Source organism: Streptomyces sp. NPDC014656 (genome assembly GCF_043084305.1).
Lineage (GTDB): Bacteria > Actinomycetota > Actinomycetes > Streptomycetales > Streptomycetaceae > Streptomyces.
Genome location: NZ_JBIBZN010000008.1, coordinates 1 through 57671, shown reverse-complemented (window position 1 = coordinate 57671; position 57671 = coordinate 1). Strand labels below are relative to the sequence as shown.

General features: G+C 73.0%; 47 protein-coding genes, 1 tRNA gene and 1 pseudogene (1 of these 49 running past the window's edge). 32 read left to right on the top strand and 17 right to left on the bottom strand.

Annotated elements, in window-relative coordinates; all coding sequences use genetic code 11:
- Positions 1-168, bottom strand: the start of a protein-coding gene (locus tag ACF1ED_RS19425) for an HNH endonuclease (RefSeq protein WP_043230089.1). The gene continues 396 nt to the left of window position 1, outside the view; the window shows 168 of its 564 coding nt (coding positions 1-168); its start codon is at positions 166-168; its stop codon lies off the left edge, out of view.
- A gap of 240 nt (positions 169-408) precedes the next feature.
- Between ACF1ED_RS19425 and ACF1ED_RS19420 the strand changes: the two genes are divergently transcribed.
- From ACF1ED_RS19420 to ACF1ED_RS19330, 19 genes and pseudogenes are all read left to right on the top strand, one after another.
- The gene (locus ACF1ED_RS19420) at positions 409-1491 is read left to right on the top strand and encodes a mechanosensitive ion channel family protein (protein WP_391761988.1); all 1083 of its coding nucleotides are present in this window, start codon (positions 409-411) and stop codon (positions 1489-1491) included.
- Positions 1492-1704: 213 nt separating this feature from the next.
- Complete coding sequence (locus tag ACF1ED_RS19415; RefSeq protein ID WP_391761986.1) at positions 1705-2913, top strand: ROK family protein; 1209 nt, start codon at positions 1705-1707, stop codon at positions 2911-2913.
- Positions 2914-2971: 58 nt separating this feature from the next.
- The gene (locus tag ACF1ED_RS19410; protein WP_391761984.1) at positions 2972-4318 is read left to right on the top strand and encodes an ABC transporter substrate-binding protein; all 1347 of its coding nucleotides are present in this window, start codon (positions 2972-2974) and stop codon (positions 4316-4318) included.
- A 145-nt stretch (positions 4319-4463) separates the two neighbouring features.
- Entirely contained in the window at positions 4464-5345 is an 882-nt protein-coding gene (locus ACF1ED_RS19405) for a carbohydrate ABC transporter permease (RefSeq protein ID WP_391762396.1), read from the top strand.
- A 3-nt stretch (positions 5346-5348) separates the two neighbouring features.
- Positions 5349-6221, top strand: coding sequence for a carbohydrate ABC transporter permease (locus tag ACF1ED_RS19400; RefSeq protein WP_391761982.1), 873 nt, complete (start codon positions 5349-5351; stop codon positions 6219-6221).
- Between the two features lie 7 nt (positions 6222-6228).
- Entirely contained in the window at positions 6229-7494 is a 1266-nt protein-coding gene (locus ACF1ED_RS19395) for a 6-phospho-beta-glucosidase (RefSeq protein ID WP_391761980.1), read from the top strand.
- Positions 7485-8468, top strand: a complete 984-nt coding sequence (locus ACF1ED_RS19390; protein WP_391761978.1) for an N-acetylglucosamine kinase — start codon at positions 7485-7487, stop codon at positions 8466-8468. Before ACF1ED_RS19395 ends, ACF1ED_RS19390 begins: the two co-directional genes overlap by 10 nt.
- 316 nt (positions 8469-8784) lie before the next feature.
- The gene (locus ACF1ED_RS19385; RefSeq protein ID WP_391761976.1) at positions 8785-10227 is read left to right on the top strand and encodes a hypothetical protein; all 1443 of its coding nucleotides are present in this window, start codon (positions 8785-8787) and stop codon (positions 10225-10227) included.
- Positions 10228-10238: 11 nt separating this feature from the next.
- The gene (locus tag ACF1ED_RS19380; protein ID WP_391761974.1) at positions 10239-11270 is read left to right on the top strand and encodes a glutamate ABC transporter substrate-binding protein; all 1032 of its coding nucleotides are present in this window, start codon (positions 10239-10241) and stop codon (positions 11268-11270) included.
- Between the two features lie 33 nt (positions 11271-11303).
- Positions 11304-12581: a hypothetical protein gene (locus ACF1ED_RS19375; RefSeq protein WP_391761972.1), complete on the top strand. Its 1278-nt coding sequence runs from the start codon at positions 11304-11306 to the stop codon at positions 12579-12581.
- Positions 12578-15136 carry a tetratricopeptide repeat protein gene (locus ACF1ED_RS19370; RefSeq protein ID WP_391761970.1) on the top strand — a complete coding sequence of 853 codons (2559 nt, stop codon included), beginning with the start codon at positions 12578-12580 and terminating at the stop codon, positions 15134-15136. The genes ACF1ED_RS19375 and ACF1ED_RS19370 overlap by 4 nt, the downstream gene beginning before the upstream one ends.
- Positions 15133-16539 carry a PP2C family protein-serine/threonine phosphatase gene (locus ACF1ED_RS19365; protein ID WP_391761968.1) on the top strand — a complete coding sequence of 469 codons (1407 nt, stop codon included), beginning with the start codon at positions 15133-15135 and terminating at the stop codon, positions 16537-16539. The genes ACF1ED_RS19370 and ACF1ED_RS19365 overlap by 4 nt, the downstream gene beginning before the upstream one ends.
- A 114-nt stretch (positions 16540-16653) precedes the next feature.
- Positions 16654-17979: a VWA domain-containing protein gene (locus tag ACF1ED_RS19360; protein WP_391761966.1), complete on the top strand. Its 1326-nt coding sequence runs from the start codon at positions 16654-16656 to the stop codon at positions 17977-17979.
- Positions 17980-19487: 1508 nt separating this feature from the next.
- A pseudogene (locus tag ACF1ED_RS19355) lies at positions 19488-20402 on the top strand (FHA domain-containing protein); the annotation flags it as partial.
- A gap of 73 nt (positions 20403-20475) precedes the next feature.
- Positions 20476-20883 (top strand): globin, encoded by a 408-nt coding sequence (locus ACF1ED_RS19350; RefSeq protein WP_391761964.1) that lies wholly within the window; start codon positions 20476-20478, stop codon positions 20881-20883.
- A 208-nt stretch (positions 20884-21091) separates the two neighbouring features.
- Positions 21092-24418, top strand: coding sequence for an FtsX-like permease family protein (locus ACF1ED_RS19345; RefSeq protein ID WP_391761962.1), 3327 nt, complete (start codon positions 21092-21094; stop codon positions 24416-24418).
- Positions 24418-27270, top strand: coding sequence for an FtsX-like permease family protein (locus tag ACF1ED_RS19340; RefSeq protein WP_391761960.1), 2853 nt, complete (start codon positions 24418-24420; stop codon positions 27268-27270). The genes ACF1ED_RS19345 and ACF1ED_RS19340 overlap by 1 nt, the downstream gene beginning before the upstream one ends.
- Positions 27267-28214, top strand: coding sequence for an ABC transporter ATP-binding protein (locus ACF1ED_RS19335; protein WP_391761958.1), 948 nt, complete (start codon positions 27267-27269; stop codon positions 28212-28214). The genes ACF1ED_RS19340 and ACF1ED_RS19335 overlap by 4 nt, the downstream gene beginning before the upstream one ends.
- A 46-nt stretch (positions 28215-28260) precedes the next feature.
- A complete protein-coding gene (locus ACF1ED_RS19330; RefSeq protein WP_391761956.1) occupies positions 28261-28872 on the top strand; it encodes a hypothetical protein in 612 nt (203 codons plus the stop codon).
- A 3-nt stretch (positions 28873-28875) separates the two neighbouring features.
- Here the strand turns inward: ACF1ED_RS19330 and ACF1ED_RS19325 are convergent, their stop codons facing one another.
- The 7 genes from ACF1ED_RS19325 to ACF1ED_RS19295 all read right to left on the bottom strand — a co-directional run bounded on the left by ACF1ED_RS19325 (position 28876) and on the right by ACF1ED_RS19295 (position 37772).
- Positions 28876-29538, bottom strand: a complete 663-nt coding sequence (locus ACF1ED_RS19325; RefSeq protein WP_391761954.1) for a hypothetical protein — start codon at positions 29536-29538, stop codon at positions 28876-28878.
- Complete coding sequence (locus ACF1ED_RS19320; RefSeq protein WP_200423969.1) at positions 29535-29960, bottom strand: thioesterase family protein; 426 nt, start codon at positions 29958-29960, stop codon at positions 29535-29537. Before ACF1ED_RS19320 ends, ACF1ED_RS19325 begins: the two co-directional genes overlap by 4 nt.
- Positions 29961-29967: 7 nt before the next feature.
- Positions 29968-31632: an energy-dependent translational throttle protein EttA gene (gene ettA / locus ACF1ED_RS19315; protein ID WP_079022001.1), complete on the bottom strand. Its 1665-nt coding sequence runs from the start codon at positions 31630-31632 to the stop codon at positions 29968-29970.
- A 275-nt stretch (positions 31633-31907) separates the two neighbouring features.
- On the bottom strand, positions 31908-33365 hold the full coding sequence (locus tag ACF1ED_RS19310) for an LAETG motif-containing sortase-dependent surface protein (RefSeq protein ID WP_391761951.1): 1458 nt from the start codon (positions 33363-33365) through the stop codon (positions 31908-31910).
- Positions 33366-33589: 224 nt separating this feature from the next.
- On the bottom strand, positions 33590-34069 hold the full coding sequence (locus tag ACF1ED_RS19305) for a single-stranded DNA-binding protein (protein WP_391761949.1): 480 nt from the start codon (positions 34067-34069) through the stop codon (positions 33590-33592).
- 282 nt (positions 34070-34351) lie between these two features.
- Positions 34352-36148 (bottom strand): GTP-binding protein, encoded by a 1797-nt coding sequence (locus tag ACF1ED_RS19300; RefSeq protein ID WP_391761947.1) that lies wholly within the window; start codon positions 36146-36148, stop codon positions 34352-34354.
- Position 36149: 1 nt separating this feature from the next.
- Positions 36150-37772, bottom strand: a complete 1623-nt coding sequence (locus ACF1ED_RS19295; protein ID WP_391761945.1) for a dynamin family protein — start codon at positions 37770-37772, stop codon at positions 36150-36152.
- Positions 37773-38071: 299 nt separating this feature from the next.
- On the opposite strand from ACF1ED_RS19295, the gene ACF1ED_RS19290 reads away from it, so the two are divergent.
- Positions 38072-38144, top strand: a tRNA-Arg gene (locus tag ACF1ED_RS19290).
- A gap of 187 nt (positions 38145-38331) precedes the next feature.
- On the opposite strand, the gene ACF1ED_RS19285 is transcribed toward ACF1ED_RS19290, so the two are convergent.
- The gene (locus ACF1ED_RS19285; protein WP_391762395.1) at positions 38332-39051 is read right to left on the bottom strand and encodes a DUF317 domain-containing protein; all 720 of its coding nucleotides are present in this window, start codon (positions 39049-39051) and stop codon (positions 38332-38334) included.
- 241 nt (positions 39052-39292) lie between these two features.
- On the opposite strand from ACF1ED_RS19285, the gene ACF1ED_RS19280 reads away from it, so the two are divergent.
- Entirely contained in the window at positions 39293-39499 is a 207-nt protein-coding gene (locus tag ACF1ED_RS19280) for a hypothetical protein (RefSeq protein WP_391761943.1), read from the top strand.
- Here ACF1ED_RS19280 and ACF1ED_RS19275 read toward each other — a convergent pair.
- The 4 genes from ACF1ED_RS19275 to ACF1ED_RS19260 form a co-directional block, all read right to left on the bottom strand.
- A complete protein-coding gene (locus ACF1ED_RS19275; protein ID WP_391761941.1) occupies positions 39474-41402 on the bottom strand; it encodes an ATP-dependent endonuclease in 1929 nt (642 codons plus the stop codon). The two genes, ACF1ED_RS19280 and ACF1ED_RS19275, sit on opposite strands and share 26 nt — an antisense overlap.
- 419 nt (positions 41403-41821) lie before the next feature.
- Positions 41822-43243, bottom strand: coding sequence for a tyrosine-type recombinase/integrase (locus ACF1ED_RS19270; protein ID WP_391761939.1), 1422 nt, complete (start codon positions 43241-43243; stop codon positions 41822-41824).
- Positions 43240-43452 (bottom strand): helix-turn-helix transcriptional regulator, encoded by a 213-nt coding sequence (locus ACF1ED_RS19265; RefSeq protein ID WP_391761937.1) that lies wholly within the window; start codon positions 43450-43452, stop codon positions 43240-43242. Before ACF1ED_RS19265 ends, ACF1ED_RS19270 begins: the two co-directional genes overlap by 4 nt.
- 111 nt (positions 43453-43563) lie before the next feature.
- A complete protein-coding gene (locus ACF1ED_RS19260) occupies positions 43564-43848 on the bottom strand; it encodes a helix-turn-helix domain-containing protein (RefSeq protein ID WP_391761935.1) in 285 nt (94 codons plus the stop codon).
- A gap of 269 nt (positions 43849-44117) precedes the next feature.
- Here ACF1ED_RS19260 and ACF1ED_RS19255 point away from each other — a divergent pair, with 269 nt between their 5' ends.
- From ACF1ED_RS19255 to ACF1ED_RS19240, 4 genes are all read left to right on the top strand, one after another.
- Positions 44118-45008: a hypothetical protein gene (locus ACF1ED_RS19255; RefSeq protein WP_391762393.1), complete on the top strand. Its 891-nt coding sequence runs from the start codon at positions 44118-44120 to the stop codon at positions 45006-45008.
- Complete coding sequence (locus ACF1ED_RS19250) at positions 45005-45703, top strand: ATP-binding protein (RefSeq protein ID WP_391762391.1); 699 nt, start codon at positions 45005-45007, stop codon at positions 45701-45703. Before ACF1ED_RS19255 ends, ACF1ED_RS19250 begins: the two co-directional genes overlap by 4 nt.
- 103 nt (positions 45704-45806) lie before the next feature.
- Positions 45807-46619 carry a DUF2637 domain-containing protein gene (locus ACF1ED_RS19245; RefSeq protein WP_391761933.1) on the top strand — a complete coding sequence of 271 codons (813 nt, stop codon included), beginning with the start codon at positions 45807-45809 and terminating at the stop codon, positions 46617-46619.
- Positions 46620-46781: 162 nt separating this feature from the next.
- A complete protein-coding gene (locus tag ACF1ED_RS19240) occupies positions 46782-47435 on the top strand; it encodes a hypothetical protein (protein ID WP_391761931.1) in 654 nt (217 codons plus the stop codon).
- A 164-nt stretch (positions 47436-47599) separates the two neighbouring features.
- Here ACF1ED_RS19240 and ACF1ED_RS19235 read toward each other — a convergent pair whose 3' ends face one another.
- Together ACF1ED_RS19235 and ACF1ED_RS19230 are read right to left on the bottom strand one after the other, a co-directional pair.
- A complete protein-coding gene (locus ACF1ED_RS19235) occupies positions 47600-48142 on the bottom strand; it encodes a flavoprotein (RefSeq protein WP_391761929.1) in 543 nt (180 codons plus the stop codon).
- Positions 48139-49425, bottom strand: coding sequence for a helix-turn-helix domain-containing protein (locus ACF1ED_RS19230; protein WP_391761927.1), 1287 nt, complete (start codon positions 49423-49425; stop codon positions 48139-48141). The genes ACF1ED_RS19235 and ACF1ED_RS19230 overlap by 4 nt, the downstream gene beginning before the upstream one ends.
- Before the next feature lie 170 nt (positions 49426-49595).
- Between ACF1ED_RS19230 and ACF1ED_RS19225 the strand changes: the two genes are divergently transcribed.
- The 7 genes from ACF1ED_RS19225 to ACF1ED_RS19195 are packed head-to-tail and all read left to right on the top strand — an operon-like array spanning position 49596 to position 55830.
- Positions 49596-50048: an ATP-binding protein gene (locus ACF1ED_RS19225; protein WP_391761925.1), complete on the top strand. Its 453-nt coding sequence runs from the start codon at positions 49596-49598 to the stop codon at positions 50046-50048.
- Positions 50045-51364 carry a UDP-N-acetylglucosamine 1-carboxyvinyltransferase gene (locus ACF1ED_RS19220; RefSeq protein ID WP_391761923.1) on the top strand — a complete coding sequence of 440 codons (1320 nt, stop codon included), beginning with the start codon at positions 50045-50047 and terminating at the stop codon, positions 51362-51364. The genes ACF1ED_RS19225 and ACF1ED_RS19220 overlap by 4 nt, the downstream gene beginning before the upstream one ends.
- On the top strand, positions 51361-52575 hold the full coding sequence (locus ACF1ED_RS19215; protein ID WP_391761921.1) for a metallophosphoesterase: 1215 nt from the start codon (positions 51361-51363) through the stop codon (positions 52573-52575). Before ACF1ED_RS19220 ends, ACF1ED_RS19215 begins: the two co-directional genes overlap by 4 nt.
- Complete coding sequence (dcd, locus tag ACF1ED_RS19210; protein WP_391761919.1) at positions 52572-53111, top strand: dCTP deaminase; 540 nt, start codon at positions 52572-52574, stop codon at positions 53109-53111. Before ACF1ED_RS19215 ends, dcd begins: the two co-directional genes overlap by 4 nt.
- Positions 53108-53644 (top strand): deoxycytidine triphosphate deaminase, encoded by a 537-nt coding sequence (locus ACF1ED_RS19205; protein WP_391761917.1) that lies wholly within the window; start codon positions 53108-53110, stop codon positions 53642-53644. Before dcd ends, ACF1ED_RS19205 begins: the two co-directional genes overlap by 4 nt.
- Positions 53641-54744 (top strand): glycosyltransferase family 4 protein, encoded by a 1104-nt coding sequence (locus ACF1ED_RS19200; protein ID WP_391761915.1) that lies wholly within the window; start codon positions 53641-53643, stop codon positions 54742-54744. The genes ACF1ED_RS19205 and ACF1ED_RS19200 overlap by 4 nt, the downstream gene beginning before the upstream one ends.
- 54 nt (positions 54745-54798) lie before the next feature.
- On the top strand, positions 54799-55830 hold the full coding sequence (locus ACF1ED_RS19195; protein WP_391761913.1) for a serine hydrolase domain-containing protein: 1032 nt from the start codon (positions 54799-54801) through the stop codon (positions 55828-55830).
- Positions 55831-56023: 193 nt separating this feature from the next.
- Here the strand turns inward: ACF1ED_RS19195 and ACF1ED_RS19190 are convergent, their stop codons facing one another.
- Together ACF1ED_RS19190 and ACF1ED_RS19185 are read right to left on the bottom strand one after the other, a co-directional pair.
- The gene (locus ACF1ED_RS19190; protein WP_391761911.1) at positions 56024-56491 is read right to left on the bottom strand and encodes an SLATT domain-containing protein; all 468 of its coding nucleotides are present in this window, start codon (positions 56489-56491) and stop codon (positions 56024-56026) included.
- 10 nt (positions 56492-56501) lie between these two features.
- On the bottom strand, positions 56502-57671 hold a 1170-nt coding region (locus ACF1ED_RS19185), incomplete at its 5' end, for an RNA-directed DNA polymerase (RefSeq protein ID WP_391761909.1).

Sequence of the window (57671 nt, the reverse complement as noted above, 5' to 3'; positions counted from 1 at the left end):
CAGCCGTACCACGCTGGGCGCGGGGACGATCTGATGCTCGCTGTGCAGGAAGGCGCCGGACTCCTCGATGCAGAGGGCCTTGTTCTCCAGAACGAGGACGAGTGCGCGGCGGAGCGGTACGACGCCCAGGGGCTCGTACGACGCGTTGAGGACCAGGACATGCGGCACGGATGCCTCCTATGGCGCCGGCGGCGCGTGGCTCGCGCCGGGACGAACTGCTCTCAGTCTCTCCTCATGCCTGGTCGGAGCGCCACCACGTTCCCACGATCGCGGGGGGCGCGGCGGACGTGTTCTCGACCACACCGGCATGTCTTCCGGGTATGTGCCCGGGTGAGGTCGGTCTCTCCCTCGAACAGGGCAACGGGTGCACGCCCGGTGCCCCGTTAGGGTGGATGGCCTGCGTACGCGATGCCTGGAGGTTGTCCCGTGTCCTGGTCCGTCCTGGCGGCCGCCACCGAACCCGAGCCCATCCCGGTGTCTCTGGACGAGGCGGCGGAGAAGGCCACCAACGCGGCGAGCTGGGTGGAGGAGAACTGGTCCACCTGGCTCAACACCGGTCTGCGCATCCTGCTGATCGTGGTCGTCGCCCTGATGCTGCGGTGGGCCGTCCGGCGCGCCCTGACGAAGCTGATCGAGCGGATGAACCGCTCCGCCCAGGCGGTGGAGGGGACGGCGCTCGGCGGACTGCTCGTCAACGCGGAGCGCCGGAGGCAGCGCTCCGAGGCGATCGGTTCGGTGCTGCGGTCGGTGGCGTCGTTCCTGATCCTGGGCACCGCCGGGCTGATGGTGCTGGGCGCCTTCGACATCGATCTGGCGCCGCTGCTCGCCTCGGCCGGTGTGGCCGGCGTGGCGATCGGCTTCGGCGCGCGGAACCTGGTGACGGACTTCCTCTCCGGCGTCTTCATGATCCTGGAGGACCAGTACGGCGTCGGTGACTCGGTCGACGCGGGCGTGGCCTCCGGCGAGGTCGTCGAGGTGGGGCTGCGCGTGACGAAGCTGCGCGGGATCGACGGCGAGATCTGGTACGTGCGCAACGGCGAGATCAAGCGGATAGGGAACCTCAGCCAGGGCTGGGCGACGGCGGCGGTGGACGTGACGGTCCGGCCGACGGAGGACCTGGACAAGGTGCGGGCCGTGATCGCGGCGGCGGGCGAGTCGATGGCCGAGGCCGAGCCGTGGAACGAGCGGCTGTGGGGCCCGGTGGAGGTGCTCGGTCTGACCGAGGTGCTCCTCGACTCGATGACGGTCCGGGTCTCGGCGAAGACGATGCCGGGCAAGAAGCTGGGCGTGGAGCGCGAGCTGCGCTGGCGGATCAAGCGGGGCCTGGACGAGGCCGGCATCCGGATCGTCGGCGGGCTGCCCGCGCAGGCGGAGGAGGCGGCGGCCGATCCGACGGCGGGCATGGCCGCCCCCTCGGTCTTCTCGAACGCGGCCTCGCCCCAGTCGGCGGCGGCCACCCCGCTGCCGAGGACGGACCTCTCCAAGCCCTGACCCCCGTCCCCCTCGGGCCTCGACGCCCCCGCCGGTAACGCTTCGGTTGCCGCCGGGGGCGTCTCGCGTTCACGGGTATTGACGGCCCGGTGGCGGTCGTCCTACCGTCCTCCCACCGGATAGGAAACTTTCCTAACAGTGTGGTGGGAGGAACGGTCGCCGCCAGGCGCCAGAATGAACCTCCCAGCGTCGAAGAGGGCAGGTGCGAAGGTCATGGCAGGCATCCAGGGAACCCCTGGCACCCCGCGCGTCCTGCGGGCCATGAACGACCGCGCCGCGCTCGACCTCCTCCTGGAGCACGGCACCCTCTCGCGGACCCGGATCGGGAAGCTCACCGGCCTGTCCAAGCCGACCGCCTCCCAGCTCCTCGCCCGCCTCGAAGCCGCCGGCCTGGTCCGCGCCACCGGCACCACCGAGGGCCGGCCCGGTCCCAGCGCCCAGCTGTACGCGCTGAACCCGGACGCCGGCCACGCCGCCGGACTCGACGTCAACCAGCACCGCATCCGCGCCGCCGTCGCCGACATCACCGGCACCGTCACCGGCGAGTACGAGCTCCGCACCGGAGGACGTACCGGCGAAGGCGTGGTCCGGCAGGTCACCGACGCCCTCGACGGGGCCGTCAAGGCCGCCGGGCTCACCCGGGCCGGCGTCCGGCGCCTGGTCATCGGCACCCCCGGCGCCTTCGACCCGGCCACCGGACGGCTCCGCTACGCCTCCCACCTGCCCGGCTGGCACTCCCCCACCCTCCTGGAGGAGCTGGCCGCGGTCCTGCCCATGCCCTTCGAGTACGAGAACGACGTCAACCTGGTGGCCGTCGCCGAGCGGGCCGTCGGCGCCGCCCGCGGCCACGAGGACTTCGTCCTGCTGTGGAACGAGGAGGGCCTCGGCGCCGCCCTCGTCCTCGGCGGCCGGCTGCACCGGGGCTTCACCGGCGGCGCCGGCGAGGTCGGCTTCCTGCCGGTCCCCGGCACCCCGCTGGTCCGCCAGGTCGCGAAGGCCAACTCCGGCGGATTCCAGGAGCTCGCCGGCGTCCAGTCGGTGCCCCGGCTCGCCCGCGAAGCCGGCATCGACACCCCCGACCACCCCTATGTGCCGGTGGCGTCCGGGCTGCTCGCCCGGGCCGCCGAGACCCCCGACGAGGGGCCGTACGCGGGGCTGCTCGACCGGTACGCCGAACGGCTCGCCACCGGTCTCGCCTCCCTCACCGCCGTCCTCGACCCCGAACTGATCGTGCTGTCCGGAGACGTCCTCGTCGCCGGCGGCGAACCGCTGCGGGCCCGCGTCCAGGCCGAGCTCGCCGACCTCGCGGCCTCCCGGCCGCGACTCGTCCTGACCGCCGTCCCCCGTGAACCCGTGCTGCGCGGGGCGCTGGAGAGCGCCCTCGCCACCACCCGCGACGAGGTCTTCGACACCTCGCGCTGACCCCCGCCCCACGCCTCTTCCCCCCTTTCACCCTCCGCCCGCCCAGGGAGACATCGCCATGCCCGTACGCCCGCGCAGAGCCGTCGCCGCGCTCGCCGCCACCGCCTCCGTCGCCCTCCTCGCCGGCGCCTGTACCGGCTCCGCCGGCAACAAGGCGGGCGACGACCCCAAGGCCGAGACCACGATCACCTTCTGGCACGGCTGGTCGGCCCCGGCCGAGGTCAAGGCGATCGAGGAGAACGTCGCCCGGTTCACCAAGGCCCACCCGAACATCAAGGTGAAGGTCGTCGGCAACATCAACGACGACAAGCTCGGCCAGGCGCTGCGCGCGGGCGGCTCCAACGGTCCGGACGTGGTCGCGTCCTTCACGACGGCCAACGTCGGCAAGTTCTGCCACACCGGCGCGCTCGCCGACCTCAAGCCCTTCGTCGAGAAGGACAAGCTGGACCTCGACAAGATCTTCCCGAAGGTCCTCCAGGACTACACCCAGTTCGAGGGCAAGCGCTGCACGCTGCCGCTGCTCTCCGACGCGTACGGCCTCTACTACAACAAGGACGCCTTCCGCGAGGCCGGCCTCGACCCCGAGGCCCCGCCGAAGACCTGGTCCGAGTTCACCGAGGCCGCCAAGAAGCTGACGAAGCCCAAGGGCGACTCCTTCGAGCGGCTCGGCTTCATGCCGAACTACCTGGGCTACGAGACGGTCGTCTCGCACTACATGTCGCAGTGGAGCCACGGCGGCTACTTCGACGAGGACGGCAAGTCGACGGCGGCCTCCGACCCGGCGTTCGGCGAGATGATGACCTACCAGAAGTCGCTGGTGGACGCGCTCGGCGGCTTCCAGAAGCTGGACAAGTACCGCACCACCTTCGGCGACGAGTGGGGCGCCAAGCACCCCTTCCAGACCGGCCAGGTCGCCATGCAGCTGGACGGCGAGTGGCGGCTGAACTTCATCAAGGACGCCAAGGTGCCCTTCGAGGTCGGCGTCGCGCCGCTGCCCGTCGCCGACGACGAGGCCGCCGAGTACGGCAAGGGCTACCTCTCCGGCACGATCATGGGCATCTCGCCGCGCAGCGAGAAGCAGAACGCCGCCTGGGAGCTGGTCAAGTACATGACCACGGACACCGAGGCCGTCGTGGGATTCGCCAACGCCATCGGCAACGTCCCCTCCACCCTGGACGCCCTGAAGTCCCCGGACCTGAAGTTCGACGCCCGCTTCAAGACCTTCCTCGACATCGCCCGGCACCCGAAGTCCACCACCTCGGACGGCGCTGTGAACGGCTCCGCCTACCAGGACACCCTCCAGAAGTTCGCCCAGCAGTACGAGAAGGGCCAGGTCACCGACCTGAAGAAGGGTCTCGCCGACACCGCCGCCCAGATCGACCGCGACATCGCCGCGGCGAAGTGACGGCCGGACCCCGCCCATGAGCACGGACACCCTGCCCGCGACGGAGGCGGCCTCCCCGGCCGCCTCCGGCCCCGGCTCCTCCGCCGCCCGCCGCAACACCCTGCGGTCGAGGCGCCGGAGCAACGCCCTGCGGACCCTGGCCTTCATGTCGCCCTGGCTGATCGGCTTCGGCCTCTTCTTCGCCTACCCGCTCGTCTCGACCGTCTACTTCTCGCTGATGAAGTACGACGGGCTCAACGCGCCGGAGTGGCGCGGCCTGGACAACTGGGAGTACGTCCTCACGTCCTTCCCGCAGTTCTGGCCGGCCCTCCGGAACACCCTCTGGCTCTGCGTCGTCATGGTGAGCTGCCGGGTCGTCTTCGGACTCGGCATCGGCATGCTCATCACGAAGATCAAGACCGGTGCCGGGATCTTCCGGACCCTCTTCTACCTGCCCTTCCTGGCTCCGCCGGTGGCGGCGACGCTCGCCTTCGTCTTCCTGCTCAACCCCGGCACCGGGCCGGTCAACACGCTCCTGGAGGGCATCGGCCTGCCCGCCCCCGCCTGGTTCACCGACCCGGCCTGGGCCAAGCCGGCCCTGACCCTGCTCGCCGTGTGGGGCATCGGCGACCTCATGGTCATCTTCATGGCAGCCCTGCTCGACGTGCCCAAGGAGCAGTACGAGGCCGCCGAGCTGGACGGGGCCAACTCCCGGCAGCGGTTCCGGCACATCACGCTGCCGAACATCTCGCCGATCATCCTCTTCGCGGTGGTCACCGGGATCATCGGCGCGATGCAGTACTACACCCAGCCGATCGTGGCCTCGAAGGTCGCCTCCGGCGTGATGGGCGGCTCCGGCGTCACCTTCGTCCCCGGCTATCCGGACGACTCCACGCTGACCCTGCCGCAGCTCGTCTACAGCCTCGGCTTCAGCCAGTTCAACTACGGCGCGGCCTGTGTGGTGGCGCTCGTGCTCTTCGCCTTCTCCATGGCCTTCACCGCGCTGCTCATGCGCCGGCGCGGCGGCCTGATCGGCTCGGGTGACTGAACCATGACCCTCACCGCCCCCGTGACCGGCGCCGCCGCGAGGCGGGCCCGCCGCACGGCCCTGCTGCACTGGATCGCCGTCCACTCGCTCGGGATCGCCGCGGCCCTCTTCTTCGTGCTGCCGTTCGTCTTCGTGGTCCTCACCTCGCTGATGAGCGACCAGCAGGCGCTGACCCGCGACCTCACCCCGGACTCCTGGCACTTCGGGAACTACCTCAAGGTCTTCGAGACCGAGGGCTTCCTCACCTGGTGGAAGAACTCGCTGCTGTACGCCGGGCTCGGCACCGTCCTCGTCGTGGTGTCGTCGCTGCCCGTGGCGTACGCGCTCGCCAAGTTCCGCTTCCGCGGCCGGCACCTGTCGCTGCTGCTGGTGATCTCGATGATGATGCTGCCGCCGCAGGTCGTGATCATCCCCATGTACCTGTTCTGGGCCCAGCAGATGGACCTGTCCGGATCGCTGTGGCCGCTGATCATCCCGATGGCCTTCGGCGACGCCTTCGCGATCTTCCTGCTGCGCCAGTTCCTCCTCACCATCCCCGACGAGTACGTCGAGGCGGCCCGGATCGACGGCTGCGGCGAACTGCGCATCCTGCTGCGGGTCGTGCTGCCGATGGCGAAGCCCGCCGTCGCCGCAGTCGCCCTCTTCCAGTTCTTCTACTGCTGGAACGACTACTTCGGGCCGCAGATCTACGCCTCGGAGAACCCGGCCGCCTGGACGCTCAGTTACGGCCTGGAGTCCTTCAAGGGCGCGCACCACACCGACTGGAACCTGACCATGGCCGCGACCGTACTGGTCATGGCCCCCGTGATCCTCGTGTTCTTCTTCGCCCAGAAGGCGTTCGTCGAGGGAGTCACACTGACCGGAGTGAAGGGCTGATACGAGAATGAAGCTCGCTGTCGTGGGGGGCGGATCGACCTACACCCCCGAACTGATCGACGGATTCGCGCGGCTGCGCGACACCCTGCCCCTCACCGAACTCGTCCTCGTCGACCCGGCCGCCGACCGCCTCGACCTGGTCGGCGGGCTCGCCCGCCGGATCTTCGCCAAGCAGGCGCACGAGGGGCGGATCACCACCACGAGCGACCTCGACGCCGCCGTCGAGGGCGCCGACGCCGTCCTCCTCCAGCTCCGCGTCGGCGGCCAGGCCGCCCGGAACCAGGACGAGACCTGGCCGCTGGAGTGCGGCTGCGTCGGCCAGGAGACCACCGGCGCCGGCGGCCTCGCCAAGGCGCTGCGCACGGTCCCCGTCGTCCTCGACATCGCCGAGCGGGTCCGGCGCGCCAACCCGGACGCCTGGATCATCGACTTCACCAACCCGGTCGGCATCGTCACCCGCGCCCTGCTGCGGGCCGGGCACAAGGCCGTCGGCCTGTGCAACGTGGCCATCGGCTTCCAGCGGAAGTTCGCGAAGCTCCTCGACGTGGCCCCGTCCGAGGTCCACCTCGACCACCTCGGCCTCAACCACCTCACCTGGGAGACCGGGGTGCGGCTCGGCGGCCCGGACGGCGAGGACGTGCTGCCGCGCCTGCTCGCCGAGCACGGCGACGCCATCGCCGGCGACCTGCGCCTGCCGCGCCCGGTGGTGGACCGGCTCGGCGTCGTCCCCTCGTACTACCTGCGCTACTTCTACGCGCACGACGAGGTGGTGGAGGAGCTGCGCACCAAGCCCTCGCGGGCGGCCGAGGTCGCCGCGATGGAGAAGGAGCTCCTGGAGATGTACGGGGACCCGGCGCTCGACGAGAAGCCGGCGCTGCTCGGCAAGCGCGGCGGCGCCTTCTACTCGGAGGCGGCCGTGGACCTGGCGGCCTCGCTGCTGGGCGGAGGCGGTTCGCCGTACCAGGTGGTGAACACGCTCAACAACGGCACGCTGCCGTTCCTGCCGGACGACGCCGTCATCGAGACGCAGGCGGCGGTGGGCGCGGACGGGGCGGTGCCGCTGCCCGTGGCGCCGGTCGACCCGCTGTACGCCGGGCTGATCGCGAACGTCACGGCCTACGAGGACCTGGCGCTCGACGCGGCCCTGCGGGGCGGCCGGGAGCGGGTCTTCAAGGCCCTCCTCGCGCACCCGCTGGTCGGGCAGTACGCCTACGCCGAGCAGCTCACCGACCGGCTGATCGCGCACAACCGGGAGCACCTCGCGTGGGCGTGAACGGGGCGCTGCTCGCGGTCGACGCGGGCAACAGCAAGACCGACGCGGCGGTCCTCGCGCCGGACGGCACGGTGCTGGGGACGGCGCGCGGCGGGGGGTTCCAGCCGCCGCTGGTGGGGGTGGCCGCGGCCGTCGACGGGCTGGCGGAGATCGTGGGGCGGGCCTGGGAGGCGGCCGGCGGCGCCGGGCTGCCCCCGGCCTTCGCCCATGTCACCGCCTGCCTGGCCAACGCCGACCTGCCGGTCGAGGAGCTGGAGCTGGAGCGGGAGCTGCTGGGGCGGGGGTGGAGCCGTTCGGTGCGGGTCCACAACGACACCTTCGCCATACTGCGGGCCGGGCTCGACGAGCCGCGCGGGGTGGCCGTGGTCTGCGGCGCGGGCGTCAACTGCGTGGGCATGACCCCGGACGGGCGGACCGCCCGCTTCCCCGCGATCGGGAAGATCTCCGGGGACTGGGGCGGGGGCGGCGGCCTCTCGGACGAGGCCATGTGGTTCGCGGCCCGCGCGGAGGACGGCCGGGGCGAGCCGACGGAGCTGGCCCGCGCGCTGCCCGCGCACTTCGGCCTGGACACGATGTACGCGCTGATCGAGGCCGTGCACCTGGGCCGGATCCCGCACGCCAGGCGGCACGAGCTGGCGCCGGTGCTGTTCCGGGTGGCGGCGGAGGGCGACCCGGTGGCGCTGGCCCTGGTGCACCGGATGGCCGAGGAGGTGGTGGCGCTGTCGGCGGTGGCGCTGGGGCGGCTCGAACTCCTCGACGAGGAGGCGCCGGTGGTACTCGGCGGCAGCGTCCTGGCCGCCCGGCACCCGCAGTTGGAGGCGCGGATCCGCGAACTGCTCGCCGAGCGGGCGCCGAAGGCGGTCGTCCGGTTCGTGACGGCGCCGCCGGTGCTGGGCGCGGGGCTGCTCGCCCTGGACGAGCGGGGGGCGGGCGCGGAGGCGGCGGAGCGGCTGCGGGAGCAGTACGCGGCCTGACGTGCCGCCGGTGGGGCGCCTCCCGTCCGGAGGCGCCCCACCGGCGTGTTCACCTGTTCGAGCGATCCCCCGGGCGGAACCGATCCGGGGGATCCGACGTATTCAGAGTGAAGGGTGTTCGAAGAGGGTTCGAGGAGATTGCGGAGAGAGTCCGGGAGGAGTCCGGGGAGACGGCGAGGGGGGCTCGCCTGCGGAAGTCCCGCGGGAGTGGGGCACGATAGGCACAAGATCGTGTCATTCCCGGTGTGCGGGCGGGCCGCCTGCGGCCATACTGCTCGCCGGGGTCGATCGACGTCGAGACCGAGGGGGAGGTCACGTGACACAGCCACCGAGCGCGCCCGCCGCCGCGCGGGGCCCGGCAACCGCGCCCGCCCGGCCGACGGTGCCGGGGCAGGTCTCGCGCGCCGCCGCCGTCGGGGCCGCTCCGCCGCCCGCCCGGGGGGCCTGGGCCGTCGGGCGCGAGGTCCTGCGGGAGGCCGCGACCACCGAGCCGGGCCGGCTGCGGATCCTGGGCGCCGTCCTGGCGCTGCTCGTCCTGGCGCTCGGCACGATCGCCGGACTCGAAGCCGCCGACCGGGCCACGTCCGCCGAGGACGTCGTCGGACGCAGCCAGCCGCTGAGCGCCGACGCCGCCGCGATCTACCGCTCCCTGGCCGACGCCGACTCCACCGCCGCGGCCGGCTTCCTCGCCGGCACGCTCGAACCCGCCGAGTCCCGCGCCCGCTACGACCGGGACCTCGCCACCGCCTCCCGGCTGCTGGTCAAGGCCGCGGCGAACACGGACGGCTCCGCCGAGTCCGCCCGCGAGATCACCGCGCTCAACGAACTGCTGCCCCGGTACGCGGGCCTGATGGAGCGGGCCCGGGCCGCCAACCGGCAGGGCCTGCCGCTGGGCGGCGCCTATCTGCGGTACGCCAACCAGGAGATGACCACCCGCCTGCTGCCCGCCGCCGAGCGGCTGTACGCGGCGGAGACCGCCCGGCTGCACCGGGACGACGAGGACGCCCGCACCTGGCCGTACCTGGCGCTGGGCGCCGGCGCGCTCGCCCTCGGCGCCCTGGTGTGGGCGCAGCGGCGGGAGTACCGGCGGACCAACCGGGTGTTCAGCCGGGGGCTGCTCGCCACCACCGCCGCCTCCGTGCTGGTGCTGCTCTGGCTGGGCGGGTCGCACACCGTGGCCCGGGCGGGCCTGAGCTCCGCGCGGACCGAGGGACAGCAGTCCCTCCAGCTCCTCAACGAGGCGCGGATCAGCTCCCTCAAGGCCCGTGCCAACGAGAACCTGACGCAGGTCGCCCGGGGCGCGGTGCTCACCGAGGACGGCAAGAACGACAAGTACGAGGCGGAGTACGCCACCGGCATGGCGGCGCTCACCGACGCGCTCGCCCGGGCCACCCGGCTCGCCGACGACGAGGCCGGGCGGGCACCGCTGACCGAGGCGACCGCCCGGGCCGCCGAGTGGCAGGAGCGGCACGCCGCCGCGCGGGAGCTCGGCGAGGCGGGCGACTACCAGGGCGCCCTGGACCGGATCATCGGCCCGAAGGGGACCCAGGAGCCGAAGGACTCGGCCGGCTGGTCCTTCGACCAGGTCGACGCGGCCCTGGAGCGGGCGCTCGCGCACGAGCAGGAGCAGTTCACCGGCTCCGCGCGCGGGGCGGTGGACGCGCTGACCGGGCTGCCGCTGGGCGCGGCGGCGCTGGGCGCCCTCGGCGCCCTCGGCGCGGTGCTCGGCATCAACCGAAGACTGTCGGAGTACCGGTGAGAGGGGGCGGAATGGCACACGACGGCGAGCCGGTGGCGCGACGACCGGCACGGCGGCTGCGGGGCTGGGGCGGCGTGGCCGCGATGGGCGCGGCCTGCGCGCTGACCGCCTCCCTCACCCTGCTGCCGCTGGCCCGGGACGCGGCCGACGCGGGCGCGCCCGCCGGCCCCTTCGGGCCGGGACCGGGCGTGGCCACGGGCGTCCAGGTCAAGGCCGACACCTGCGAGCACCCGGAGGCCTCGCTGCGGCCCTCCACCGCCGACGGGCCCTCGGTCGCCGCGATCAAGGCGCGGGGCAGGCTGGTCGTCGGCGTCGACCAGTCCAGCTACCGCTGGGGCTTCCGGAACCCGGAGACCGGAGCCCTGGAGGGCTTCGACATCACCCTGGCCCGGGCGATAGCCGAGGACCTCCTGGGCAGCGAGGACGCGGTGGTCTTCCGCGCCGTGCCCACCAACCAGCGGATCGCGGCGCTGGACAGCGGCAAGGTGGACCTGGTGGTCCGCACGATGACGATCAACTGCAAGCGGATCCAGCAGGTGGCCTTCTCCACCGCCTACTTCCGGGCCGGGCAGCAGGTCCTGGCGCCCAAGTCCTCCCCGATCACCGGCTACGACGACTCGCTGAAGGGCCGCAGGGTCTGCACCGCCGAGGGCTCCACGGCCCACGACGCCCTGGAGGAGAAGTCCTTCGGCGCGGTCATCAGGGACGAGGGCGACGGCACCCCCGCCGACCGGAACCTGCTCACCGTGCCCAACCAGCTGGACTGCCTGGCCCGGCTCCAGATGGGCGAGGTCGACGCCGTCGTCACCGACAACGCGCTGGGGGCCGGCCAGGCCGCGCAGGACCCGGCGGTGGAGCTGAAGGGGAAGCCGTTCACCGAGGAGTACTACGGGGTGGCGGCCAAGCTCGGCAACGACGACCTGGTGCGCCGGGTCAACAAGGTCCTGGAGGACTACCGCAAGGGCCGCTGGCAGGAGGCGTACGGACGCTGGCTGGAGGCCGGGCTCGGGAAGGCCGGACCGCCCGAGCCGCTGTACAAGTAGGCCCCGCACGAACCGAACGAGATGAGGAGACCGATGGGCGTCACGGGACCCCCTGGGCCGGTGATGGACCGGGACGAGGTGGACCGTGCGCTGGCGCGCCTCGGCGCGGAGCACAAGGCGGTCGAGGACTCGCTCCTCGCGCTCCAGGACCACGCCGGGCGGCGGCTCCTCGAAGGCGCCGGGCTGACCGGCACCACCCGGGAGCGCTGGGCGGAGACCGAGCGGGCCGTCACCGTCCTCTGGAACTGCTTCGACGCGTACACGGCGGCGCTGCGGGAGGCCCGGGAGATCCGGTCGCGGCACAAGTGGCCGACCCGGGAGGAGCTGGCGGAGCTGACCGAGCGGCTGCGCGGCGAGACGGTGCACGTGCCCGGCGGCGCCGGCGAACGGGCGCTGCTGGCCGAGCGGTTCACCCTCGACGGGCTGGTGCGGCGGATGAACGAGCTGTACGCGGCCTCGCTCGACGTGGTCGTCACCGCGGACGCCGTGTGGTCGGCGCTGCCCGCGCGGATAGACCTGCTCGCGGCCGAGCTGGGGCGGACCCGCTCGCTGGCGCACTCGGTCGGGGTGCGCCCCGGCGAGCACCCGGCCGGCGACGAGCTGGAGTCGATCACGGCCGAGCTCACCGAGCTGCGGTCCCTCGTGGTGACCGATCCGCTGGCGTTCTGGCGGCCCGCGGCGGGCAGTTCGGCGCCCGGCGGCGGCCGGCCCGACACCGTGCGGTACGACCGGGCGGCGCTCGCGCTGGAGGACGTGCGGCGGGAGATCGAGGCGGTCCTCGCGGTGCGGCAGGACTCCGAGGAGCGGCTGCTGCGGCTGCGGGACGTGCTGTCCCGGGCGGACCGGACCCTCGCCGAGGCCCGGGTGGCGCGCGGCGAGGTGCTCGCGAAGATCGCCGCCTCCGAGGTGCCGGCCGTGAGCGGGCCGCCGACGGCGCTCCAGGAGCGGCTCCAGGCCGCCGCCGAGTACCGCCGGCACGCCCTGTGGCACCGGCTGTCGCCGCTGCTCGACGCGCTGGAGCGGGAGGCGGAGGAGGAGCTGCTGCGGGCCCGGGACTCGCTGACGGCGGTGACGGCGCCGCTCGCGGTGCGGGCCGAGCTGCGCGGCCGGCTCGACGCGTACCGGGCGAAGGCGACCCGGCTCGGCGGGGCGGAGGACCCGGTCCTCACCGAGCGGTACGACACGGCGCGCCGGATGCTGTGGAGCGCGCCCTGCGACCTGCGGGCGGCGGAGCAGGCCGTGCTGCGCTACCAGGGGGCGGTGGCGGAGCTGCTGTCCGGGCCGTCGGACACGGGAGGACGACAGTGGTGAGCGGTCAGGCGGCGGGCGGGGCGGGCGGCTGCCAGCGGCCCACGTGCGAGGGCGCGTACGAGGACGTGGGCGGCGGCGAGCTGTACTGCGACACCTGCGGGCTGGCGCCGGTGGTGGCGCCGAACGGACGGCTCCAGGCCAATCCGACCGGGGTCGCGGTGCCCGGGAAGCACGGCACCGGGACGGGCGCGGGCTTCGGGACGCCGTCCGAGGCGGCGGCCTGGGGGCCCGACTCGTCGTCCGCGCGCAGCGGTTCGCGGGCGTCCTCACGGGCCTCGTCCCGCTCCTCGTCCTCGCGCCGCTCGGTCTCCGGGCGGCTGTCGCGGGCGCTGTCCGGGCAGGCCACGGGCCGCTCGGTGTCGGTGCGCAGCTCCGGTTCGTCGACCGCGCAGTCGGCGCGGAACCGGCTGGGCGCGGGGCTGGTCTCGATCCCGGAGGTGCCGCGCCCCGACCCGCGCGCGGCGGTGATGGCGAACCCCGAGGTGCCCGAGCGGAAGCGATTCTGCTCCCGTTCCGACTGCGGTGCCCCGGTGGGCCGTTCGCGCGGTGACCGGCCGGGCCGCACCGAGGGCTTCTGCACCTCGTGCGGGCACCCGTACTCCTTCGTGCCGAAGCTGCGCGCGGGCGACGTGGTGCACGGGCAGTACGAGGTGGCGGGCTGCCTCGCGCACGGCGGCCTCGGCTGGATCTACCTCGCCGTCGACCGGGCCGTCTCGGACCGGTGGGTGGTCCTCAAGGGCCTGCTCGACACCGGCGACCAGGACGCCATGGCGGCGGCGATCTCGGAGCGCCGCTTCCTCGCCGAGATCGAGCACTCCAACATCGTCCGCATCTACAACTTCGTCGAGCACCTCGACCCGCGCACCGGCTCCCTGGACGGCTACATCGTCATGGAGTACGTCGGCGGCAAGTCGCTCAAGGAGATCGCCAACGACCGGCGGACCCCCGAGGGCCGGCGCGACCCGCTCCCCGTCGAGCAGGCCTGCGCGTACGGCATCGAGGCCCTGGAGGCGCTCGGCCACCTGCACAGCCGCAACCTGCTGTACTGCGACTTCAAGGTGGACAACGCGATCCAGTCCGAGGACCAGCTCAAGCTCATCGACATGGGCGCGGTCCGGCGGATGGACGACGACGAGTCGGCGATCTACGGCACGGTCGGCTACCAGGCCCCCGAGGTGGCGGAGGTCGGCCCCTCGGTCGCCAGCGACCTGTACACGGTCGCCCGCACGCTCGCCGTGCTCACCTTCGACTTCCAGGGCTACACCAACGTCTTCGCGGACTCGCTGCCCGAGCCGCAGCACATCGACGTCTTCCAGCGGTACGAGTCGTTCTACCGCTTCCTGGTCCGCGCCACCGACCCGGACCCGGCACGCCGCTTCGCCTCCGCCGAGGAGATGGCGGAGCAGCTGACCGGAGTGCTGCGGGAGGTCGTGGCGCTCCAGTCGGGGCGGCCCCGGCCCGCGCTGTCCACGCTCTTCGGCGCGGAGACCAGGGTCACCGACACCGTGCTCTTCGCCGAGCCGACCGAGGACGTGTCGGTGCTCGGCGCCCGCCGCACCGGCCGGGCCCGGCGCTCCGCTCCCCCGGCCGCGGCGGGCATCCCGGCCGGGCAGCAGCTCGGCTCGCTGCTCGCCCCGCTCGACGTGGCGGCCACCGCGCTCGCGCTGCCGGCGCCGCGGGTCGACCCCTCGGACGCCAACGCCGGTTTCCTCGCCGGTCTGCTGGCCGCCGCGCCCGCCGAGCTGCTCGGCGCGCTGCGGGCCGCGCCCGCGGACACCCCCGAGCTGCGGCTGCGCGCCCTGCGGGCCCAGCTCGACCTGCGGGACCTGGTCTCCGCCGGGCAGACGCTGGGCGCCCTGGAGCAGTGGGACGCCGACGACTGGCGGGTGGTGTGGCACCGGGGCGTGGCCTCGCTGGTGGGCGGCGACCTGACACACGCGGCGCTCGCCTTCGACGCCGTCTACGACGCCTTCCCCGGCGAGCCCGCGCCCAAGCTGGCGCTCGGCGTCTGCGCCGAGGTGCTGGGGCAGCTCGACAACGCGGCCGAGTACTACCACCTGGTGTGGGCGACCGACCCCGGTTTCGTCAGCGCCGCCTTCGGGCTCGCCCGGGTGCGGCTCGCCGCCGGGGACCGCGCGGGGGCGGTCGCCGCGCTCGAATCCGTACCGGAGTCCTCCATCCACTACACGGCGGCCCGGGTCGCGGCCGTCCGGGCGCGGCTGCGGCGGCGCCCGCCGCACGAACCGCTCGGCGCCGACCTGACGGCCGCCGCCGCGCAGGTCTCGGCGCTGGGCGGCTTCGGCCTGGACCCGGTGCGCCGGGAGCGGTTGTCGGCGGAGGTGCTCGGTACGGCCCTCGACTGGGTACTCTCCGGGAGTCCCGGTGCCGCGCCGGGCGGCGGGGAGCCGCTGCTCGGGAGCGCACTGGACGAGAGCGGGCTCCGCTTCGGCCTGGAGCGCGCCTACCGGGTGCTGGCCCGGCTCGCCCAGCGGGGCGAGGAGAGGATCGAACTGGTGGAGCGGGCCAACCGCTACCGCCCCAGGACGTGGGTGTGAGGATGGACCAGAAGCCCCAGCCGCCGTCGCACGGCCTCGCCGCCTGCCCGAACCCGGAGTGCGCGGAGCCCGTGGACCCGAGGGACCGCTACTGCGGGGCCTGCGGCTACGACCTGTCGGCCACCGTGGAGCTGCCGGCCGGACAGGACCGGCCGACCATGCCGATCGCCGCGCCCGTCTGGCCCGAGGCGCCGCCCCGGGACCCCGGCTCGCTGTCGACGCTGACCCAGCACCCCGGCGAGCTGCCGGGCACGGACTCGGGCGGCCGGGACCTGCCGGCGGTGCCGGTGCGGACGGACGAGCCGGTGGCGGCGCCCGAGGCCGGGCCCGCGCCGGAGCCGCCGAAGGGGGAGACGGTGCGGGGCGGGGGCGACTTCGAGCTGGCCGCGCCCGACCCGCGGGCCGCCGTGCGCGCCGAGCCCGCCGCCGCCGAGCCCGAGCCCGCGCCCGCGGCGCCCGGGACCGCGGAGGAGCCGGCCGAGGGGATCTGCGTGGCCTGCCGGGCCGGGCGGGTCGACGGGGACGGGTACTGCGAGAACTGCGGGCACGCCCAGCCCCGCGAGCGCGACCACATGGAGCGGGAGCTCGGCACGGTCGCCGCCGTCAGCGACCGGGGCCTGCGCCACCACCGCAACGAGGACTCCTTCGCGCTCACCGAGACCAGCCTGCCCGACGGCCGGCCGGCCACCGTCGCGATCGTCTGCGACGGCGTCTCCTCCGCCCACCGCCCCGACGAGGCGTCCGCCGCCGCGGCCCGCGCCGCCGGCGCCGTGCTCGGCGAGGCCCTGCCGCGCGGCACCCACCCGCAGCAGGCGATGCACGAGGCGATCGTCGCCGCCGCCGAGGCCGTCACCGCGCTGGCCCGCACCGCCGGCGGGGACGGCGCGGGCGCCGACTCCCTCCACGGCGGCAACTCCCCCGCCTGCACCATCGTCGGCTCCGTCGTCACCGACGGGCTGCTCGTCGTCGGCTGGGTCGGCGACAGCCGCGCCTACTGGGTGCCCGACGACCGCGCCGCGCCCGCCGCCCGGCTCACCGAGGACGACTCGTGGGCCGCGCAGATGGTCAAGGCGGGCCTGATGAACGAGGCGCAGGCGTACGCCGACGAGCGCGCCCACGCCATCACCGGCTGGCTCGGCGCCGACGCGTACGAACTGGAGCCGCACACCGCCGCGTTCAAGCCCGACCGGCCCGGGGTCGTCGTGGTCTGCACGGACGGACTGTGGAACTACGCCGAGGCCGCCGAGGCCATGGCCGGGGCGCTCCCCGCCGACGCGGCGCTCCGGCCGCTGCACGCGGCGCGGGTCCTCGTCGGCCACGCCCTCGACGGCGGCGGACACGACAACATCACGGTCGCGCTGACGCCGTTCACCCCGCCGCCCGCGGGGGCAGGCTCTCCCTGACCCCTCGTCACCACCCGCGCCCGTAACGCCGCCACCACCGCACCGTCGCACCGTCGCACCGTCGCACCGTCGCACCGTCGCACCGTCGCACCGTCGCCGAGGAGCCGAAACCAGATGGCGAACTTCGCCAAGCCGTCCGTGCCGCAGTTCTCGGTGGACGTCTACCAGAACGAGTACCTGCCGGCCGGCGGGCGGGACGTCGACGCCGTCGTCACCGTGACCGCGACCGGCGGCGGCACCAGCGGGGCGACGGGCGTCACCGGGGGCGGCCCCGCCGGCGTGGTGATCATGGTCGACTGCTCGGGCTCGATGGACTACCCCCCGACCAAGATGGAGGGCGCCCGGGCCGCCACCGCCGCCGCGATCGACACCCTGCGCGACGGCACCTCCTTCGCCGTCGTCGCCGGCAACCACGTCGCCACCCCGCTCTACCCCGGCGACGGGCGGCTCGCCGTCGCAGGCGCCCGGACCCGCGCCGAGGCCAAGGAGGCGCTGGGCCGGCTCCGCGCCGACGGCGGCACCGCGATCGGCACCTGGCTGCGGCTCGCCGACGCGCTCCTCGGCGGCGAGGACCTGGTCATCCGGCACGCCGTGCTGCTGACCGACGGGCGCAACGAGCACGAGTCGCCCGAGTCGCTGCGGGCCGCGCTCGACGCCTGCGCGGGCCGCTTCACCTGCGACGCGCGGGGCGTCGGCACCGACTGGGAGGTCAAGGAGGTCACCGGGATCGCCGCGGCGCTGCTCGGCTCCGCCGACATCGTCGCCGACCCGGCCGGTCTCACCGCCGACTTCACGGCCATGATGGAGAACGTCATGGGCAAGGGCGTCTCCGACGTGGCCCTGCGGCTGTGGACGCCGCTCGGCGCGGAGGTCGTCTTCGTCAAGCAGGTGGCCCCGGCCGTCGCGGACCTCACCGGCCGGCGCACCGACAGCGGGCCGCGCGCCGGGGACTACCCCACCGGCTCCTGGGGCGACGAGTCCCGCGACTACCACGTGCGCGTGCGGGTGCCGGCGAACGCGGTGGGGCAGGAGATGCTCGCCGCCCGGGTCTCCCTGATCGTCCCCGACCCGGCCGGCGGTGACGCCCGGCCGGTGTCCCAAGGACTGGTACGGGCCGTGTGGACGCACGACGTGGCGATGACCACGGCCATCAATCCGCAGGTCGCCCACTACACGGGCCAGGCGGAACTCGCGGATGCCATCCAGGCCGGTCTGGACGCCCGCAAATCGGGCGATCAGGACGGAGCGACCGCGAAACTGGGCCGCGCGGTGCAGCTGGCGGCCGCCTCCGGGAACGCGGATACCGCGAAACTCCTTTCGAAGGTGGTGGACGTGGTCGACGCGGCGGCGGGTACTGTGCGGTTGAAGGCGAAGGTCGCGGAGGCGGACGAGATGACACTCGAGACCCGTTCCACCAAGACCGTTCGCGTCAAGAGGTAGCCCGGCCACCGGGCCGGACGACGAGAGGGGGAAGCACCGACATGCCGACCTGCCCGAACGGACACCAGTCGGTCTCCGACGACTGGTGCGAGGTCTGCGGCCATCGCATGGCCGGGGCGGGTGCGCCGGCGGGTGCCGTACCGCCGCCTCCCCCTCCGCCCCCGGGCCCTCCCGGTCCCCCCGGCCCGCCCGGTCCCCCCGGCCCGCCGCCCCCGGCGTACGGCTACCCCCACCCGACCCCCTCGCCCGGCGGCCCCGACCGCCCCGGCTTCCCGGGCGGTCCTGGTACGCCCGGCGGCCCTGACGGCTCCGGCTTCCCCGGCACCTCGGGCGGCCCCGACCGCCCCGGCTTCCCGGGCGGTCCCGGTGCGCCCGGCGGTCCTGGTGCGCCCGGCGGTCCCGGTGCGCCCGGCGGTCCCGACCGCCCCGGCTTCCCCGGCGGACCCGCTGGCCCCGGCGGTCCCGGTGCTCCCGGCTTTCCCGGCGGCCCGGCGGGCGCCGGCAGGCCCGGCTTCCCTGACGGCCCCGGTGCGCCCGGCGGCTCCGACCGCTCCGGCTTCCCCGGCGGCCCGGGCCCCTCGGGCGGTCCCGGCTTCCCCGGCGCTCCCGGGGGCCCCGGCGCGTCCGGCTCTTCGAACTTCCCCGGCGGGCCTGGCCCCTCGGACGGCTCCGGCTTCCCCGGCCCCGGCGGACCCGGTGCCCCGGGCGCCGGCGGACCCGGCTTCCCCGACCGTCCGGGCACACCCGGCGGACCGGGCGGCCCCGGTGGTCCTGGCAACCCCGGCGGACCCGGCTTCTCCGGCGGACCCGGTGCGCCCGGTGGCCCCGGTAATCCTGGCGGACCCGGTGCGCCCGGCTTCCCCGGCGGACCCGGTACGGCCGGCGGCCCTGGTGGCCCTGGCTTCTCCGGTGGCCCCGGTGCGCCCGGCGGCTCCGACCGCCCCGGCTTCCCCGGCGGACCCGGTGCGCCCGGCGGAGCCGGTGGCCCCGGCTTCCCGGGCGGACCCGACTCTTCCGGTGCCCCGGGCGCCGGCCGGCCCGGTTTCCCTGACGGCCCGGGTGCGCCCGGCGGCCCGGCGGGCCCCGGCTTCCCCGGTGGTCCGGGCACGTCCGGCGGCCCCGGCGCTCCGGCAGGTGCCGGAGATCCCCGCTTCTCCGGCGGTCCTGAGGGCCCTGGCTTCTCCGGCGGGCCCGGTGGCCCCGGTGCGCCTGGCGGCTCCGACCGCCCCGGCTTCCCCGGCGGACCCGGCGCTCCCAGCGGCTCCGACCGCTCCGGCTTCCCTGGCAGCCCCGGTGCGCCCGGCGCACCCGGCGGCTCCGACCGCCCCAGCTTCCCCGGCGCGCCCGGCGGCTCCGACCGCCCCGGCGCCCCGGGTGGCCCAGGATTCCCCGGCGCTCCCGCCGGTGCGGGCGGACCGGGCTTCCCGCCCGGCGGCCCTGGTGGCCCCGGCGGCCCCGGCTTCCCCGACGGCCCTCGTACGCCGGGCGGACCCGGTGGCGCGCCCGGTGGCCCCGGGTTTTCCGGGGGGCCCGGTACGCCTCCGCCTCCGTCGGCCGCCTCGTACCAGGGTGGCGGCGGGGGGTTCTCCGCGGGTGGGGATCCGAACGCCACCGCGCAGGCGGAGCTGTGCCCGCAGTGCCGTACGCCGCGCGAGCACATGGCGCCGTACTGCGAGGAGTGCCGGTGGAACTTCCTGACCGGTACCGCGACCTCGTACACGCCGATCGCGCCCGCCCCGCAGCCGAACCGTCCCGCCGGGCCGCCGCCGGGGCTGAACCTGCCGCCGGGCTTCCAGTCGCCGCCGGCGCCCGCACCCGCGCCCGCACCGTCGCAGGACCCGTTCGGGTACCACGACTCGCGGCCCTCGCAGGTGAACCGGCCGGCCGAGCCGCTCGGCGCGGAGCCGACCCATCATCAGGCCCCGCCGCGGCCGCGCGCCGACGACGACTGGGTGCTCTCCCCGCCGTCCCAGGCGCAGCCGCCGCAGGCCCCGCAGCCGCCCCAGCCGCAGGCACCGCAGCGGTGGACCGCGCACATCGGTCCGGACCGTGACTACTTCATGGCGATGATGCGCCGCAGCGGTCCGGAGGCCTCGGGCCTCAACCTGCCCGCGTACGCGCCGCCGAAGCAGCTGCCGCTCCAGGGCAACCAGGTCTCCATCGGGCGCCGCCGGCACTCCACCGGCGAGGCCCCGGACGTCGACCTGGCCGTGCCGCCGGAGGATCCGGGCGTCTCGCACCAGCACGCGGTGCTGGTGCAGCAGCCGGACGGCTCGTGGGCGGTGGTGGACCAGAACTCCACCAACGGCACCACGGTCAACGGCGGCGAGGAGCCGATCCAGCCGTACGTCCCGGTGCAGCTCCAGGACGGCGACCGGGTGCACGTCGGCGCCTGGACGACGATCACCGTCCGGCGCGGCTGACGTCCGTGCCGCCCGGGGGGCCGGGGGTCCTAGACCTCCGGTCCTCCGCCGCCCCGTCTGAGACGATGGAACGGTGAACGAGATTCCCGGGGACGGCGCGGTGCAGGAGCAGACCTTCTACGAGCAGGTCGGCGGCGAGGAGACCTTCCGCCGCCTCGTCCGGCGCTTCTACGAGGGCGTCGCCGAGGACCCGCTGCTCCGCCCGATGTACCCCGAGGAGGACCTCGGCCCCGCCGAGGAGCGGTTCGCGCTCTTCCTGATGCAGTACTGGGGCGGCCCCGGCACCTACAGCGAGCGCCGCGGCCACCCCCGGCTGCGGATGCGCCACGCCCCCTTCGCCGTCGACCGGGCCGCGCACGACGCCTGGCTCCGGCACATGCGGGCCGCGATCGACAGCCTGGAGCTCGCGCCGGAGCACGACGCCCAGTTGTGGCGGTACATGATGTACGCGGCGGCCTCGATGGTGAACACCGCAGGCTGATCCCGATTCAGCAGGTTCAGACCACTCCTCGCCACCGGATGAACACATTCCGGGGATCGTTGACCGATTAACGGTCACGATCGCATCAAGGTCCATGCGCAAGCGGTTTCCAGCAGCCCGTGGCCGATGAAAGCATTCCCAGGAGATTTCGACAGTTCGACAAGCGTTCGCCGCGATGCGGACGCGCGTGGAGCGGCCAGGGGGATGGGTGACGGGGTTCGTACTTCTGCGCGTCAGGGCTCACCGGCTGCTGCTCGGCGCGGCCTTGCTCGCCGTCGTCCTGACCACGACCGTGCTCGCGGCCCTCGCCGGCTTCTCCGGCTCCATGGGGAACGCGGCGCTCCAGGCCGTCCTGCGTGACCGCTCGGCCGCCGCGGCGACCCTGCTCGTCTCCGGGCAGATCCCGGCCGAGCGGCGGGCCGCCGCCGACGAGGCCGTGGCGGAGAGCGCCCGCCGCACCTTCGACGGGCTGCCCGTCACCGTGCGGCGCCTGGAGAAGTCGGGGCCGTACGCGCTGCCGCGCTCGCTCCAGCCGCCCGCCGCCCGCAAGGGCGACCCCGACCTGACCTACTTCGCGGCGCTCGACCGCTCCCGGCTCGCGCTCGTCCGCGGCGCCTGGCCGTCGGCCGCCCGCCCCGGCGGCGTGCTGGAGGCGGCGCTGCCCCAGGAGGCGGCCGAGCGGCTCAAAACCGGTCCCGGCGTCGTCCTCGAACTCACCGACCGGCTCACCGACCAGCGCGTGAAGGTCCGGATCACCGGCGTCTACGCGCCGGCCGACACCGCCGACCCGTACTGGCTGCTCGACGACGCCGGCGGCCAGGGCGTGCGGACCGTCTCCTTCACCACCTACGGCCCGCTGCTCGCCGACCCGGCCGTACTCGCCTCCGGCGGCCTCGCCCCCGGCGGGACCTCCTGGCTCGGCACCGCCGACTTCTCCCGCCTCGACACCGGCGGGATCGAGTCCCTGCGCACGGCCGCCACCCGCGAGCCGGAGCGGCTCCTCGCCGACGGCACGACCTTCGGCACCACCCTCAACGTGGTCACGGGCCTGCCGACCGTCCTGGCGCAGACCGAACGCGCCCTCGCCGTCTCCCGCTCCACCCTCCTCATCGTCGCCGTCCAGCTGGTGATGCTCGCCGCCTACACGCTGCTGCTCGTCGCCCGGCTGCTGAGCACCGAACGCTCCGGCGAGACCGCGCTGCTGCGCGCCCGCGGCGGCTCCCGGCGCCGGATCGCCGGGCTCGCCGGCGTCGAGGCACTGCTCCTCGCGGTGCCCGCCGCCGTCGTCGCCCCGCTGCTCGCCGGCCCGCTGACCCGGCTCTTCGCCGAGCGCTCGGCGCTCTCCTCGCTCGGGGTGCGGCTCGACACCTCGGCCGGCCCGACGGTCTGGCTGGTCTCCGCGGGAGTGGCGCTGGCCTGCGCGGCGGCGGTCGTCGCCCCCGCGCTCGCCGCCCGGGACGGCGACGCCGTCTCGCTGCGCAAGGCGCGGGCCGGCACCCTGCCGTGGCCGGTGCGGGCGGGCGCGGACCTCGCCCTGCTGCTCGTCGCGGGCATCGCGCTCTGGCAGCTCCAGCGGCAGCCGGAGGCGGCCGCCGACGGCTCCTCCGTCGACCCGGTACTCGTCGCCGCGCCCGCGCTGGCGCTGCTCGCCGGCACCGTCCTGACGCTGCGTCTGCTGCCGCCCGCCGCCAAGCTGGCCGAGCGGCGCGCCGCGGGCGGCCGGGGCCTGTCGGCCGCGCTGGCCGGCTGGCAGTTCAGCCGCCGCCCGCTGCGCGGGGCCGGTCCGGTGCTGCTGCTGGTCCTCGCGGTGGCGATGGGCATGCTGGCGATCGGCCAGAGCCGCTCCTGGGAGCGGTCGCAGCACGACCAGGCCGACTTCCGGGCCGGGGCCGAGCTCCGCGTGATCGGCGTCGGCCCCGGCGACCCGGCCAGGACCTCGCAGCTCGCCGCGGTCCCCGGCGTCCGCGAGGTCGCGCCGGTCCACCGGGCCTCCATGGACCTGGCCGGCCACAACGCGACGGTCCTCGCCGTCGCCACCGAACGCCTCGCCGGCGGCATGCTCCTCCGCGAGGACCTGGCCGGCGGCAGCGCCGCCGAGCTCCTCGGCCCGCTCTCCCCCGAGGACGGCGCCCGGCCCGGCCTCGCCGTGCCGCAGGGCAGCCGCTCGGTCGTCGTCGGCCTGCGGAGCCAGGCCCCGCCCGGCACCTCCGAGGCGCGGGTCACGCTGGTCCTGGAGGACGTGTACGGCGTGCCGTACCGCCAGTACGCGGGACAGCTGCCCGCCGACGGCCGCACCCACCGGCTGGCCCTCGACCTCGCGAAGCTCACCGCGAACGGCGCCCGCGCCGACGGCGGTTTCGTCCTCACCGGCATCGAGCTCGCCGCCGACTTCACCGAGGGCGACGAGCGCGCGCAGACCCTCCACGTCGACCTGCTCGGCACCACCGGGAAGGACGGCGCCCTGCGCACCGCCGACCCGGCGCGCACGCTGACCGGCTGGACCGCCGCCCGCGAACAGACCGAGCGGGGCGACGTCCAGGACCCCGAATCGGTGAAGGGCCGGGCCGGCGCCCCCGCGGCGGGCGGCCGGGGGACCCCGTACTCCGTCGCGTACGGGCTGAAGGGCTTCTTCTCCGAGCCCTTCCCGCCGCTGTCCGAGGACTACACGGTGCGGCTGACCTCCCCGGTGGGGCGGCAGGACCACCTGCTGCCGGCGATCGCCTCCGAGGCGTTCATGAGCGCGGCCAAGGCGAAGCCGGGCGACCACCTGGAGCTCTCGCTCGGCGGCAGGCGGCTCTACGCCGTCGTGAACCGGGTCGTCGAGGACCTGCCGACGACCGGCACCGGCGGCCGGACCACCGACGCGGAGGCCGCCGGGAACGTGCCGCAGGACGGCGGCGGCGTGCTCGTCGACCTGACGGCCGTCAACCGCTACCTGGCCACGACCGACCCGCTGGCCCCGGTGGCGCCCACCGAGTGGTGGCTGACCCCCGAACCGGGCGGCGCGGACCGCGTCGCGAAGGCGCTGCGCGCGGCCACCGACGGCGCCTCCGGCAGCCTCGTGGTCCGCGACGAGATCGCCGCCGACCTGCTCGGCGACCCGCTCGGCGCGGGCCCCAACACCGCCCTGATGGCGGTGGCCGCCGCCGCGGCGGCCCTCGCCGCGGTCGGCTTCGCGGTCGGTTCGGCCGGATCGGTACGGGAACGGGCCGCCGAGTTCGCGGTCCTGCGGGCCCTCGGCGCGCCGCGCCGCCGGCTCGCCCGGCTCCTCGCCGCCGAACAGGGCGTCCTGATCGGGGTGGGCCTGCTCGTCGGCCTCGCCCTCGGCAGCCTGCTCGCCCGGGTGGTCGTCCCGCTGGTCGTGCTCACCGGACGGGCCACCCGCCCGGTCCCGCCGGTCCTGGTCGAGCTGCCCCTCGGGGAGGTGGCCCTGCTCCTGGCGGGCGTCGCCGCCCTGCCGCTCGCGGTCGTCGCGGCCATCGCCCTGCGCCGCAACGACCCGGCGGTGACCCTGCGCCACCAGGGAGACAACTGATGTCCGACGCCCCGCGCGAGGAGTCCCGCCCGATGCAGCCCGCAGGCGAGTCCCCCGGCCACCGGCCGACCGCCCCCGCGAAGGGCGCGGCCCGGCCCGTCGCCCCCTGGGTGCGGACCCGGCTGCGGGCCTCGCCCGGCGCCGCCGCCGGCCTCGCCCTGCTGGTCTTCGTCACCGCGCTGCTCGCCGCCGCGCTGCCGCGGGTCATGGACGCGTACGAGACCGAGGGGCTGCGGCACGGCATCCGTACCGCCGCCGCCGGCCAGTCCCAGCTGGAGATCACCTACCCGCTGGAGCAGGCCGCCGAGGTGCTGCCCGCCACCCTGCGCGAGGAGCAGGAGGAGCTGCGGGGCCTGCTGCCCGCGCCGCTGCTCACCGACCCGGAGCAGACCGTCCACGGCGTCCGGACGATGGAGCCCGTCCAGGGCCTCGACCCGTGGCTGCCCAAGCCGGACCACGAGCCGGCGAAGTTCACGCTCTCCTCGCCCTCGGACCTCGCCGCGCACGCGGTCCTGCGACAGGGACGGATGGCCCAGGGCGACCCGAAGCGCCCCGAGGCCGTGGTGACGACGGCGACGGCCGAGGCCCTCGGGATCAGGCCGGGGTCCGTGGTGCACGTGCCCGGCATCTCCGCCGAGCCGGTCGCCTTCACCGTCACCGGCCTCGTGGAGCCCCGAGACCCCCGGCGGCCGTACTGGGTGGTGGACCCGCTGCTGTCCACGCCGGTGCTGGCCATGACCGACCATCCGACGGAGCCCAAGCGGTACTGGCGGGCCTCCCTCATCGTCGGCCCGGAGTCGGGGAGCGCGCTCGCCTCCACCACGGGCACCCCCGAGGTCTACTGGCGCTTCCCCGCGCTCGCCGACCACCTGACCGCGCGGGACGCCGCACCGCTCGCCGCCGCGGTCGACTCGACGCGCAGCGGCCCCGTCTCCACCGAGATCCGCAAGGTGACCGGTGACACCGGCCTGGTCACCACCGGCCTCGACGAGATCATGAAGGCCTACGGGGCGACGAAGGACGCCATCACCCCCGTCGTCGCCGTCGCCGTCTTCGGCATCGGCGCGGTCGCCGCGGTGGTCGTCGCCATGACCGGCGGCCTGTTCCTCAGCCGCCGGGACGGCGAGCTGACCCTGCTGCGCGCCCGCGGCGCCTCCCTGCCGGGCCTCGGTCTGCGGCTGCTCGGCGAGACCGCCGCCGTCGCGGTCCCGGCGGCCCTGCTCGGCCTGGCGGTGGCGGTGGCCGTGGTGCGCGGCCCCGAGACCCCCGGCGCCCCCGCCCTCTCGGGCTCCGTGCCGCTCCTCCCCTCGGTCCTCGGCGCCGCCCTGGTGGCGCTGATCGCCGCCCTGGTGCTGCCCGTCCGGGCCGTGCTGCGGCACCGGGCGCCCCGGCCGCACGGGGCCCGCGAGGACCTGGTGGACGCCAGGCCGTCCCGGCGCCGCACCGTCGCCGAGCTGACCCTGCTCGTCCTGGCGGCGGGCGCGATCGGCTCGCTGCGGCTGCGCGGCACCGAGGACGCCGGCGACCACCTGGTCAGCGCGGCGCCGGTGTTCGTCGGCGTGATCGCCGCCCTCGCGCTCGTGCGGATCCAGCCGCTGCCGCTGCGCTGGCTGGCCCGCCCGGCCCGCCGGATGCGCGGTGTCGTCGGCCCGCTGGCCATCGCCCGCGCCGCCCGCTCCTCGGCCACCGGCGTGCTGCCGCTGCTCGCCCTCGTCCTGGCGCTGACCACGGCGGCCTTCGGCGGCTCCGTGCTCGCCGGGGTCGCCGACGCCCGCGACCGGGCCGCGCTGCTCGCCACCGGCGCCGACGCCCGGATCGAGGGCCGCACCGAGGGCGTGCCGCTGCCGGCCGGGATGACCGAGGCGGTGCGCGGCGTGAAGGGCGTCGAGGAGGCGCTGCCGGTCCAGGTCGAGTACGGGCTGGCGCTGCCGTCGCCGGTCGCCACCGACCAGCCGATGAGCGCCCCGCTCGTCTCCGTCGACCCGGCGGCCTACGCCCGGCTCGCCGGGCGGACCGACAACGGCGCCTTCCCCGCGGAGCTGCTCGCCTCCACCGGGAAGGGCGGGCCCGAGGCGGTCGGCGACACCGAACGGGTGCTGCCCGCGATCGCCTCGCCCGAGGTCGCCGCACGCCTCGGCGACCAGCCGATGGCGCTGAACGCGGCGTCCGGCGGCTTCCGCGTGAAGGTCGTCGCGGTACGGAAGTCCACCCCCGCCGTGCGCGGCGAGGACTTCCTCGTGGTCAACGCCGCCGACATCACCAACCGGCGGCCGACCGCCGTCCTGGTGAGCGGCGCGCCCTCCGGCGCGGCACTGCGGACGGCCGTCGCGGCGAAGTCGGAGGAGTTCGCGGTGACGCTGAGCACCGAGACCCGCCGCTCGTACGTCGACTCGCCGCTCCAGTCCGGCGCCGAGGGGCTGTACTCCGCGGCGATCGGCGCGGGCGCCGCCTACGCGGTGGTCGCGGTGCTGCTGTCGCTGACGCAGAGCGGCCCCGAGCGGGCGACGCTGCTGTCCCGGCTGCGGACGATGGGCCTCACCCGCGGGCAGGGGCGCCGGCTGCTCGGCCTGGAGGCGCTGCCGCCGGCGGTCTTCGCCGCGCTCGGCGGGGCGCTGGCCGGCTGGGCGACGGTGCCGCTGCTCGCGCCCGGCGTCGACCTGCACCGGCTGGCGCTGGCCGCGGCGGCGGGCGGCGTGGGACCGGGCGGCGTGCCGCTGCGGGCCGACCCGTGGTCGCTGGTGCTGCCGGCCGTGGCCGTGGTCCTCCTGACGGGGGCGGCGGCGGGCGTGCAGGCGTGGTGGACCGGACGGCAGAGCTCGGTGAAGGAACTCAGGGCAGGAGACGCACGATGACGACGACCGCGAACACGACCCTGGAGGAGCTGGAGCGGCGGGCCAACGCGCACCGCGACCGGCCCTCGTACGGCCATGACGCGCTGATCGCCTGCGACCGCCTGGTGCGGATCTTCACCACCGACGGGGTGGAGGTGCAGGCCCTCCAGGGGCTCGACCTCCTGGTAAAGGAGGGCGAGCTGATGGCCCTGGTCGGGGCGTCGGGCTCCGGCAAGTCGACCCTGATGAACATCCTGGCCGGGCTGGACGTGCCCACCGCGGGCGCGGCCCGGGTGGCCGGCTGCGACCTGCTCGCCATGACCGGCAAGGACCGGCTGCGCTACCGCCGCGAGGTGGTCGGCTTCGTCTGGCAGCAGACCGCCCGCAACCTCCTCCCCTACCTGACGGCCGCGCAGAACGTGGCGCTGCCCATGCAGTTGGCGGGCAGCAGGAGGAAGCGGGCCGAGCGGGCCGCGGAACTGCTCGCCATGATGGACATCGCGCACCTCGCCGACCGGCGGCCGCACCAGCTCTCCGGCGGTCAGCAGCAGCGGGTCGCGATCGCCGTCGCCCTCGCCAACGACCCGAAGGTCCTCCTCGCTGACGAGCCGACCGGCGAGCTGGACTCGGCCACCGGCGAGCAGGTCTTCGCCTCCTTCCGCAGGGCCAACGAGGAGCTGGGCACCACGATCGTCATCGTCACCCACGACCAGGCGGTCGCCACCGAGGTGCGCCGCACGGTCGCGATCCGCGACGGCCGCACCTCCTCCGAGGTGCTGCGCCGCACGGAGGTCGACGAGGAGGGCCAGGAGTCGCTGGTGGCGCGGGAGTACGCGATGCTCGACCGCGCGGGCCGGCTCCAGCTCCCGGCGGACTACACCAAGGCGCTCGGCATGGAGCACCGGGTGGCGCTGGAGCTGGAGCAGGACCACATCGGGGTGTGGCCGGACGACGCCGAGGACTGAGGAACCGGTCCCGCCCCGGACCCGTCCCAGTCCGGGGGTGGTCGGGATGGCCGGGCCGGGAAGGGGACGCGTCCTCACGTACGCCGGGGCGGTGGCCGTGCCGTTCGGCGCCGGCGCGCTGCTGCACCTGTGGGGCACCTGGTCGATGCGGTCCCCGCTGGGGACGCCGACCGCGCTCGCGGTCCTCGTCGCCCTCGTCCTCACCGGGCTCGCGGTGGCGGCGCACGACGCGCTCTTCCGCGAGGGCGGCAGCGTCCTGGCCCTGGTGCTGCTGCTCGCGGGCCTCGGCGCGGTGTGGATCGAGGCCCGGGACTCGCGGGTGCGCGGGGAGACGGTGGAGTGCGTGGTGGTGGGGAAGGTGCGGGTCACCGACCACCCCACCTTCGGCGAGGGCGCCCCGGAGGCGAAACGGCTGTACCACCACGCGCTGGACTGCCCGGGCGGCCACCCGAAGGAGTTCTCCTGGGAGGCGAGGCTCGGCGAGGCGGGCGAGCCGATCAGGATCGCCTACGACCCGGCGCGCCGGATGGACCCGGTCCCGGCCGACGAGAACGTCGCCCGGGGCGCCCCCTTCGTCCCGGCGGGCCTGCTGCTGCTCGCGGCGGGCCTCTCGGTGGCCGCGCTGGCGGTCGAGGGGACGGACGGCCGGGTCTGGTGAGGGCTACCGGGCGGGGGTGACGGTGAGCCCGGCCGGGGCCGTGCGCAGGGCGACGGAGCCGTACGGGGTGCGCAGCCGCAGCCAGGGGCCGGCGGCCATCAGCGCGACGGGCACGTCCCGCGGCGGCAGGAAGCCCAGCGACTGTGCGGCGTGCACGGCCCGCAGCGGCAGGCCGGTGGTGCCGAGGACCCGGGACCAGATCTCCCGGCCGACGCGGTCGCGCTCGGCGCGGGTGCGCCGCTCCTCGGGCAGTTCCCCGTCGCGGCGGCGGAACTCGGCGACGGCGGCGGCGACCGCCCCGCGCAGCTCCGCGGCGCCCGGCAGGCCCTCGACGGGCCGCCAGCCGGTGCGCGAGGGGAGGACGCCGGCCCAGGGCGGGCCGGTGACGGGGCCGGGGACGACGGCCTTGCCGGCCGCCTCCTCGACGCCGTCGAGGAGCTCCCCGGCGGAGACGGTGACGTCGAGGTCGACGGCGTCCTCCAGCCGGGCCGTGCGGATCGCGAGGACCTCGAAGGACGGCGGGCGTCCGAACACGGCGAGCGCGCCGCCCCCGGCCTGGAGGCGGACGGCGGCGGCGCGGTCGTAGTGCACGAGCCGGCCCAGGAAGGCGGCGAGGGCCGCCGCCTCCCTGGGGTCGGCGAAGTGGAGCGGGGCGAACACGGTCATGCGGCGGACGTCATCCCGTCGTCGACGTACTCCTGGAGGAAGCTGCGCTCCTCCTCGGAGATGCGGCGGGGCCGCTGCGCCTCCAGGTCGAAGGGCACGACGACCGTGGACGCCCGGACGTAGGTCACGTCGGGGTCCTTGATCTCGTACGCGATCGTCAGCGACGCCGCGCCGATCTTCGTGACCCAGGACTCGATGGTCACCGGCTCGTGCCGGTGGACCAGCGGGCGCAGGTAGTCGATCTCGTGGCGGGCCACGACGGACCCGCCGGAGAAGGACGGGCTGCCGTCCCCGGGCGCCAGCCGGAACATGAAGTCGATCCGGGCCTCCTCCAGGTAGCGGAGGAAGACCACGTTGTTGACGTGCCCGAAGGCGTCCATGTCCGACCAGCGGAGGGGGCAGCTGTAGAGGTGTCTCGCCACGACGGCCTCAGCCCCGGGTGAGCTTCTTGTGCGTGGCGCGGTGCGGACGGGTGGCGTCCGGGCCGAGCCGCTCGACCTTGTTCTTCTCGTAGGACTCGAAGTTGCCCTCGAACCAGAACCACTTGGAGTCGCCCTCGTAGGCCAGGATGTGCGTGGCCACCCGGTCGAGGAACCAGCGGTCGTGGGAGACGACCACGGCGCAGCCGGGGAAGTCGAGGAGCGCGTTCTCCAGCGAGGAGAGGGTCTCGACGTCGAGGTCGTTGGTGGGCTCGTCGAGGAGCAGCAGGTTGCCGCCCTGCTTGAGGGTGAGCGCGAGGTTGAGGCGGTTGCGCTCACCGCCGGAGAGCACGCCGGCCGGCTTCTGCTGGTCCGGGCCCTTGAAGCCGAACGCGGAGACGTAGGCGCGGGACGGCATCTCGACCTGGCCGACGTTGATGTAGTCCAGTTCGTCGGAGACGACGGCCCACAGCGTCTTCTTGGGGTCGATGTTGGCGCGGCCCTGGTCGACGTAGGAGATCTTGACCGTCTCGCCGATCTTGATCTCGCCGGCGTCGGGGGTCTCCAGGCCCTGGATCATCTTGAACAGCGTGGTCTTGCCGGCGCCGTTCGGGCCGATGATGCCGACGATGCCGTTGCGGGGCAGGGTGAAGGACAGGTCGTCGATGAGGACCTTCTCGCCGAAGGCCTTCGAGAGGTTGTTGACCTCGACGACGACGGAGCCCAGACGCGGGCCCGGCGGGATCTGGATCTCCTCGAAGTCCAGCTTCCGCATCTTGTCGGCCTCGGCGGCCATCTCCTCGTAGCGGGCGAGGCGGGCCTTGGACTTGGCCTGACGCCCCTTGGCGTTGGACCGCACCCACTCGAGCTCTTCCTTGAGGCGCTTGGCGCGCTTCTCGTCCTTCTTGCCCTCGACCTTGAGGCGCTCGGCCTTCTTCTGGAGGTAGGTCGAGTAGTTGCCCTCGTACGGGATGGCACGGCCGCGGTCGAGCTCCAGGATCCACTCGGCCACGTTGTCGAGGAAGTACCGGTCGTGGGTGATGGCCACGACGGTGCCCTTGTACTTGGCGAGGTGCTGCTCCAGCCAGTTCACCGACTCGGCGTCGAGGTGGTTGGTGGGCTCGTCGAGGAGCAGCAGGTCGGGGGCCTCCAGGAGGAGCTTGCAGAGCGCCACGCGGCGCTTCTCGCCACCGGAGAGGTTGTTGACCGGCCAGTCGCCGGGCGGGCAGCCCAGGGCGTCCATGGCCTGCTCCAGCTGGGTGTCGAGGTCCCACGCCTCGGCGTGGTCCAGGTCCTCCTGGAGCTTGCCCATCTCGTTCATGAGCTCGTCCGTGTAGTTCGTGGCCATCTCCTCGGCGATGGCGTTGAACCGGTCGAGCTTGCCCTTGATCTCCGCGACGCCGTCCTCGACGTTCTCCAGGACGGTCTTGGACTCGTCGAGCTTCGGCTCCTGCATGAGGATGCCGACCGAGTAGCCCGGGGAGAGGAAGGCGTCGCCGTTGGACGGCTGCTCCAGCCCGGCCATGATCTTCAGAACGGTGGACTTACCGGCACCGTTCGGGCCGACCACACCGATCTTCGCACCCGGCAGGAAGCTCAGCGTCACGTCATCGAGGATGACCTTGTCGCCGTGCGCCTTGCGCGTCTTGCGCATCGTGTAGATGTACTCAGCCAAGAGAAACCGTCCGGCAAAGAGTGAGTGGGCAGATACACCCATCTTGCCGCACCGCCGCCCCCAGGCGGAAACCAGTACCTGGCGCGCCCGGGCCCGGGGGCGCTGCGGCCGCCGCTGACGGGGGGGCGGAGGGGCGGCGGACGGGTGGCGAGCGGGGCCGGACGGGCGGGGGCGGGGGCGGACGTGCGACGGCCCCGGGCGCCGAGGGCGTCCGGGGCCGTGCGGGTCACGGGGTGCGATCACCCCGTGACGTCATGCCGTGCTGCGGGCCGTGGTCACTGACCGGCGGCCTTCTTCTTGCGGAGGAAGAACACCGCGCCGCCGCCGGCCAGGACGAGCGCGACGGCGATGCCGGCGATCATCGGGGTGGCGTTGGAGCTGCCGGTCTCGGCCAGGTCACCGCCGGTGGTGCCGGTGGTGCCGGTGGTACCGGTGGAGGCGTCCGTGGAGGCGCTGGGCGCCGGGGTGGACGCGCTGGCCGAGGGGGTCTCGGACGGGGTGCCGGTCGACGGGGTCGCCGACGGGGTGGCGGTGGACGGCTCCGGGCTCGGGGCGGTCTTGCAGTCGAGGACGCCCTGGAAGGACTTCGAGAAGCCGTTCGGGCCCGTGATGGTGAAGTCGTACGCGGTGTCCTCGGCGACCGGGACCGTGACGGTCTTGGACTCGCCGGCCTTGATCGTGTAGGAGACGCCCTTCACGTCGAAGGTCCAGTCCTCGTCGCCCTCGTTGGAGGCGGTGATGTCGAGGCCGCCCTTGGCGCAGTTCTCGGCGACGGTGACGGCCGGGACCGCACCCTTCTTCGCCCAGGCGGCGGTGACCTCGGTGTTGACCGTGGACTTGCTGCTGCCGGCCAGGATCAGCGTCTGCTCGTGGCCCTCGACGCTGCCGAAGACGCGGCCGATCGCGACCTCGGTCTCGGTCTGCAGGGAGATCTTGGTGGTGCCGTCCGGGGTGCCGGCCGGGACGTCGAGGAAGAGCTCCTTGCCGTTGCCCGCGGTGGTGGCGGCCTGGCCGGCCGCGTCGACGACCTTGACGCCCGCCGGGGCGTCGGCCGGCAGGGAGACCTTGACGGCGCCGTCGGCGGCCGTGGTGGTCACCTTGAACGGGCCGATCTTGTCGCCGGCCTTGCCCGCGATGGAGGCCGGGGCGGCGGCGAGGGAGACCTTCGGCTCCTCCTGCTCCGGGGCCTTGGCGGCCTCGGCGACCAGGTACCCGGCCAGCGCCTTGGCCTCCGGGTCCTCCGGGGTGGCCTTGACGTTGTCGGAGTACGTCCAGATCGCGGCCTGGGTCGCCGTGGCGGCCTCCTCGCCCGTCAGGGCGGCCACGCCGGCCTTGCCGGCCAGCGCGTTGAGGTCGTTCACCTCGGGGTACGAGTGCTGCAGGATCCAGCGGATCTTGCCGGCGTTCGGGTTGTCGTGGAGGGTCGACTTGTCCCAGTCGGTCTCCTTGTACGCCGTACCCGGGTCGGTGGAGGTCCACAGGTCGATGCAGTACGCCTGCAGCGAGCCGCCGCCCTCCACGGTCAGGTCGAACAGACCGCCGCGCTCGACCGAGTCGCCCCGGTCGCTCTCGATCTGGATCCTGCCGGACTCCTTGAGACCGCCCAGCGTCGCGGCGACGCCGCCGTCGGCCATCGCCGGAGCCGCGAGGGCTATCGCGCTGGAGGCGACCAGGCCGGAGACCAGGGTCGCGGCTGCCGCACGGGCAGCACCGCGCCCACGAACTGAAAACATTGCATTCCCCTCCGGGCGAGTCGCTCCGCGAACTTGGTCTATTCACGTGGGGGGAGCGCCCGCCAGCAGACTCAGTGACTCCATGGGCTCACGTGCCTCATGAGTACTCGGGAATCCTAGGGAGGCGGAAGGGCCCGGTCCCCGGTCATACGGTGAGATAACCATTCCGTCTCGGAATCGTTATACCCCCGGCGAGTTGGTCGACAAATCCCCACAACTCAAGGTCAGGGCGCGGTTACCAGCTGGTGCGCCGCGCTCGTCCAGGGGTCCTCCCCGCCCGCCCGGACGAGTTCCGGAACCGCCTCGCTCTCCGTCAGGTCGCCCTCCCCGGCGGGCCGGGGCTCCCCCCGCGGGTTCCTGCAGAAGGCGGAGGTCCCCCGGGTGAGGTCGTGCCCGACGGCGAACGCGTCGATGTCGACGAAGGTCTTGCGCTGCCCGTCGCGCTCGTCCTCACGGACCCTCAGCCGGCCGTGCACCACCAGTGGTTCCCCCACCGCGACCGAGGCCATGACGTTCGCGCCGAGCGAGCGCCAGGCCGAGACCGTGTAGAAGCTGGTCGGCCCGTCGGTCCACACCGCCCGCTCGCGGTCCCACCGCCTGGCGGTCACCGCGAACCGGAAGCGGGCCACCCTCCCCGCCACCGTGTCCCGCCAGTCCACGGTCGTCGCCACGTTCCCCACCAGGGTCACCATCGTGTCGTTCATGCCTCGCGTCCCCTCCCGAGCTGTGAGCCCGCTCCCGTTCTGGTGGACACCATGCTGGCGGGGCGGCGAGAAGCCCGCCGGCGCCTGTGGACGACCGACGGGCTGTGGACAACTCGCCCACCCGGAAGGGGGATGGACAGGGGCACTCCCACCGGAAAGGGCCCTACGGGAGCGGCCTTGCCGGGAACGGCCCTGCCGGGAGCGGCCCGGCCGGGAACGGCCCTACCGGACGCGGCCCTACCGGAAAAGGCCCTGCCGGGAACGGCCCTACCTGAAAAAGCCCTACCGGACGCGGGCTCCCGCCCGGGTCGCGCCCAGCCGCGGCGCGCCGCGGCCGCCCGCGCCGACGATCCGCGCCGAGGGCCGGGGTCCGGCCACCTTCGCGTACTGCTCGCGCACCTCGCGGTAGCGCAGCAGTTCGGCCGAGACGGGGTCGAGGACCCGGGCCCTACCGCAGGCGGCGGCCGCTTCCGCGAGCTTGCGTTCGGCCTCCTGCCCGTACCTCCGGGCCGGTCCCTTCACGGCGCTCTCGCAGGCCCATTCGATCAGTGGCCCGCCGGCGATCCCGCCCATCATCACCAGGACCGGGGCCAGCAGCCCCGGTTCCACGAAGCCCACGATCTGGCCGACCAGCCACAGGGCGCCGAAGAGCTGGAGCAGCGTCATCAGGGCCTGCGCGAGGACGGCGGCCGGCCACCAGGCGGGGCGCGGCGGCCGGGCGGCCGGGTCGCCGAGGTCGGCGGCCAGCTCGTCCAGCGCCTCGGGCAGCCCCTCGGCGCCGCGCGTGGCGGCCTCCCGCACGGCGTGGGCCCAGGGCGCGGGGAGCCCGTGCGAGGCCTCGTCGGCCACGATCCGCACCGCCTGTTCGACGCGCTGCCGGGCGGTCAGTTCGTCCTCGACGGGCGAGGCGAGCCGGGGGTCGGTGGAGCCGTGCGCGCGCTGCCGCCCGTACCAGCGGTGGAGCCGCAGCCAGGGCGAGCCGCAGGCGCGGATGGCGCCGCGCCGCCAGACCCGCTCGGCGGCCTCGCCGGCCGCCTGGGCCCCGACGGCGACGGCGAGCCGCCCGGCGAACTCCTCGCGGCTCCGCTCCCCGAGCCCCGTCCGCGCGTCGGCGACGTAGACGGGCCGCAGCTTGGCCGCGGCGGCGTCGATGTCGGCGGCGATGCGCCGCTCCGGCGCGGTGCGTTCCTGGACGAACCGGGCGAGGAGTTCGCGGAGTTCGGACACCCCCTCGCCGGTGAGGGCGGAGACGGGCAGCACGGTGGCGCCGGGCTCGCCGTGCTCGCCGAGGGCCATGCCGTCCTCGTCGAGGAGCCGGCGCAGGTCGTCGAGGACGAGCTCGGCGGCCTCGGCGCCGAGCCGGTCGACCTGGTTGAGCACCACGAAGGTGACCTCGGCGTGCCCGGCGAGCGGCCGCAGGTACCGCTCGTGCAGGGCCGCGTCGGCGTACTTCTCGGGGTCGACCACCCAGATGACGGCGTCGACCAGACCGAGCGCCCGGTCGACCTGGTCGCGGTGGGCGGTGACGGCCGAGTCGTGGTCGGGCAGGTCGATGAGGACGAGGGGCTGGAGTTCGGCGTCGGCCGCGCCGCCCGCGAGGGGCCGGCGCCGCAGCCGGCCGGGCACGCCCAGCCGGTCGAGGAGTCCGGCGGCCCCCTCCGACCAGGTGAGGGCGAGCGGCGCGGAGGTGGTCGGCCGGCGCAGCCCGGTCTCCGAGACGGACACGCCGGCGAGGGCGTTGAAGAGGGTCGACTTGCCGCTGCCGGTGGCGCCCGCGAGGGCGACGACGGTGTGCCGGGAGGAGAGCCGCTGCCGGGCGGCGGCCTCGTCCAGCACCCGCCCGGCCTCGGCGAGGGCCTCGCTCTCGACCCGCGTGCGGGAGAGCCCGACGAGCTCGTGGAGGGCGTCGAGGCGGGTCCGCAGCCCGCCGCCGTAGCTCCCCCCGAACCGCTCGGTGTCCTCGGCCGCCTCCCCTTCCGCGGCCGGCTCCTCGGGGGCGGCCCGCTCGGCGGCGCGCCGCGCGATCAGCCCGTCGTCCCACCGCTTCGGTCCGTCCTTCTCCTGCGGCTTCTGCGCCACGTCACTTCTCCTTCTGCAGTACGGAGAGCGCGGCGATCAGCTCCGCCTGCGGCTCGGGGGTGACGCCGAGGGCGTCGAGGGGCGCGAGGCTCCGGTCGCGCTCGGCGTGCAGGACGCGGTCGACGTGGGTGAGGACGAGGTCGCCGCCCTTGTCGCGCAGGCGCAGCGCGGCCTGGGCGCCGAGGAGTTCGGCGAGCCGCTCGCCCGCGGGCCGGGCGCGCCGGCCGCCGAGGAGGGAGGCGGCGAGCAGGGCGGCGACGGTCTCGGCGTCGGGCAGGGCGACCCGGGCGGCCCCCCGCCCGGTCGGCTTCTCCACGCCCCGCACCTCCTCCTCCGCCAGCTCCTCCAGGACCCGCCGCCAGCGGCGCACCTCCAGGCCGACCCGCTCGGCGACCTCCCGGTCGCCGCCGGCGGGCACCGTACGCAGGGCGGCGGCGGCCGGTTCGCGCCGGTGGACCTCGCGGATCTCCTCCTCGGCGGCGGAGACCGCGCAGTGGAGGAGGGCGGCGAGGGACTCGGTGAGCGCGTCGAGGAGTTCCTCGGCGGTGCTGTCGCGGGGGTAGGCGCGCCAGCGGGCCCGCGCGTCCCCGGCGAGGACGGCGCCCTTGCCGAGCTCCTTGCGCACCCGCGCGCCCTGCCGGCGGTAGGCGGTCTCGACGGCGCCCCCGAGGCGTCCGGCGGCGGCGTACTGCGCGGCGACGGCGCCGGCCAGTTCGGGGAGGCGGGTGTCGAGCGAGTCGATGACGCCGGAGGCGGTCCGGGAGACGGCCTGCTGACGGGCGGCCGGGTCCTGCGCGCAGTGCGCGAGCCACCCCCGGAGCGCGGCGACGGCGCTCTCGGGCAGCAGTCCGCTCCCGCCGCCGGTCGACTCGGGCAGCTCGGGGATGGTGAACCTCGGTACGTCCCCGAGCCCGGCCCTGTCGAGCAGCGCCCCGTACTGCCGGGAGACCTCGCCGACGACCTGGTGCGGCACCCGGTCGAGGACGGTGACGAGGGTGGCGTCGTACTCCTTGGCGGTACGGAGCAGGTGCCAGGGCACGGCGTCGGCGTACCGGGACGCGGTGGTGACCATCACCCAGATGTCGGCGGCGCACATCAACTCGGCGGCGAGCAGCCGGTTCTCGATGACCAGGGAGTCGATGTCGGGGGCGTCGAGCAGCGCGAGCCCGCGGGGCAGGGTGGCGGCGGTCTCGACCCGCAGCGCGTTGTCCTCGGCGTCGGCCGACTCGACGGCCGGGTGGTCGTCGTCGGCCTGCGGCAGCCACACCCGGGTGAGCTGCGGCAGCACCCGGAGCCCCGCGAACCAGTGGTGGTCCTCGGGGTGGCAGACCAGCACCGGCGTCCGGGTGGTCGGCCGCAGCACCCCCGCCTCGCTCACCCGCCGCCCGACGAGCGAGTTCACGAGCGTGGACTTCCCGGCCCCCGTCGACCCGCCCACGACGGCGAGCAGCGGCGCGTCCGGGTCCTTCAGCCTAGGCACCAGGTAGTCGTCGAGCTGCGCCAGCAGTTCGGCCCGCGTCTGCCGGGCGCGCGGCACGTCGGGAAGGGGGAGGGGAAGACGCACGGCCGCGACTCGGTCGCGCAGGGCCGAGAGTGCGTCGATCAGCTGAGGCCGTTCGTCCAAGGTCACCACATGCGAAGAATGCCCAATTTATGAGCGTTTTTGAAGCGTATGGCGGCCCTGCGCGCCGAAGAAGGAGGGGGTACCCGGAACCCCGGGCATAACGAGTGCACAACACCCGCCGCGCGTGGCGCGAAAAGCGCTGCGCGAATCGCACCTGCCTGCGATTATCGGTTCGCTTCACCGAACCTCCACATCGTGCCACGCAGGTGAAGCACCAGGGCCAAGGCGACCGGACCCCTATCCTTGTCCCGGCAGCCCCACCCCACCCACCCGGGCCACCAGGCCCGAGGCCACCACCGGCCCCCGTAGCTCAGCGGATAGAGCAGGTGCCTTCTAAGCACTTGGCCGCAGGTTCGAGTCCTGCCGGGGGCGCAACACCGGGACCCTCCTTCGGGAGGGTCCTTTTTGCTGGTCAGGGGCGGTTTTCGGTCCGGGGGTAGGGGCGCCGGGGGCGGCCCGTGGATGGCTTGATCTGTCCGGCTGAAACCGGCCAAGGGCGGCCTCCGGCGACCGTTCGGCCCGAAAATGGCCCGAAGTTTTAGGCCGCCCACTGCCCGCTTCACTCCGCCCCACTCGCTCTTCCCTGTCGGTCAACCCCGGGCCGGACGACCGTCAGTCGTCCCTCGACTCCCGCGGGCAGGCAGGAACGCTGCACGGGGTACGGCGAGGCGAGCGAGGAGGCGAAGATCGCGACGAGGTCATGCGGCACGCTGCTGCTGAAGGTGGTGCACCACAGGTACGGATCCCCGACGACGGGCTCCGCCCACGCCTGCCAGCCGAACCTTCCGGGCCGCGGGTCGGCATCGCGGACGAGCAGGGGCACCTCCTCCAAGGAGATGCCGGCCGAGAGTCCGGGAGCGAGGGCAGCCGTGTGCGGACGGTCGATGTCGCGAGCCCACCCCTGGGCGCAGACCGCCGCTACGACGGTCTCGGGACTGTCGAAGGAGCCCGCCGGTTCCGAGCGGGCGTCGAGGGCGAGAAGGAAGTCGGTCAGCGCCTCATGGGGGACGCCGGCGGTGAAGTACGCGTTCCATTCCGCCAGCGCGCTGGTCGGACGGGTCCGGGCCGAGACCTGCCAGGCAACCGGAAGGTATCCCAGTTCGAAGGAGCAGGCGGCGCGCGTCCACTCGGCGCCGCACAGCCCGTCGGGGCTTGTGTAGAGGAGGGTGTCACGGGCGGTCGGCCACATCCGCCAGCCTGCGGACGTGAGGACCACGCCCACCTGGTCGGCGAGAGCCTCGTCGTCGCCTGCCAGGTGGCGAGGGGTGACCCAGTAGATCGGGTCGGGGAGGAAGGAGTCATCGTGGTGCTGCCGGTACAGGGCGCCTCCATGCGGCTGAGGTTCTGGGCGGTCGTCTACGTTGACATGGCCGCAGGGACGTCTCCAGTCCCTCGGGCTTCTTCCCTGTCCGCCTCCGGCGAACTGGCACGGCAGAAGGGCCCGGCCGCAGCCGAGCCCCTCTGATCCGGTATCGCGGCCCTCTCAGCGCCTGTCGGCTGTGGGCGTGATGATCCGCCGCATGACCACCTGGCTCGCCAGCACCGGCTTCGCCCGCTACGCGCTCATCCCAGAGGCGCTGTTTCCGACATGGGAAGGGACCGAGGCGGACGAGGTGATCGACGAGTACGTGGCGGCCCTGCGCCTGGCCGGTACGCAGCGACGCCCCGGCCAGGCCAGATCCTCTCCTACCCTCGGTTCATCTAGCGCTTGGGGAGCAGGGAGTTGAGTCGCGTGAACAGCTGGTCGGCGCGCGTGATCGTTGCCGCGTCGATGCGCGGGGCGAGCGCTGCCTGTTCGCGGAGGAGAACGGCAGCCGGCTTGTAGTGGTTGAACCGAGTGGCAATCTTGCGCTTCTTGAACACCGTCTCGATCTGCCGGACGACGCGGGGGTCCTTGGCGTTGAGTTCCGCGGTGTCGATCGGGGTGGTGAGCTGGTCCGCGTAGGCACGGTTGACGAGGTCGAGGTAGAAGTCGCGGTCGAACAGGTCCTCGACATCTGCATCACCCGTGCCGGTGAACTCGCTGATCTCGACGAGGCCGTTCTTGGCAAGCTGGTCGTTGTCCCGGAGGCGCTGGACGGCCCCGACGTCCTTGGTGCTGGAGTCGACAAGGACGGCGACGTTCAGCTTGTTCGCGCCCAGCAGGGTCACGAAGGTAGACAGCTTGCCGGAGCCACCGATGGGGGTCTTCACCCAGCGAGGATCGAGTCCGGTGGAGCCGTTTGCCTCGGCGACGTCGGTGAGGACATCGAGGTAGATCAGGTCGCTCGGGCCTTCGAGGAGCAGGGTGTGCTCGCCCACAAACAGCGTCTGGGTCATCTCGACACCCATCGCGGTCAGGAGCGGGAAGGCGGTGTCCTCGTCGGCCTTGAAGATCTCCGAGGAGACCTTCGCTCCGCCGCGCTCCAAGTCCATGACCGTCCTGACCCTCTGGAGGTTGTCGGGGTCGACCATGAACGGGGAGTGGGTGGTATAGAGGACCTGGTGCTTGGGGGCAAGGCGCTCGTCGATGAGACGGAGCAGGTCCTCCTGGGCCCGGCCATGAAGGGACAAGCCGGGCTCGTCCAGGAGGAGAATCAGGTCAGCGCTGCCCGCCGCTTCCAGCTCGTTGAAGTAGGCGAGGAACGAGAAGAACCACACGAAGCCGCGGGACCGCTCGTCGAACGGCACCGAGGCGCGGTGCCGGGTGTTGAAGACGCGGACCTGGAGGATCGGTCCCTCATCGAAGGGCGGCAGGGCTCCGGTCTCAGGGGCCAAGACCTTCAGCTGCACTTCCAGCTCGGTGTTCTGCGACCAGTAGTCGAAGACCTCGTCCGAGATGACATTGCCGGAGTTCTCCAGTTCCCGGATGAGCCGTTCGTGCTGGTCGGAGTCCTGGAACTCCTCCGGCGAAACTCCCGCCATGTCCAGCAGGCTCAGCAGAGCCCGCTCACCGCGCGTGATATCTCCGGACGCTCGCCGCCGGATCAGATCGGGCAGGGCGACCTTGCCCGGCATCGTGTCGTAGTCCGCGAAGTAGACGAACTTCGGCATCGACGGGCTGGCGTACTGGTCGATGAGGTGACACCCGAGACTGCCGTTGCGCCAGCCGCGGATGCGGTCGGCCAGCGCGGTGGCGTCGGACGGAAGCTCATCCAGTTCGTCGAAGGCATCGAGGAGGTCCGCGACGGTCTTCGCACTCCCGAGGGCCTTGGCGGCTGCAGCCGGAAGGTCCAGGGCGGAGCGCAGGTGGTTGACGACCTCGGACTCGTCGTGGGAGAAGGTGAAGGTCTTGGTGTTGTCGCGGTAGCCGATGACGACGTCGAACTCGGGGCTCTTCATGGCCTTGGGGCCGAGCTCCTCCGCGATGGCCTTCATCTCCGCGTCGTCGAAGCGGAACGTGGCCCGGACCACGGGGATCTTCTGGCCGGCCGGGATCTGCTTCCGCTCGCGGGTCTTGCGGGCGGGGAAGTCGACCACCTCGTCGAAGGTGGCGGCCTCCACGGGGTTGAGCCGGAAGAGCGCCTGGAGGAGGGTCGTCTTGCCCGACTCGTTCTTCCCGACGAGGCAGGTGACGTCTTCCTCGATGTCGAATATGTCGGAGTCTTCGACGGACCGGTAGTTGGTGATGTGTGCCTTGATCAGGTGCATCTTGCCTGGTGGGTCCTTCCTCACGTGTGCGAGAGGCCCGGCGTGCCAGGTCGAGAGGCGGTGGTCACAACGGCGCGACACTGGGTGCCTTCGGCGTTGCGTTCGAGGTATGTTCCAGATGCCAATCAGGAGAGACCCCGGTGCCCGTCGACCTCGACGCCGCCGGGGTCCTCTTTGAGCTAGATCTGAGGGTAGCGCCCGCCTCTGACAACTCCGCTCGATTTGTCTCCCTGTGGCCTCACCGTGCTACAGGCCGCGGTTGGGTCGGGAGGCCCCGGAGGTTGTCGGGCCTCTCGGCCAGCTGAAGGCGGAGCTGGCGGTTCTCCATCACGACCTAGTGCAGTGCGCCGACGCGTACCTCGTTGTCGGCCTTGAGCCGGTCGTTCTCCTTCAGCGCTTCGGCTCGGAGTTCCACGACCTCAGCCACCACGCCGCGCACCGGAGGCAGCCCTGGGAGCCGGGGAGCGGACGCCTGCGGGGAGTGTCTGGGGTCCTTCGATGCGTCGCTGGAGCTCGGCGATCTGGCCGGTGATGCAGCGGGCGTAGGTGGAGAGCAGGACAGGGACGCTGTTGCCCGCCCAGTCGGCGACCTGGGCGGGCGGGATGCCGTTGTTGAGCCAGGTCGTGAGACAGGTGTGGCGGAGGTCGTACACGCGCTTGCCGACGGGCGACTTGAACTCGTGCTCGGGCAGGACGGCCTCGCGGGCCTTGCTCCAGGCCCGCCGGTAGACGGAGCCGGCGAGGAGGCCGCCCTTCTCGCCGGGGAAGAGGAGATCGCCGGGCTTGAGTTCGTCGCGGGCGAGGAGGGCACGGAGGATCACGACCAGGGCTGGGTGGACGGGGACGGTACGGGTGTCGCCGGCCGCCCGGCCCTTGAGGTCGCGGGTCTCGTGGACCTCACCGTCGTCGGTCCAGTGGCTGCCGACCTCGGGTTCGGCGGTGTGGACGCGGAGCTCGCCCCAGCCGCTCGCCGGGAGGATGGCGTCCTCGACTCGTAGCGCGACCGATTCCTCAGGGCGCAGCCCTGCGTAGTAGAGGGTCGCGAAGAACGCCATGAGCCGGTGGCCGGTGCGGGGGCGGGCGGCGATCCAGGTGAGCAGGGCGGCCACTTGGTGGGGGTTGAGGAGGGAGCGCTTGTCGACGGCGCCGGACGTCCTCGGGGCGGTGTTCTCGCCCTTGCCCTTGGGCATGGGGTTGGACTGGAGGACGTTCTGGCGGACGGCGTAGTTCAGGACGACGTTCAGGATGCGGCGGTAGCGTTTGGCCGAGCTGGCGGCGGCCTGTGTGCCGTCGAGCATGGTGTCGAGGGCCTGGAGGACAGCGTCGACGTGCTTGCTGTCCTCCCAGGCGCTCATCGGCAGCGAGTTGCGGCGGACCCACGCCAGGATCGCGCGGTACTCAGGCGGGGCTTCGTCCCGGCGGTTCTTGTTGAAGGCGTACTCGCGCAGCGCCTTGCGGACGTCGACGCCCTCGTACTGGACGGGCTCGGTCCGCAGGAGCGCGAGCGTGGCCTTGGTCAGGGCCTTGGCGGTGCTGATGCGGTTGTTCGCCGAGATGCGGGGCCACTTCATGTCGACGTACTGGAGGGCGAAGTCGTACCAGGTGGTCCCGGCCGCCGGTGCCGCGTGGGAGACCGGCCGGCCGGTGTTCTGGTCGAAGGGCTCGCCGTTGTTGGCGGCGACGAGGAGGGTGGCGCGGAAGGAGTCTGCGGCAGCGCTCGTCTTGAAGGTCTCTCCGTGGCGCTGACCGTTGACCGACCAGCGCACGGTGTAGGTGGTGCCGCGCTTCCCCTTGTAGACCTCGGTCGTACGGAACCGGACCTTGTAGGACCGATTGGTCACGCAGCGGCCTCACAGTCGGTGAGCCAGTTCTCCAGGTCGCTGCGGCGGACGCGCAGGCTGCCGTTTGGGAGTTTCACGCAGCGGGGCGCGCGTCCTTTCTGGCGCCAGTCGTAGAAGGTCGACCGGGAAATCCGGAGTTCTTCACAGAGCTCGTCGACGGTGAGCTTTTCTTCGGAGCGGCGAGTGGCGGTTATCGGGGGTCGGCGCAAGGTGTCTCCTCCGGGAAAAGGGCATGGCTCTGGCAGGGACCGGTACGACGGGCGTTCCGGGACGCACAATGATCCGGAGAATCCCCGGTTTCCCTAACCGGGGATCGTCGGCTATATTTCGCCCGCTCCGACCGCCCCTGGGGGTGCGAGGGCGCCGGTGAGGAGGGCCTGCGGGGCGATTCCGAGGGCTGTGGCGATGGCGACGAGGTCGTCGATGTCGCAGCGGCGGACGGTGCGTTCGATGCGGGAGAGCGCGGTGAAGGTCATGGGGCGGCCCAGTGCGGTGACGCGGGCGGCGAGCTGGCGCTGGGAGTAGCCGCGGGCGGTGCGGGTGCGTTCGATGGCGTGGGCGGCGGCGTGTCCGGCGGGTCCGATGGCGAGGGGTCGTGGCGGCATGGGTGGTGTTGTAGCTTGCGCGCCGGCCGGTCCGGAAGGGTTTTCCTGTCTGCCGTGAGCGATGCGAATCATCCGGCGATTTTCGGTGGCGATTTCGGTGACCGGGAATTCGGCCCTACAGTTGCGGGACTCGCTGAGGCGGCATGCCGACGGGCTGTACGGAATTCCAGTGCAAAGTCTGGACTTCTGCGCACCAGGTGTGGCTGTGTTGGCCATGCACCCGGCGCCGCCGGATTCCCCTGCCCTCCCCTGAAAGGTGGTCGATCGCCATCGCCCGTATCCGCACCATCAAGCCCGAGGCGTTCTCGTCCGAGTCCCTGGCGGCGGTGTCGCTGTCCGCCGAGCGGACCTTCTTCGGGCTGCTCACCCAGGCCGACGACCAGGGCCGGTTTCGCGACCAGGCCGCCGTCATCGCCGGCCAGCTGTGGTCGCTGCGCCGCGAGCACGGGCCGGAGGCGGTCGAGGACGACCTGATCCAGCTCGACGGCGCCGGGCTGATCTGCCGGTACGAGGGCGGGGACGGCAAGCGGTACCTGCACATCGTCACCTTCGCCCAGCACCAGAAGATCAACCGGCCCAGCGGCGTCCGCACTCCCCCGTGCCCGCACCACGATCTCGGGATTCCGCGCGAGCCCTCACCGCAGACGCAGGGAGCCCTCGCGGAGTCCTCCGCGACTGGTCCGGGAGGACTCACGGAGCCCTCCGTGAACGTCGAATCCGCAGGTCAGAGCCGGTTCATTGAACACTCGCCGCAGCCGCACGGAGGGCTCACCGAGCCCTCCGTGAGCCCTCACCGTCCGGATCTAGGACCTAGGAACAGGGATCTAGGATCTACCCCGTTGGGGGGCGCCAGCGCCCCCGCGCCCCAGCCGGTCTCGGCGCAGGACCTGATCGGCGAGTACGCCGCCGCGTGCCCCCATCGCCCGCCGCAGGACGTGCTCAACCACCTCGGCCGCGAGGTGAAGAAGCTCCTCGCCGAGGGCATCTCCCCGGACCACATCCGCGCCGGCCTCGCCCGCCACCGCGCCAAGGGCCTGCACCCCAGCACCCTGCCCAGCCTCGTGCACGAGGCCATGAACGCTGTCCCGGCCGCCACCGCTCCCCACCAGCCGTGGACCAACCCGACCGACACCGCTGCCGCCTACGGAGGTGAACTCTGACCGCCACCCTCGCCCGCGATCCGCAGCAGCCCGCCCGGATCACCAGCCGCCTCGGCGACATCCTGGCCCGGCGCGGCATCGCCCCCGACACCGCCGCCCAGGAGCCGGTACCCGAGCCGGTCACCGCACTGGAACTGGCCGAAGCCCGTATCCCCGCCCGCTTCCGGCACGCCCTCGCCGACCATCCCCAGGTCACCGCCTGGGCGGACGAGATCGCCCGCACCGGACGCCGCGGCCCCGCCGGCGCCCCGGGCATCGCGGAAGGTCCCTCGCTGCGGATCGTCGGCCCGACCGGCACCGGCAAGACCCACCAGGCCTACGGCGCCATCCGCACCCTGCTCGCCGCCGGAGTCCGCCTGCGCTGGGAAGCCATCACCGCCGCCGACCTGTACGCCCGGCTGCGCCCACGTCCCGGGATCGACAGCGAACGCGACCTGCAGAGCCTGATGCGCTGCCCGCTGCTGCTCCTGGACGACCTCGGTGCGGCGAAGACCAGCGAGTGGACCGAGGAGCTGACCTACCGGCTGATCAACCACCGGTACGAGCACCTGCGCCCCACCCTGATCACCAGCAACCTCACCACCGACACCCTGCGGGCGGCCCTGGGCGACCGTGTCGCCTCCCGCCTGGCCCAGATGACCGAGCGCGTCACCCTCGACGGCGACGACCGCCGCCGCACCAGACCCGCCGCCTGACACCCGCCGCCTGACACCCGCCGCCACACCGCGGCGCCCCCCCTCTCCCAGCGTCCGTCCACCTCGACGGCCGCCTCGCCCCCTGCCCTTGGAGCATCCCCGCTTGACCTCGCCCTCCCCTGCCCCGCACCCCACCGACCGGTACGTCCTCCTCGCCGCCGGTGCCGTGATCATCGCCCTCACCGCCGTCTCTTTCTGGCTCTCCTACGCCCACCTCGCCGAGGTCGCCGCAGACCACGGCCTCGGCAACTCCCCCGCCCGCATGTGGGCCTGGCCCGCCACCCTCGACGCCTTCGTCGTCGCCGGCGAACTCCTCATGCTCCGCGCCGGCCTGCACCGCAAGCCCGACTGGTGGGCCATCGCCCTCACCGCCACCGGCTCCCTCGGCTCCATCGCCCTCAACGTCGCAGGCGTCACCGGCACCCGCGACCCCGGCGATGTCCCCGTCCTCGACTACGTCGTCGCCGCCGTACCCCCGACCGCAGCCCTCCTCGCCTTCGGCGTCCTCATGCGCCAGATCCACCAGCACCTCGCGCAGCCGAACCGTGAGATCGGCCCCGGCCGTCTCCGGGTCACCGGACCTGCGGTGGCCGGGCAACCGCGGGAAGGGAACCGCCCCCGACCGCACCCCGTCCCCACCCCGTCCGCCGCCGAAGGCCCCGACCGCACCACCGAGGCAGCTGCCGACGACAAGCCCCCGGTACGCCCGCGCAAGGTCGGCCGCCCTCCGACCGGAGAACTCGACGAGTTCGTCCGGATCGTCGAGCAGATGGAGGGCAAGCAGACCCGGGAAACCATCCGGGCAACCCTCCGCGCCATCGGCCAAACCATCAGCAACGAGCGGCTCACGGAACTCCAGGAGCTCCGCGGCGGGACGTCTCCCAAGGGGCCGTCCGAAACCCCTGAGGACCACTGACCGGAAATAACCGCAGGTCAACCCGATTCCGGTCGGTCCGGGTCACCCCAACCCGGACCGACCGGCCCGTCCTCTCCGCATTTCCGGACAGCCTCCAGCCCCGTCGAGACGTCCACGAAGCACGGACCTCCCCCTCCCGCCGCCCCACCGAAGGATCCCCACATGACACCCGCCCTCCAACGCCCCACCCGTACCTCGACGATCCCGCCCCAGCCGAACGACCGGCCCACACCGCCGCAGGAGCCCACCGCCACTGCCCCGGGCGGAGCAAGTTGGGGCGGAAGCATCGCTTCCGCTGTACCCGCCCCCGAGGGGACGGGAGAGGACCCGCACCAAAGGGCGCAGGTCCTGGAGGCTTCGCCCGAGGGCGGACCGAAGCCGGGGGAAGAGCAGAAGCCGAAGCCGCGCCGTCGTGAGCGCCGTGCCCGCCAGCGCCCGCGTCAGCCGCCTGCGAAGAAGCGCCGTCACCAGCACGCGACGCGCTTCAACGACGACGAGTACGCGCTCGTCGCCACCGCCGCCGCCCACTGCGACTTGACCGTCGCCGGTTTCCTCGCCCGTGCCGCCCTTGCCGCAGCCCGCGACCTCGACCGCGCCCGTACCGAGATCGCCACCGAGCGCGACATCCTCACCGCCCTGTTCGACAGCCGACGCAAGCTCGGCTGGGCCGGCAGCAATCTCAACCAGGCCGTGAAGGCTCTCAACTCCGGCGTGAACACACCGCAGCTGGAAGAGACCGTCGCGGCGGTACGCCGAGCCGCCGACTCGGTGCACGCCGCCTCGACCGTCATCCTCGAACGTCAGCAGGCATCGTGATCCCCAGCACCGGCCCACCCGGCGGGCCGGACCATCAGCGTGCCCGCCTGCCTCTACGGAGCGGCCCAGCTCCCGCTGGGCCGCTGTACAGCATGCCGACGACCGCATCCGCATCACGGCCACCCTCGTGTACGAGGACGGCAGCCGACCCGACGACACATCGGTCACCTTCCCAAGAGACCTGTGCTCCTACCGTCCAGCAGCTCCAACGCCTCCTCCCACCGGAAACGGTCCGCACCCCCGCCCGCCTTCGGCCGGTGAGGCTCGTACGACCCGACCAGCACGCCCATCTCCCGCAGCTGGTCCAGGCTCCGGCCGTACGCCGGGTGTGCGGCCATGGCGGCGTTCACGTACGGCAGGACGACCGTCGGGATGTCCATCCCGTGCGCCTCGCACAGGATGCCCAGGGCCAGAGTGTCGGCGATGCCGGCGGCCCACTTGTTAATCGTGTTGAAGGTGGCCGGCGCGACGGCGATGGCGTCGGCGGGCGGAAGCGGACGCGCGTCGCCCGGCCTGCGCCAGGCCGATCGGATCGGGTAGCCCGTCTGGGCCTCGACCGCCTCGGTGTCGAGGAAGCCGAGGCCCTGTGGTGTGGCTACGACGCCGACGCCCCAGCCCTGCTCCTGCGCGGCGGTGATCAGCTTGTGGGCGTCGCCCGCGATGCCGGCGGCGCAGACGACGACGTACAGGAACGGCTGTGCGGTCACGCGGGGACTCCCAGTCGGCGGCTGAAGTGGTGGAGCTCGGGCAGCGTACGTCGCCGATCGCGGGCGGCCATGTCGGCGACCAGGTCACGGACGGCGGGACGGCGTACGTCCTGGGCGGCACAGGTCTCAGCGATGCGAAGGGCCTGGTAGCCCTCGGAGAGGCGGCCCTGCTGGTTGTAGGCGCGGGCGGCCTCGACCCACAGCGCCGCCCGGCGTTCGGGGACGGGGATGTGACGACGCATGAGGGGCGCGGCGGTGTTGAGGGCGATGCCAGCGTCGCCGAAGGCCACGGAAGCGCTCACCGCGTGGAGGGCGACGTTCGTGGGGCTGAAGTTGGCCCAGGCGTCGGGGCGGTCGAGTGCGACGTAGCGGGCGATGTCCCGTGCCTCGTCGAGGAATTCGCGGGTGGCGGCACGGTCGCCGGCCGTGCTGGCGGCAGTCACGCCTCTCAGGAGAAGGAGTCCTACTGCCGCGAGGTAGCGCGGGGAGCGTTGGTCGTATGAGCCTGCGAGCTGTCCTGCGGTGTGCCGGACCAGGGTGACGGCCTGGGCGGTGTGCTTCTCGCGGGTCAGGACGTGGGCGTGGACGCGAACGCTGGAGGCGAGAACGACGGGGTCGCCACAGCGTTCTGCTTCGGCCATGGCACGACCCACGGCGAGCCAGGCGTTGCCGTGGTCTCCCTGCTTGAGCAGCAAACTTGTGGAGGTCTGGTAGGCGGTGGCGAGGAGCCCGGCCATCGCCGCGTCGCCGTGGTGATCGCCGCCCGCAGCTTCGCGCAGGTCGGCGATGAGGCTGGGAAGAGTTGCCTCCAGCGCTGCGTAGTCGCAGGTATAGAAGAGGCGCCGGGCTACGGCGATCCGTGATTCCAGGGACTCCTTGTCCATGCCGTCCACTCGGGCGGAAGCCATGCGTGGGCTGGGGAGGAGTGCGCGGACGAGGTCGTCGTGGGCAGCCGTGGCAGGTGCGGTGGGGGCCGCGAGGGACGCGATGCTCGCGGCGAGGAAGGTGCGGCGGCGCATGTCTTCTGTCTCGGGATCGTCTGTCGGTTCTGCGGACGGGCTGGGGCCGCTCAGGCCGAGGAGGTGGAGTGGGATGCCGAGTTCGGCGGCGACGGCGCGTAAGACCCGGGTGTCCTCCGTGCCCCGTCCGCTCTCCAGGCGGCTGATCTTCGACTGGTGGTAGCCGAGCGCGATGGCGACATCTGCCTGCGAACGACTGGTGCGCAGGCGAGCCCGTTTGATCGTCTCACCGATCTTCTCGGCTTCGGTCTTCACGTCTGCCATCCATGCCCTTCCGTCCGCGTCGAGCATGCCCCTGGAACGCAGGGTAGGCGAGTCGTATGAGCGCTTCATGCAGCTTCTGCATGAACGATGCAGTACAGGCACAGGCCGTCGCGAAGTGTGCTGGCGGCGCTGTTCCTTGGGGTGGTCGATCCGACTTCTGGAGGCCGCTCGTGGAAGCGCACCAGCTCATCTTCTCCCTCCCGCCGAGTCCGGCCGCCGTGCCCGTGGCACGACGCCAGGTACGGGAGGCCATAGCCGCCTGGCCGGCGGTGCCCGCGGCGTCGGAAGCCGTCCACACGGCCGAGCTGGTCGTCAGCGAGCTCGTCACGAACGCGGTCCGTTACGCCGGTCATCAGCCGATCAGCGTCGTAACCCAGCTCTCCGACGCGGTTCTGCGGGTGGAGGTCAGCGACGCGAGCCCCACTCTGCCGACGGCCGCACTGCCGGACGAGGACAGCGAGGGCGGACGCGGGCTCTTCCTGGTCGGCGTGCTCGCGGACCGCTTCGGTACGGCGCCGACGGGCTCTGGCAAGTGCTGCTGGGCCGAGATCGACGTCGCCGGCGCATCCCCGACCAGATCCGCCTCCGCCTTATCCGTTCCCACGCAGAGGAGTTGTACGTGAGTACCCACGTCCCCGCCGTTACGTCCCAGGTGATAGCGATCCGGCCCGGCCGGCCCCTCGCCGGTGCCGTGACGGTCGACGGTTCGAAGAACGCCGCGCTCCCGCTCATCGCGGCTGCCGCAGCTCTCCTTCGCCCCGTACGTCTCGACAACGTCCCCGCCAGCTCCGACGTCCAGACCCTGCTGGACCTGCTGCGGCAGGCGGGATGGAACACCGCCCATTCGGTCGGTGACAGCCGCACCGTCCTCGTCCTCCCCGGCGAGGCGGCCCCGAAGGCCAACGGGCTCGACGAGGACGCTTCCAGCATCCGGGCCTCGTACTACCTCGTCCCCGCCCTGATCGCCCTGTGCGGTCGAGCCGGGCTCCCCTGGCCCGGCGGTTGCCGGATCGGCGACCGCGGGATGGAGCAGCACTTCAAGGTGTACGAAGCCTTCGGCGACCGCGTCCGCGTGGACGATCGCGGGTACGTGGTCGAAGCCGGCAAGGCGGTCCCTGGCACGGTGTCGCTGGCCCTGCCGTTCCGCTCGCGCGGGGCGACGATCGCCGCGGTCCTGCGTGCCGTGGTCGCAGGTGCGCCACTGCGGCTCGGGCAGCCGAACCTCTCCCCGGAGGTCCTCTGCGTTCTGGACGCTCTGACGGCCGTGGGGTACGCGTACCGTGCGGGCGAGCGCGTCCTCACGCTCGCACCGCCATCTTCGATCTCAGGGGACGCGCCCGTCTGGAAAGTGCCGGGAGACAAGATCGAGGCCGGAACCCTGGCCTGTGCCGTGGCCGCCACCGGCGGCACCGCGCGGATCGAGGGCGTCCACGGATCTGACATCGGTCCGCTGATCGCGGCGCTGAACCGGATGGGCATCCCCACGGCCGAGGAGACCGAGGCGCTGGCCGTCCACGGTCGGGACACTCAGCCGACCGGTCGGCCCCTCCGGGCCATGGCCACCCTCGCCCCCAACGGCCTCGACGCCGACTTCGAACCACCGCTGCTCGGGCTCGCCCTGGGCTTCCCCGGCACGCACCTGTTCTCGGACCCGATCAACCCCGGGCGCCACAGCAACCTCATCCCCCAGCTCGTCCGCATGGGCGGGGAGATCACCGAACTGTCCTCGACCGAATGCCGCTTCACCGGCCCCCAGAGGCTGACGGGTGCCGGAGTGGAGGCGACCGACATCCGCACGGGTTCCGCGCTGATGGTCGCCGGCCTCACTGCCCGTGGCGTCACCACGCTCGGCGGGGTCGACCAGATCCGCCGCGGCCACGCCGACCTGCCCGGCAAGCTCCTCGCCCTCGGCGCCGACATCTGCGAGGTCACCCCATGACCGCAGCCAGACACCTCCGCCGGATCATCGCCACCACCGACTTCCACTCGGCCTTCGACGACGCCGTACCGATGCTCACGCACCTGCACGCCAGAAGGCACGACAGCCTCGTCGTCGACTGCGGGGACTTCTTCGAGGGCACGGGCTACTACCGGCTCGGACAGGGCCGCATCGAGCGGGACGTCCTGGTCCGCCTCTACGACGCCGTCGCCCCTGGCAACCACGGCTGGGTCCACCACTTCGAGTCCGACCTCCATGGCATCACGGTGTGCGCGAACGCCGTGGACGCCGAGACCGGCAATCCGCTATTCCGTCCGGCCCACCTCGTGAATGTCGGCACCCGCCGCGTCGCCGTCACGGGCGTCATCGGTCCCCAGGCGTTCAACGCCATCCCCGCCGACCAGCGCGCCGGACACCGTGTCACCGAACCGGTCCAGGCACTGCGCGAGCTGATGCTGACCCATCACCACCAGGCCGACTCCTGGGTGGTGCTCAGCCACTCCGGGTTCGACGAGGATCTCAAGCTGGCTGCTGCCTGCCCGTTCCTGGACGTCGTCTTCGCCGGGCACTGCCACAGCGAGCGGCCGGGCCCGGTGCCCGTGGGAGACACGCTCGTCCTCAAGGGGCGTGAACTCGCGGCCGGGTACGCGCTGGCCGAGCCCGTGGGCGCCGGCTGGGCAGCCCGGGTGGACTCCTTCCCGCCTACAGCCGACCTCCCCCGAGAACTCGCCCCCGTACGGGAGGCCATCGACGCCATCCGCGAGGAGCTGCGCACGCCGCTTGGTCCGCTCCGGGCCCCGTACGCGAACGGCCTGCTCGACCGTCGCGCCCTGCTCACCGACGTCGCCGGCCGCCTCCACGACGGTCTGGGCGCCGAAGCCGTCCTGCTGAACGAGACCGCACTTCGGTCTCCCAGATTGGGGACCGTACTCACGCAGGGCGACCTCCTGGCCATCGAGCCCTTCAACAACGAGCTCGTACACGCCCACGTACCCGAGCGCTTCCTCGCAGACCCGGCGGCCCTCCTCGCCCACCTCACCGAGCAGGCGGGCCCGGTCGTGTCCGCGCCCCGTCCCCTGCCCGACCGCCTGCCGACCGTGCTGACCACCGGCTATCTCGCCGACGCGTACCTCGGAGGCCGCACCCGGCAGGCCGGCGTCCGTCTCAGCCAGGCCGTGCAGCGCACGCTCACCGATGGAGAATCCCGATGATCCTCACCGGCCCCGAGATCACCCAGGCCACGGCCGACGGCCGCATCCGTATCTCCCCCTTCGAGCCGACGCAGGTGAACCCGAACAGCTACAACGTCCGTCTCGGCGGGACCCTGCTCACGTACACCGGACACGCCCTGGACGCCCACCGCCCGAACGCCACCGAGTCGATCGAGATCGGCCCGGACGGCTTCGAGCTCCAGCCCGGCCAGCTCTACCTCGGCCACACGATCGAGGAGGTCGGCTCGGACACCTTCGTGCCCCTGCTGTTCGGCCGCTCCTCGGTCGGCCGCCTCGGCCTGTTCGTCGAGATCACCGCTCCCATCGGGGACATCGGCTTCCACGGCCAGTGGACGCTCATGCTCTCCCCGATCCGGCCGCTGCGCGTGTACCCGGGCATGCGGATCGGACAGATCATGTTCTTCGTGTCGGTCGGCCCGGTGGCGCTATACGCGGGCAAGTACCAGTCGTCCGCCGGCCCCCAGCCCTCCGCGTACTGGCGCGACCTCGCCACCCTCGGGGCGGTGGCCTCGTGATCCTTACCGGCCCCGCCATCGCCGCCGCCAGAGCCGCCGGTGAGATCACCATCGAGCCGTACGAGCCGCGGAGAATCTCCCCCAACGCCTACGACTGGCGTCTCGGCGACACCCTGCGCTTCCACGACGGTTCCCTGGACGCGGCGAGACCGACCGACTTCCAGGAAGTGCCGATCCCCGAGGCCGGGTACGTGCTGCGGCCGGAGGTCCTCTACCTGGGGACGACGTACGAGCGGACCGGCTCGGAGGCATACGCGCAGTTCCTCAACGGCGACCGGACGATCGGCGCGCTCGGCATCTGGGTCCACGTCTCCGCTCCCCTCGGGCACCAGGGCCACGCCATCCGCTGGACCCTGGAGATCCGGGCGAGCCGACCGATCCGGGTCTACCCGCGCATGACCTTCGGGAAGCTGGTCTTCCTCCAGGCCCTCGGCGCCACTGCCAGCTACCAGAACCACGGCCTCAAATACCGGGCCAGCCAGGGCATCGAAACGTCCCGCCTCTACGAGGAGAACCCGGGAGGCCCCGCGTGAACCCCACCGTCGTCACCGCCCTCGACCTGCCGTTCCCGAGCCCCGGCGGAAGCGTCGAGCTCTTCCTGGACCTGTACACCGGCCGCGTTCCCCTCCTGCCAGCCCGCGCCTTCATGCTCGCGCCCGAGCACAGGGGCCCGCGGCCGCCCATTCCGACGGGGCTGGAGCTGGTGCAGGCGCCGGGAAAGTGCCTGACGGGGTACGCCTTCCGCCGCTACGTCGCCACCCTCCAGCGGCCCCTGGCCGAGGCAGTGGATCCGGGCGACGCCGGAGTCCTGCATCTGCAGCACCTGGCCTTCGGCGCCACACCTGCCCTGCTCAGAGCCTTCCCGAAGATCCCTCGGATCGCCCTGGTCCACGGGACCGACCTCCTCTTCGCCGAAACGCACCCCGATCAGTTGGCCACCCTGCGCGAGGCAACCTGGGCCGCCGACACGATCGTGGTGCCAACCGGCGCAATGGCAGACCGACTGCTCCTCCTCGCCCCCGACACCCGACGCCGCAAGATCGAGAAGATCCCCTGGGGCATCCCCGACCACCTCATCGCCGCCCCTCCCCCACGACGCCGAAACCAGCCCTCCAGCCACCTGCGGATCCTGTACGCCGGCCGCCTCACCCCCGAGAAGGGCTTCGACACCCTCCTCTCAGCTCTCCCGCTCACCCACTCCGCCGAGATGTCCATCGCCGCACCCCGAGCCGAATTCCACGCCCTCCGCCCCCGCCTCCACCAGCGCGGAGTACACGTCCACTACCTCGGCTGGCTGCGCCGGCCACAGCTCTGGAGGACCTTCGCCGACCACGACGTCCTCGTCATGCCCTCCACGACGCTGGAGGCCATGGGTCTCGTGGCGCTCGAAGCCCAGGCATGCGGCCTTCCCGTCCTCTACCAGCCCGTGCCCGGCCTCACCGAGGCATTGGGCGGCACAGGGCTCGCCACCGACTTCGCCGACCCGCACGCCGTCGCCCGCGAACTCGACCGCCTCCGCACCAGCCCCGGCCTCCTGCCGGCGCTCCGCGCGGCCGGCGCCACCAACGCGGCCCGCTTCCCCCTGGGCGCCACCGCCGCAGCCCTCGCCGAGCTCGGCAGGCGACTCGCTTGATCACCCGTGGCGCACCCCCACCAGGGCTGGCCGTCTCACTACGATCGGAACACCATGACGCTCGACATCCCGCGCATTGAGCAGCTCCTCCAGGACGGCGTCCGCGACCGGGTCTACCCCGGAGCCGTCTGGGCCGTCGGCAACGCCTCCGGTACGACGGCGAGCGGGGCGGTCGGCCTCCTCGACCCGACCCGTCCCGACGAGCCGATGCGGCTCGACACCGTCTTCGACATCGCCAGCCTCACCAAGATCATCGCCGTGTGGGCTGTCATCGGCACCCTCGTCGAGGAGGGCAAGCTCCAGCTCCACACCCCACTTGGCGCCTTCTGGCCTGAGGTCACCAGCCACCCGCTCGCCCAGGTCACCACCCACGAGCTCCTGACCCACACGGCCGGCCTGCCTCTACGCGCCAACCTCAAGAACCTGTACGGCACCGACCCCCAGGACATCCGCGACGGCGTCCTCCATGAGAGCCTCCATCGCGCCCCCAGCGAGGCCGTCGAGTACACCGACCGAGCCGCCCTGATCCTCGGCTACCTGGCCGAATACTTCTCTGGCCAACCTCTCGACCACCTGGCCGCAAGCCGAATCTGGGCTCCCCTCGGCATGACCGAGACCCGCTTCGGTCCCCTGCCCGCAGCCACGATCGCCCGCTGCGCCCCCACAGAACTCGACGAGGAAACCGGCACTCATCTCAAAGGCACCGCGCACGATTTCTCGGCCCGCCTCCTCGGCGGCACCTGTGGCATCGCCGGCGCCTTCTCCACCCTCACCGACCTCAGCCGCTTCCTCCAGCACATGCTCGCCCCGGCACAGGCCACCTTCGGCCCGACCTGGATCGCCGACTCCCTCCGCATCCAAACCGGCGAACTCACCCTCGCCCGCGGCCTCTTCTGGCACCCCGCACCCGGCACCGAGCTCCGCGATGACGTCTGGGTCCATTACGGCTTCACGGGCACAGGCATGTGGATCAGCCCGAAGCAGCAACGCTGGGCAGCTCTTCTCACGAACAAGCTCTACTACACCCGCGACCGTGAGCCACTGACTGGCGTCAGGAACACCTTCCGAACCGCCGCCCTTTCCTGACCTGAACACAACGATGCAGTGCCCACGTACCGCTACGCACACTTCGAGTCCCCTTCCCGTTCAGGTGGGCTGAGTAGCGGGAAGTCGCAGTCGCCGACCGACGGCCGAACCGCTACCAGCATCGCCGTGCCCGTGGAAGCCGCTTGGGGGCCAGCCCCCTCCCGACGGGGACTTTCGGTGTGCTTGGCGGCTGTTACTCGGCCGAGCCCTGCTGTATCCGCTGGCGTGCCTTCTCGTAGAACCTATTCGCCATCGGGGTGTCGGTGGAGGTAATGCGTACGTAGTCGGCGCTCAGCTCTCGGGTTCTGGCTTCGAGGACCGTCAGGTCGGAGGCTTCGGTCATGAGGCTGATCTCGGTGTCAGCGCGGTGCTTGAGCGCAGTGTAGGCACGAGCGGACGCGAGATGGTCAGCGGCCGTCTTTGGCGAGCCCAGGAAGGCTGCGGTGGCCGCGATCGCTCCGGCAACGGCGCCAAGCCCGCTGAAAAAAACTTCGGGCCCGACCTTGACCGCGACCAGGAAGCCGGAGACGGCGGCCACACAGGCAGGGATGAACACCATCAGCCGTCCCCACTTCTCGGCGCTCTTGGCCGCTTCGAAGTAGCCCTGAGCGGTGTAGAGGCAGTTGCTCTGGATGCGCTTCAGCTCGGTCTCAATGCTCACGAACTGCGTGTCAGAAGTAGACATGGGGTCCAATCCGGGGCGGTCTTATGTACGGGTCAGTAGCAAGGAATTTACAGAGCCATTCCATGCCGGCGACGGAGGCCATGATCTCGTTGCGGTAGCGCGTAGAGAGGTAGCCGGCCTCGTACAATGCGACGAGTACGGCACGTCGGACGGCGACACTGGTTTCTCCCTCGAAGCGATGGCGCAGCAACTGGCCCTCGGCAGTAGATGCATACTGACCGACGTAACGGGCGGCGAACTCGCGGGCATAGTCAACCCGGTTGCGGTCCCCGAGAATATCCCACGCCGCTTCTTTCGCTCGTTCATCTTTGAAGCCCATGGCGATGAAGTAGCGCAGGACGCGCTGCTCAATCAGAGGGTGGGCGGCGCTGCGACTGGAGTGCAGGAAATGGACCAGGGCACTTTCAACCTCGGAGGCTCTGGATTTGGCCGCATTGAGGTACTTGAACACGTGCGTGATGGCGTGTGGGAGATGAGTGAGATTATCCAGGCACCAGCCGACCGCGCGATCATCTCTAAGCCAGCGGAGCTGGCCGAGGACAAAGCGGACCTGGTTACCATTGAACTTTCCCTCTTTGACAATCTCATCGAAGTAGGTAACGAGATCTTCCCGAGCGCGAGGGCGTCCGTGTCTGATAGCACTAGCCAGGGAGTCGTGACGGATGTCGGTTTCACGTTCCCGGGCGTCCTGAGGGTCGAGAATGACGGTCTTACTGGAGGAAACAGAGAGCCTCCTGGATCGCAGTTGGCTGTTCACTCCGAGGAAGAGATCGCGCAGCTCACTCCAGTCGGGATGGAAGACCTTGATGTCGTCGGAATAGCGCAGGAACCGGGCGCGGTTCTGGGCCAAGTAGGAATCAACAGGGGCGAGGTAGAGATTGGCGAGTATGCCTGAGGCGTCCGGCCCTTGAGGCAGCCCCCAAGCGTGATTGATGGTCTGAAACCGGGTAAGGAAGGCGATGATGTACCTGGCAGCCTGACCGTCACCACCGAGCGCTTCTAGATCGTCTCCGAGGATGGCTACGTCGATGTGCTCGTAGAAGGCCGCGATATCAAGGTAGTCCGCATCGCTCTCTGGTGGTGTCTGGCCTGCGTCCTCTGCTTCGGCCGTGGACGTCTGCCCGGCCGCATCGGCAGCGTTCGAGGGGGCGACGTG

Bases quoted from the DNA above. Each gene is read 5' to 3' on its own strand.
- ACF1ED_RS19420 (WP_391761988.1), top strand. From the start codon at position 409: ATGCCTGGAGGTTGTCCCGTGTCCTGGTCCGTCCTGGCGGCCGCCACC.
- ACF1ED_RS19415 (WP_391761986.1), top strand. From the start codon at position 1,705: ATGGCAGGCATCCAGGGAACCCCTGGCACCCCGCGCGTCCTGCGGGCC.
- ACF1ED_RS19410 (WP_391761984.1), top strand. From the start codon at position 2,972: ATGCCCGTACGCCCGCGCAGAGCCGTCGCCGCGCTCGCCGCCACCGCC.
- ACF1ED_RS19405 (WP_391762396.1), top strand. From the start codon at position 4,464: ATGTCGCCCTGGCTGATCGGCTTCGGCCTCTTCTTCGCCTACCCGCTC.
- ACF1ED_RS19400 (WP_391761982.1), top strand. From the start codon at position 5,349: ATGACCCTCACCGCCCCCGTGACCGGCGCCGCCGCGAGGCGGGCCCGC.
- ACF1ED_RS19395 (WP_391761980.1), top strand. From the start codon at position 6,229: ATGAAGCTCGCTGTCGTGGGGGGCGGATCGACCTACACCCCCGAACTG.
- ACF1ED_RS19380 (WP_391761974.1), top strand. From the start codon at position 10,239: ATGGCACACGACGGCGAGCCGGTGGCGCGACGACCGGCACGGCGGCTG.
- ACF1ED_RS19375 (WP_391761972.1), top strand. From the start codon at position 11,304: ATGGGCGTCACGGGACCCCCTGGGCCGGTGATGGACCGGGACGAGGTG.
- ACF1ED_RS19360 (WP_391761966.1), top strand. From the start codon at position 16,654: ATGGCGAACTTCGCCAAGCCGTCCGTGCCGCAGTTCTCGGTGGACGTC.
- ACF1ED_RS19340 (WP_391761960.1), top strand. From the start codon at position 24,418: ATGTCCGACGCCCCGCGCGAGGAGTCCCGCCCGATGCAGCCCGCAGGC.
- ACF1ED_RS19335 (WP_391761958.1), top strand. From the start codon at position 27,267: ATGACGACGACCGCGAACACGACCCTGGAGGAGCTGGAGCGGCGGGCC.
- ACF1ED_RS19330 (WP_391761956.1), top strand. From the start codon at position 28,261: ATGGCCGGGCCGGGAAGGGGACGCGTCCTCACGTACGCCGGGGCGGTG.
- ACF1ED_RS19325 (WP_391761954.1), bottom strand. From the start codon at position 29,538: ATGACCGTGTTCGCCCCGCTCCACTTCGCCGACCCCAGGGAGGCGGCG.
- ACF1ED_RS19310 (WP_391761951.1), bottom strand. From the start codon at position 33,365: ATGTTTTCAGTTCGTGGGCGCGGTGCTGCCCGTGCGGCAGCCGCGACC.
- ACF1ED_RS19305 (WP_391761949.1), bottom strand. From the start codon at position 34,069: ATGAACGACACGATGGTGACCCTGGTGGGGAACGTGGCGACGACCGTG.
- ACF1ED_RS19280 (WP_391761943.1), top strand. From the start codon at position 39,293: ATGACCACCTGGCTCGCCAGCACCGGCTTCGCCCGCTACGCGCTCATC.
- ACF1ED_RS19275 (WP_391761941.1), bottom strand. From the start codon at position 41,402: ATGCACCTGATCAAGGCACACATCACCAACTACCGGTCCGTCGAAGAC.
- ACF1ED_RS19260 (WP_391761935.1), bottom strand. From the start codon at position 43,848: ATGCCGCCACGACCCCTCGCCATCGGACCCGCCGGACACGCCGCCGCC.
- ACF1ED_RS19240 (WP_391761931.1), top strand. From the start codon at position 46,782: ATGACACCCGCCCTCCAACGCCCCACCCGTACCTCGACGATCCCGCCC.
- ACF1ED_RS19230 (WP_391761927.1), bottom strand. From the start codon at position 49,425: ATGGCAGACGTGAAGACCGAAGCCGAGAAGATCGGTGAGACGATCAAA.
- ACF1ED_RS19215 (WP_391761921.1), top strand. From the start codon at position 51,361: ATGACCGCAGCCAGACACCTCCGCCGGATCATCGCCACCACCGACTTC.
- dcd (WP_391761919.1), top strand. From the start codon at position 52,572: ATGATCCTCACCGGCCCCGAGATCACCCAGGCCACGGCCGACGGCCGC.
- ACF1ED_RS19195 (WP_391761913.1), top strand. From the start codon at position 54,799: ATGACGCTCGACATCCCGCGCATTGAGCAGCTCCTCCAGGACGGCGTC.